The organism is Streptomyces sp. NPDC047971 (assembly GCF_040653355.1).
In the GTDB taxonomy this organism is placed as follows: Bacteria; Actinomycetota; Actinomycetes; order Streptomycetales; family Streptomycetaceae; genus Streptomyces.
This window is the reverse complement of sequence record NZ_JBEZNW010000028.1, coordinates 56,424-98,738: the sequence shown is the minus strand read 5'-3', so window position 1 is coordinate 98,738 and position 42,315 is coordinate 56,424. Positions and strand designations below refer to the sequence as shown.

At 72.4% G+C, this 42,315-nt stretch carries 40 protein-coding genes; 32 read left to right on the top strand and 8 right to left on the bottom strand.

Annotated elements, in window-relative coordinates; all coding sequences use genetic code 11:
- The first annotated feature begins 228 nt into the window (after window positions 1–228).
- From AB0D99_RS24785 to AB0D99_RS24760, 6 genes are all read left to right on the top strand, one after another.
- On the top strand, window positions 229–1,017 hold the full coding sequence (locus AB0D99_RS24785; protein ID WP_362366195.1) for a hypothetical protein: 789 nt from the start codon (window positions 229–231) through the stop codon (window positions 1,015–1,017).
- Between the two features lie 120 nt (window positions 1,018–1,137).
- The gene (locus tag AB0D99_RS24780) at window positions 1,138–1,983 is read left to right on the top strand and encodes a DegV family protein (protein ID WP_362366193.1); all 846 of its coding nucleotides are present in this window, start codon (window positions 1,138–1,140) and stop codon (window positions 1,981–1,983) included.
- A 483-nt stretch (window positions 1,984–2,466) separates the two neighbouring features.
- Window positions 2,467–3,231 (top strand): ComEA family DNA-binding protein, encoded by a 765-nt coding sequence (locus AB0D99_RS24775; protein ID WP_362366190.1) that lies wholly within the window; start codon window positions 2,467–2,469, stop codon window positions 3,229–3,231.
- Window positions 3,228–5,684: a ComEC/Rec2 family competence protein gene (locus AB0D99_RS24770; protein WP_362366187.1), complete on the top strand. Its 2,457-nt coding sequence runs from the start codon at window positions 3,228–3,230 to the stop codon at window positions 5,682–5,684. The genes AB0D99_RS24775 and AB0D99_RS24770 overlap by 4 nt, the downstream gene beginning before the upstream one ends.
- Before the next feature lie 57 nt (window positions 5,685–5,741).
- Window positions 5,742–6,377, top strand: a complete 636-nt coding sequence (locus AB0D99_RS24765; RefSeq protein WP_362366184.1) for a helix-turn-helix domain-containing protein — start codon at window positions 5,742–5,744, stop codon at window positions 6,375–6,377.
- Window positions 6,378–6,380: 3 nt separating this feature from the next.
- Window positions 6,381–7,643: an MFS transporter gene (locus tag AB0D99_RS24760; protein WP_362366181.1), complete on the top strand. Its 1,263-nt coding sequence runs from the start codon at window positions 6,381–6,383 to the stop codon at window positions 7,641–7,643.
- Window positions 7,644–7,667: 24 nt separating this feature from the next.
- On the opposite strand, the gene AB0D99_RS24755 is transcribed toward AB0D99_RS24760, so the two are convergent.
- Complete coding sequence (locus AB0D99_RS24755) at window positions 7,668–8,153, bottom strand: pyridoxamine 5'-phosphate oxidase family protein (protein ID WP_362366178.1); 486 nt, start codon at window positions 8,151–8,153, stop codon at window positions 7,668–7,670.
- A 101-nt stretch (window positions 8,154–8,254) separates the two neighbouring features.
- Between AB0D99_RS24755 and AB0D99_RS24750 the strand changes: the two genes are divergently transcribed.
- The gene (locus AB0D99_RS24750; RefSeq protein ID WP_362366174.1) at window positions 8,255–9,067 is read left to right on the top strand and encodes an arylamine N-acetyltransferase; all 813 of its coding nucleotides are present in this window, start codon (window positions 8,255–8,257) and stop codon (window positions 9,065–9,067) included.
- A gap of 61 nt (window positions 9,068–9,128) precedes the next feature.
- Here AB0D99_RS24750 and AB0D99_RS24745 read toward each other — a convergent pair whose 3' ends face one another.
- Window positions 9,129–9,371 carry a hypothetical protein gene (locus AB0D99_RS24745; protein ID WP_362366171.1) on the bottom strand — a complete coding sequence of 81 codons (243 nt, stop codon included), beginning with the start codon at window positions 9,369–9,371 and terminating at the stop codon, window positions 9,129–9,131.
- 51 nt (window positions 9,372–9,422) lie between these two features.
- Here AB0D99_RS24745 and holA point away from each other — a divergent pair, with 51 nt between their 5' ends.
- Window positions 9,423–10,409, top strand: coding sequence for a DNA polymerase III subunit delta (gene holA, locus AB0D99_RS24740; RefSeq protein WP_362366168.1), 987 nt, complete (start codon window positions 9,423–9,425; stop codon window positions 10,407–10,409).
- A gap of 209 nt (window positions 10,410–10,618) precedes the next feature.
- Here holA and rpsT read toward each other — a convergent pair whose 3' ends face one another.
- On the bottom strand, window positions 10,619–10,885 hold the full coding sequence (gene rpsT, locus AB0D99_RS24735) for a 30S ribosomal protein S20 (protein WP_137989361.1): 267 nt from the start codon (window positions 10,883–10,885) through the stop codon (window positions 10,619–10,621).
- A gap of 185 nt (window positions 10,886–11,070) precedes the next feature.
- Here rpsT and lepA point away from each other — a divergent pair, with 185 nt between their 5' ends.
- From lepA to hemW, 3 genes are all read left to right on the top strand, one after another.
- Entirely contained in the window at window positions 11,071–12,942 is a 1,872-nt protein-coding gene (gene lepA, locus AB0D99_RS24730; RefSeq protein WP_362366164.1) for a translation elongation factor 4, read from the top strand.
- Between the two features lie 219 nt (window positions 12,943–13,161).
- The gene (locus AB0D99_RS24725) at window positions 13,162–15,036 is read left to right on the top strand and encodes an AMP-dependent synthetase/ligase (protein ID WP_362366161.1); all 1,875 of its coding nucleotides are present in this window, start codon (window positions 13,162–13,164) and stop codon (window positions 15,034–15,036) included.
- A 134-nt stretch (window positions 15,037–15,170) separates the two neighbouring features.
- Window positions 15,171–16,403, top strand: coding sequence for a radical SAM family heme chaperone HemW (gene hemW / locus AB0D99_RS24720; protein WP_362366158.1), 1,233 nt, complete (start codon window positions 15,171–15,173; stop codon window positions 16,401–16,403).
- Between the two features lie 269 nt (window positions 16,404–16,672).
- Here the strand turns inward: hemW and AB0D99_RS24715 are convergent, their stop codons facing one another.
- The gene (locus AB0D99_RS24715) at window positions 16,673–17,473 is read right to left on the bottom strand and encodes a DUF3097 domain-containing protein (protein WP_362366155.1); all 801 of its coding nucleotides are present in this window, start codon (window positions 17,471–17,473) and stop codon (window positions 16,673–16,675) included.
- A 10-nt stretch (window positions 17,474–17,483) separates the two neighbouring features.
- Entirely contained in the window at window positions 17,484–18,206 is a 723-nt protein-coding gene (locus AB0D99_RS24710; RefSeq protein WP_362366152.1) for an MBL fold metallo-hydrolase, read from the bottom strand.
- A 150-nt stretch (window positions 18,207–18,356) separates the two neighbouring features.
- Between AB0D99_RS24710 and hrcA the strand changes: the two genes are divergently transcribed.
- The 4 genes from hrcA to AB0D99_RS24690 all read left to right on the top strand — a co-directional run bounded on the left by hrcA (window position 18,357) and on the right by AB0D99_RS24690 (window position 22,406).
- Window positions 18,357–19,376 (top strand): heat-inducible transcriptional repressor HrcA, encoded by a 1,020-nt coding sequence (gene hrcA, locus AB0D99_RS24705; protein WP_137989367.1) that lies wholly within the window; start codon window positions 18,357–18,359, stop codon window positions 19,374–19,376.
- The gene (gene dnaJ, locus AB0D99_RS24700; protein WP_362366147.1) at window positions 19,377–20,516 is read left to right on the top strand and encodes a molecular chaperone DnaJ; all 1,140 of its coding nucleotides are present in this window, start codon (window positions 19,377–19,379) and stop codon (window positions 20,514–20,516) included.
- Between the two features lie 73 nt (window positions 20,517–20,589).
- Window positions 20,590–21,666 carry a nitronate monooxygenase gene (locus AB0D99_RS24695; protein ID WP_362366144.1) on the top strand — a complete coding sequence of 359 codons (1,077 nt, stop codon included), beginning with the start codon at window positions 20,590–20,592 and terminating at the stop codon, window positions 21,664–21,666.
- A complete protein-coding gene (locus tag AB0D99_RS24690) occupies window positions 21,663–22,406 on the top strand; it encodes a 16S rRNA (uracil(1498)-N(3))-methyltransferase (protein WP_362366141.1) in 744 nt (247 codons plus the stop codon). Before AB0D99_RS24695 ends, AB0D99_RS24690 begins: the two co-directional genes overlap by 4 nt.
- Window positions 22,407–22,419: 13 nt before the next feature.
- On the opposite strand, the gene AB0D99_RS24685 is transcribed toward AB0D99_RS24690, so the two are convergent.
- Complete coding sequence (locus tag AB0D99_RS24685; RefSeq protein ID WP_362366138.1) at window positions 22,420–22,821, bottom strand: hypothetical protein; 402 nt, start codon at window positions 22,819–22,821, stop codon at window positions 22,420–22,422.
- A 96-nt stretch (window positions 22,822–22,917) separates the two neighbouring features.
- On the opposite strand from AB0D99_RS24685, the gene AB0D99_RS24680 reads away from it, so the two are divergent.
- Genes AB0D99_RS24680 through AB0D99_RS24655 form a run of 6 tightly spaced genes read left to right on the top strand, consistent with a single transcriptional unit; the run spans window position 22,918 to window position 28,748 of the window.
- Window positions 22,918–24,261 (top strand): AAA family ATPase, encoded by a 1,344-nt coding sequence (locus tag AB0D99_RS24680; RefSeq protein WP_362366135.1) that lies wholly within the window; start codon window positions 22,918–22,920, stop codon window positions 24,259–24,261.
- Window positions 24,258–25,337: a tetratricopeptide repeat protein gene (locus AB0D99_RS24675; RefSeq protein ID WP_362366132.1), complete on the top strand. Its 1,080-nt coding sequence runs from the start codon at window positions 24,258–24,260 to the stop codon at window positions 25,335–25,337. The genes AB0D99_RS24680 and AB0D99_RS24675 overlap by 4 nt, the downstream gene beginning before the upstream one ends.
- A complete protein-coding gene (locus AB0D99_RS24670) occupies window positions 25,337–26,425 on the top strand; it encodes a tetratricopeptide repeat protein (protein WP_362366129.1) in 1,089 nt (362 codons plus the stop codon). The genes AB0D99_RS24675 and AB0D99_RS24670 overlap by 1 nt, the downstream gene beginning before the upstream one ends.
- A 54-nt stretch (window positions 26,426–26,479) precedes the next feature.
- Entirely contained in the window at window positions 26,480–26,839 is a 360-nt protein-coding gene (locus tag AB0D99_RS24665; RefSeq protein ID WP_362366207.1) for a histidine triad nucleotide-binding protein, read from the top strand.
- 3 nt (window positions 26,840–26,842) lie between these two features.
- Window positions 26,843–27,745, top strand: a complete 903-nt coding sequence (locus AB0D99_RS24660) for a ribonuclease Z (protein ID WP_362366126.1) — start codon at window positions 26,843–26,845, stop codon at window positions 27,743–27,745.
- Window positions 27,746–27,749: 4 nt separating this feature from the next.
- A complete protein-coding gene (locus AB0D99_RS24655; protein WP_362366123.1) occupies window positions 27,750–28,748 on the top strand; it encodes an adenosine deaminase in 999 nt (332 codons plus the stop codon).
- A 128-nt stretch (window positions 28,749–28,876) separates the two neighbouring features.
- Here AB0D99_RS24655 and AB0D99_RS24650 read toward each other — a convergent pair whose 3' ends face one another.
- On the bottom strand, window positions 28,877–30,235 hold the full coding sequence (locus tag AB0D99_RS24650; protein WP_362366120.1) for an MFS transporter: 1,359 nt from the start codon (window positions 30,233–30,235) through the stop codon (window positions 28,877–28,879).
- 264 nt (window positions 30,236–30,499) lie between these two features.
- Here AB0D99_RS24650 and AB0D99_RS24645 point away from each other — a divergent pair, with 264 nt between their 5' ends.
- The 5 genes from AB0D99_RS24645 to AB0D99_RS24625 all read left to right on the top strand — a co-directional run bounded on the left by AB0D99_RS24645 (window position 30,500) and on the right by AB0D99_RS24625 (window position 34,897).
- Window positions 30,500–31,615 (top strand): PfkB family carbohydrate kinase, encoded by a 1,116-nt coding sequence (locus AB0D99_RS24645; RefSeq protein WP_362366117.1) that lies wholly within the window; start codon window positions 30,500–30,502, stop codon window positions 31,613–31,615.
- Between the two features lie 105 nt (window positions 31,616–31,720).
- Window positions 31,721–32,743 carry a PhoH family protein gene (locus AB0D99_RS24640; protein WP_362366114.1) on the top strand — a complete coding sequence of 341 codons (1,023 nt, stop codon included), beginning with the start codon at window positions 31,721–31,723 and terminating at the stop codon, window positions 32,741–32,743.
- A 12-nt stretch (window positions 32,744–32,755) separates the two neighbouring features.
- On the top strand, window positions 32,756–33,253 hold the full coding sequence (ybeY, locus tag AB0D99_RS24635) for an rRNA maturation RNase YbeY (RefSeq protein ID WP_362366111.1): 498 nt from the start codon (window positions 32,756–32,758) through the stop codon (window positions 33,251–33,253).
- Between the two features lie 7 nt (window positions 33,254–33,260).
- Entirely contained in the window at window positions 33,261–34,547 is a 1,287-nt protein-coding gene (locus AB0D99_RS24630) for a hemolysin family protein (RefSeq protein ID WP_362366108.1), read from the top strand.
- On the top strand, window positions 34,544–34,897 hold the full coding sequence (locus tag AB0D99_RS24625) for an MmcQ/YjbR family DNA-binding protein (protein ID WP_362366105.1): 354 nt from the start codon (window positions 34,544–34,546) through the stop codon (window positions 34,895–34,897). The genes AB0D99_RS24630 and AB0D99_RS24625 overlap by 4 nt, the downstream gene beginning before the upstream one ends.
- A gap of 6 nt (window positions 34,898–34,903) precedes the next feature.
- On the opposite strand, the gene AB0D99_RS24620 is transcribed toward AB0D99_RS24625, so the two are convergent.
- Window positions 34,904–36,292, bottom strand: a complete 1,389-nt coding sequence (locus AB0D99_RS24620; protein WP_362366101.1) for an MFS transporter — start codon at window positions 36,290–36,292, stop codon at window positions 34,904–34,906.
- Window positions 36,293–36,384: 92 nt separating this feature from the next.
- On the opposite strand from AB0D99_RS24620, the gene AB0D99_RS24615 reads away from it, so the two are divergent.
- The 6 genes from AB0D99_RS24615 (at window position 36,385) to era (ending at window position 42,313) form a co-directional block, all read left to right on the top strand.
- Window positions 36,385–37,272 carry a helix-turn-helix transcriptional regulator gene (locus AB0D99_RS24615; RefSeq protein ID WP_362366098.1) on the top strand — a complete coding sequence of 296 codons (888 nt, stop codon included), beginning with the start codon at window positions 36,385–36,387 and terminating at the stop codon, window positions 37,270–37,272.
- Between the two features lie 186 nt (window positions 37,273–37,458).
- Window positions 37,459–38,184, top strand: coding sequence for a hypothetical protein (locus AB0D99_RS24610; protein ID WP_362366095.1), 726 nt, complete (start codon window positions 37,459–37,461; stop codon window positions 38,182–38,184).
- A 27-nt stretch (window positions 38,185–38,211) separates the two neighbouring features.
- Window positions 38,212–38,574: a cytidine deaminase gene (locus AB0D99_RS24605; RefSeq protein ID WP_362366092.1), complete on the top strand. Its 363-nt coding sequence runs from the start codon at window positions 38,212–38,214 to the stop codon at window positions 38,572–38,574.
- A gap of 408 nt (window positions 38,575–38,982) precedes the next feature.
- Entirely contained in the window at window positions 38,983–40,314 is a 1,332-nt protein-coding gene (locus AB0D99_RS24600) for a beta-xylosidase (protein ID WP_362366089.1), read from the top strand.
- A gap of 68 nt (window positions 40,315–40,382) precedes the next feature.
- Window positions 40,383–41,333: a DUF916 domain-containing protein gene (locus AB0D99_RS24595; protein WP_362366086.1), complete on the top strand. Its 951-nt coding sequence runs from the start codon at window positions 40,383–40,385 to the stop codon at window positions 41,331–41,333.
- A gap of 38 nt (window positions 41,334–41,371) precedes the next feature.
- Window positions 41,372–42,313: a GTPase Era gene (gene era / locus AB0D99_RS24590; RefSeq protein ID WP_362366083.1), complete on the top strand. Its 942-nt coding sequence runs from the start codon at window positions 41,372–41,374 to the stop codon at window positions 42,311–42,313.
- The last annotated feature ends 2 nt before the right edge of the window (window positions 42,314–42,315 follow it).

The following is a 42,315-nucleotide window of genomic DNA, read 5'->3' as shown; positions in this document are numbered from 1 at the left end:
CTCCCTATCTGCGGAGAACCCAATGGTGATGGTGCGCCCCCCTAAGCTGGTCAACATCGTCGCCTGACCAGGCCCTGCCCGTCGCCGCCGGTCACGGCGGCGACGGCGGCATAGGGGGCATCCCCTAAGGGCAGGTTGAGGGTTCCGATGGAACCCTCGGCCTGCCCGTTCCGTTTACCGTGGAAGAACGACAACCGAGGGAACTCGACCCACGCCGGAGGGGCGGACATGGAAGCCGCGATTGTGATCATGGCGCTGCTCTTCTTCGCCTTCGTGGCGCTGGGGGTCTACGCGACCGTGAAGGTGGTCAAGGCCGCCAAGCGCGGCGTCGACCGGACCATCAACCAGGCCCGGCGGACGGTCGAGGACACGACCCTGCGCGCCAAGAGCTATGGGCAGGGCGGGGTCGCCGGTGAGCTGGCCCAGCTGCGGCTCTCCCTGCGCACCTCGATGCGCGCGACCCAGGACGCCCTCCAGGCGGGCGTCGCCGAGGACGCCTCGCTGAGGGAGTCCCTCGACCTCTTCCGCCGGCTGAGCGCCCACGGCCAGGAGCTGGACGAGGATCTCAAGCGGCTGGAGCGGGAGCCGGACCGCGCGCGGGTGGCGGGGCAGCTCACCGACCTGCGGACGCGGACCGAGCAGATCACGCAGTCCGCCGACTCGCTCCGCTGGGCGGCCAGGGACCGGGCGCGGAAGTTCGCGGAGGACGACCTGTCCTCGCTGAGCCAGCAGATCGACATGGAGGCGGGCGCGCTGCGGCACTGGTCGGAGCCCGCCGCGCAGGACCCCGCGGCGGACGACTTCTCGTGGCCCGACGCCGGAGCCGCCGCGCCGGGCGCCGAGCGGGGGCAGGTGTGGCCCGCCGAGGCGGAGGCGGCCGGGCCGCGCCCGGAGGCGCAGGCCGCCGGTGGGCAGGCCCAGGGGCAGCAGGAGCCGCCGCCGGCGATCACGGCGCGCGATCCGCGCCTTGCCGCCTACCCGTGGGAGAAGTCGGCACGGCCCGAGACCACCAACTGACGCCGTCGGCCTTCCCGGCGGGTCCGGAGGGCCCGCGCCGGTCGTTCGAAGGCGATCCGGATGATCGGCGAGCGGGGCCCGGGCTGCCATGCGGGCGCCCCTGCGGGTAACCTCCCGCTCATGTCCCGGCATGTCGCGATCGTCACCGATTCCACGGCCTACCTGCCACCCCAGGCGATGGAGCGGCACAGCATCACCGCGGTCCCGCTCACCGTCGTCATCGGTGACCAGGCCCTTGAGGAGGGGACCGAGGTCTCGGCCCGCTCACTGGCACAGGCGCTCCAGAAGCGCCGGCCGGTGACCACCTCACGACCCGGCCCCGAGGTCTTCGCGGAGACCTACCGCGCCGCCGCCGAGGCAGGCGCGCGGGGCGTCGTCTCGCTCCATCTCTCCGGCGAGTTCTCCGGTACGTACGACGCCGCCGTGCTCGCGGCCAAGGACGCCCCCGTCCCGGTCCGCGTGGTCGACACGCGGATGGTGGGGATGGCGCTCGGCTTCTGCGCGCTCGCCGCGGCCGAGGCCGTGGACGCCGGCGGCTCCCTGGACGAGGCGGTCGCCGCAGCGGAGAAGCGGGCGGCCGGAACCTCCGCCTTCTTCTACGTCGACACCCTCGACTACCTCCGCAGGGGCGGGCGGATCGGTGCCGCGCAGGCGCTGCTCGGCTCGGCGCTCGCGGTGAAGCCGCTGCTCCAGCTCGACGGGGGGAGGATCGAGCTGCGGGAGAAGGTGCGGACGGCGTCGAAGGCCATCGCCCGACTCGAGGAGATCGCCGTGGAGAGGGCGGGCTCCGGCGCTGTGGACATCGCGGTGCACCATCTCTCCGCGCCCGAGCGGGCCGCCGTCCTCGCCGACCGGCTGCGGGAACGGGTGCCGGGCATCGCCGAGTTGCAGGTCAGCGAAGTGGGCGCGGTGATCGGAGCGCACACAGGACCCGGGCTGCTCGCCGTCGTCGTCTCGCCCCGCTGAACCAGGCGTTCCCTCGTGTGAGTGACGGGTTTTTCCCCAACTGAGCGCTCATCCACGGAAATCGAGGCGTCTCGGCGGGTTCGGACAGATGTGCCTACCGTCCTGTCCATGGCTCTTCACACGGACATCGCGGCAGACGACAGCACACCCACGGACGAGGCGGCAGAGCGGGCGACGACGTCGTCGGCCACGCCCTCGGCGAGGCGGGCGGGCCCTTCCAGCGGCCCCGGCCGCGGGCCGGGTTCGGACGGCCGGACCCGTGTCGGCGGGCGGGGTTCGCCTCGCGGGAGACACGCGATCGCGGCGAAACGCGCCGCCGTACGACGACGAGGAGAGGCGCTCTTCCCCTCGGCCGCCGCGCCCGCCGAACCGGTGCCGCCTTCGGGACCGGTAGCGCCTGCCGATTCGGTACCGCGGGCCGAACCGGTACCGCGTTCGGGACCGGTACCGCGGGCCGAACCGGTGCCGGCCGTGGGGCGGGGCGTGTCGGAGGCCGTGGCGGCGCCCGGGGTGGGGGAGACGGAAGCGGCGCCCGGGAGGCGGGAGCGGCTGAGGCTCGCGCTCAGCGATCGGCTGCCGGTATGGGTGCGGTCCAGATGCGGCCTCGAACCGAGGACACTGGCCGCGCTGGCCGTGGTCCTGGTCGTGGCCGCGGGCCTCGCCGGACGCTCCTTCTGGGCGGGGCGGCCGGAGGTCGTCAAGGCGCCGGAGGTCGTGCGCGCGGCGCCGCCGGAGAGCGTGGCGTCCGCGACGGAGCCGACGGAGCCGGCGGCCGGGACGCCGCCACCACCGGATGTGGTGGTCGACGTGAGCGGCAAGGTGCGACGCCCGGGCGTGCTGACCCTGCCCGGTGGATCGAGGGTCGCGGACGCGCTGCGGGCTGCCGGAGGGGTCAGGCCGGGCACGGACGTCACCGGACTCAACCGGGCCCGGATTCTCCTCGATGGGGAACAGGTCGTGGTCGGCCTGCCGGCGGTGCCGAACAATCCGGGTTCAGGTTCGGGGGCGGGTGGGGTCTCGGGCGCGGGTGGCGGGGGTCCGGCGGGTGTCCGGGCGGGGCCGCTGAGCCTGAACTCGGCCACCGTGGAGCAGCTGGACACCCTGCCCGGGGTCGGGCCCGTGCTCGCCCGGCACATCGTCGACCACCGCTTGGAGCGCGGTGGGTTCCGGTCGGTCGCCGAGCTGCGCGAGGTCACCGGGATCGGTGAGCGCCGGTTCGCCGAACTCGCTCCGCTGGTGCGGCCATGACCGACGACCCCGCACCGCGCGGAGCGGGCGAGGAGGGCCCGGCGGATCTGCGGCTCGTGCCACCGGCGCTGGCGGCCTGGGGAGCGGCCGCTCTGGCGGTGGGCGCCACCGGATGGTGGGTGGTCCTGGGCGTGCTCCTCTGCCTGGCGGGGGCGGCGATGCTGCCGGTGCTGTCTCCGGGGCGGCCCGGTGGGCGGCTGAGGGCCGCGGCGGTCGCGGCGGTGCTGCTCTGCGCGGCCGCCGGCGGCGCCTCGGGCGGGCTTCACTCGGCGGACCTGAGACGTGGGCCGTTGCCGGGCCTCGCCGGGGAGTACGCCCGGGTGGGCGCGGAGGTGACGGTCACCTCCGATCCGCGACTGACCAGGCCCCGGATCCGGGGCGATAGGACGGCGCCGGTCTCCGTCGTCCTGAGCGGGGAGGTGAACCGGGTCGAGGCGCCCGGAGAGGCGGTCCACCGCGTCAGGACACCGATCCTGGTGATCGTGCCCGCGGGCGACGCGCAGCGGGAGTGGCTGCGGCTGCTGCCGTCGACGGGGCTGCGTCTGACGGGGCGGCTCGCGCCCCCGGCGCGGCCGGGGGACCGGTTCGCGGCGGTGCTGCGGGTCGACGGGGCCGGACCGCCGCGGATCACGGGGGCTCCGAGCGCTGCGCAGCGTACGGCCGGGAAGCTGCGGGCGGGGCTGCGGCGTGCGACGGAAGACCTCGAACCGGACGCCCGGGCGCTGTTGCCGGGACTGGTCGTCGGAGACACGTCGCGCATCGAACCGGAGCTGAGCGACGCCTTCGAGGCGACCGATCTCACGCACCTGCTGGCGGTGTCCGGTTCCAACCTCACGGTCGTGCTCCTGCTTCTCGTCGGTCGGCCGAGTGCCGCGATGCGGGCCGAGCGCGGGGGACTCGCGCCTCGGCTGGGCATCCCGCTGCGGTCCACCGCGCTGATCGGCGGAGGGCTCACCCTCGCCTTCGTCATCGTCTGCCGGCCCGACCCGAGCGTGCTGCGGGCCGCGGCCTGCGGACTGGTCGCCCTGCTCGCCATCGGTACCGGGCGCCGCAGATCGCTGATCCCGGCGCTCGCGGCGGCGGTGCTGCTGCTCGTCCTGTACGACCCATGGCTGGCGCGGAGCTACGGCTTCCTGCTCTCGGTCCTGGCCACCGGGGCTCTGCTCACCATCGCACCGCGCTGGAGCGAGGCGCTGCGGCGGCGCGGGGTGCCGGACCGGCTCGCCGAGGCACTGGCCGCGGCCCTGGCGGCGCAGGCGGTCTGCGCGCCTGTCGTGGCGGTCTTCGCGGCACGGGTGAGCCTCGTCGCGATTCCGAGCAACCTGCTGGCGGAGCCGGCCGTCGCCCCGGCCACGGTCCTCGGGTTCGCCGCGCTGGCCCTCGCGCCGGTCTGGCCGGCGGCGGCGGAGATGGTCGCCGGGATCGCGGCCTGGCCCGCTGGGTGGATCGCGGGGGTGGCCCGTACGGGAGCGGCGCTGCCGGGTGCCGAGACGGACTGGCCGGGCGGCTGGTGGGGCGGGCTGATGCTGGCCGGTCTCTTCGGCGTGGTGGTGCTGGGGGCGGCGAGGCTGCCCCATCGGCGGCGGTTGGCGGTGGGTCTGGCCGCAGTGCTGCTCCTCGCGGTGGTGAGGCCGCCGCCGTTGACCCGGGTGGTCACCGGATGGCCGCCGCCGGGCTGGGTGTTCGCGATGTGCCAGGTGGGGCAGGGTGACGCGACCGTGCTCGCGGCGGGCGGGGACGCGGCCGTGGTCGTGGACGCCGGGCCCGATCCGGCGCTGGTGGACCGCTGCCTCCACGACCTCGGCGTCCGCAGGGTCCCGCTGGTGCTGCTGACGCACTTCCACGCGGATCATGTCGCCGGACTTCCCGGGGTGTTGCGCGGGCGGTCGGTGGGGGCGATCCAGACGACGGGGCTCGAAGAGCCGCGCGGGCAGGCGGCGTTCGTGCGGCGGACCTCGGAGGCGGCCGGGGTGCCGATGGTCCGCGCCGGGGTCGGGGAGCGTCGGCGTCTGGGCTCGCTGGAGTGGCAGGTGCTGTGGCCGCGCGGGGCTCCGGGGCTGGTGGCGCCGGAGACCACCGGCCCGAACGACGCGAGCGTCACCCTGCTGGTGCGGACGGCGGGCGGGCTGAGCGTGTTGCTTCTGGGCGACCTCGAACCTCCCGCCCAGCGGGGCCTGTTGCGGGCCTACCCCGGGCTGTCGCCGGTGGACGTCCTCAAGGTCGCCCACCACGGGTCCGCGCATCAGGATCCCGGGCTGATACGCGCGGTCCGGCCGAGGCTGGCGCTGGTGTCGACCGGAAGCGGGAACCCGTACGGGCACCCCTCGCCCCGGACGGTGGAGGCGCTGCGGGACGGCGGAGCGGAGGTGCTCCGGACGGACCGCGACGGAGCGATCGCGGTGACCGGGTCGGGCCGGGACCTGGTGGCCGTACCGACCGGGAGCAGCTTGTAAAGGATCCTTGTAAAGAAGTCTTTCTAAAGATAGCTTTACATCATGCGGGAGGAACCGATGACGCAAGGCAGTGACGGTGACGAACAGCCCAGGAGCGTCAGCCTCACGGACCCCCGCGCCCTGCGGGCCTACGCCCACCCGACCCGGCTGACGCTGGTCGGCCTGCTGCGGCGAAGCGGTCCCTTCACCGCCACCCGGGCCGCCGAGCTCACCGGGGAGTCCGTCGCCAGCTGCTCGTACCACCTGCGGATACTCGCGAAGTACGGGCTGGTGGAGGAGGCGCCCGGCGGACGGGGGCGGGAGAAGCCCTGGCGGGCCACGGCCCGGTACACCGACTGGCCGGGGGACAGTGAGGACGCCACGGTCGCGGCGGCGGCGGACGCGCTGAGCAGCGCGGTGGCGGAGCGCTACTTCGAGCGGGTCCTGCGTGCGATGGAGGACCGGCACAGGCTGCCGCGGAAGTGGCGGGAGGCCGAGATGTTCGGCGACTCCCTGCTCTACCTCACGCCGGACGAGCTGGCCGCCTTCGGCCGGCGGATCGAGGAGCTGCTGCGGCCGTACGAGGGCCGGGAGTCGGACCCGTCGCTGCGGCCCGAGGAGGCGAGGCCCGTCAGCGTGCTGCGCATCGCCTACCTGGACCGTGAGATTCCCGAAGAGATCCCCGAGCTTCTCGACAGTGACAGTGAGGAATGACGGATGAGAGTGGCGGAACGCATACCCGCGCTCCTGCGTGAGCGGCCCTTCCGGCGCTACTGGACCGGACAGACCGTCTCGCTCGTCGGGGACCAGATCTCCCTCATCGCGATCCCGCTGGCAGCCGTGCTCGTGCTGGGCGCCGACGCCGCGGAGATGGGCTGGCTCAAGACCGCCGAACTGCTGCCCGCGCTGCTGCTCAACCTTCCGCTGGGGGCCTGGGCCGACCGGCAGGCCCGGCGTCGGCGCGCCATGATCGCCGCCGACCTCGGGCGGGCGGCCCTGCTGCTGACCCTCCCCGCCGCGTACCTGCTCGACATGCTCACCCTGGGCCAGCTCTACGCGGTCGCGTTCGGAGTGGGCGCCCTCTCGGTGCTCTTCGAGGCATGCAACGTGACACTGCTCGTGGCGCTGGTCCCCACCGAGCGCTACGTCCAGGCGAACTCGCTGGTCAACGGCAGCCGTTCGATGTCCTGGCTGGCGGGCCCGGGAGCGGGCGGGCTGCTCGTGCAGTTCCTCACCGCGCCGTTCGCCCTGCTCGCCGACGCCCTCACCTACCTGGTGTCGGCCGGCTACCTGGCCCGGATCAAGCCCGTGGAACCGCCGCCCTCACCGGTCACCAAGGGACACTTCACCGAGGGCCTGCGCTGGGTCCTCCGCACGGGGTCCATGCGGGCGCTGTTCGCGGCGTCCGGGACGATCCAGTTCTTCAACTACATGTTCCACACCCTGTTCGTGCTCTACGCCACGACCGAACTCGGCCTGAGCGCGGGCGTGCTCGGAGCCGTCCTCGGCGCGGGCGCCGTCGGCGGGCTGATCGGGGCCGCGGCCGCCGGCGCGGTCGTACGCCGCTTCGGCGTCGGCCCGTCCATCGTCTTCGGCTTCCTCGGCTTCACCGTGCCCCTGCTGCTGATACCGCTCGCGGAGGGCCCGACACCCCTGGTCCTCGGCCTGCTGTTCACGGCCGAGTTCGTCTCGTGCGCGGCGGTCATGATCGTCGACATCGCGGCGGGGTCCTTCCAGATGGCGCTCATACCCGACGCCGTCCGGGCCCGGGTGATGGGCGCCTTCCGCACGCTCAACCACGGGTTCCGCCCGGTCGGCGCGCTGGTCGGGGGCCTGCTCGGCGCGGCCGTCGGGCTGCGGCCGACCCTGTGGGTCGCCACCGCCGGAGCCGTACTCGCCGTGCTGTGGCTGCTGCCCTCGCCGCTGCCGCGGATGCGCGAACTGCCCGCGCCGGCGGAGGAGCCGGTACCCGCGGCCTGAACCGGGCGGGGAGGTGGGCGTCGGTCAGACCAGCCACGTGCCGTCGCGCATCAGCTCCCGCTCGGCCAGTTCGTTCACCTCGCGCCAGGACTTCACCGACCTCGGGGTGATCCGGAGATAGACCCATTCGGGCCGGTCGCGGGGATCCCAGGCCAGCTTGGCCGCGAAGGCGTCGGCGGAGGACGTCGGCAGCTCGGAGCCTTCCACCTTCTCGGCCGTTCCCTCGATCAGCACCACGTCACGGGTGTGGCCGAGGCTGAGGCGGACCTCGCCGCTCGGGGTGAGGTTGCGTGCGGTGGGGTTGTTGCGCCTCGTGCAGAGCAGCAGGGTTCCCTCGTCGGCCCGGCCGTCCGGGGCGTCACCGGTGTCCCAGACGAACGAGAGCGGCACCAGGCAGGGTTCGCCGTGGGCGGACGCGGTCGCGGCCCAGAGGTCCTCGTCCCGCCGCAGCAGGGTGAGGACGTGCTGCTTGCGCTCGGTGCGGGGTCGTGCCGGTTCAAGATCGCTCATGGGTCGCACGGTAGCGACGCGGACCGGGGCGGCGCCTCGGGCAACGGGCCTAGGACCAGAGGCTCATGGGCGGTCGGACGGAAGCCCGGCACACTCTCGGCATGAGCACTGACACCCGACCGGTCCCGGACGAGATCATCGACGCCTACCTGCGCCGCATCGGAGCCACGCGACCGGAACGCCCCGATGGGGCCGCCCTGCGCGATCTCCATCTACGGCATCTGAGAACGGTGCCCTTCGAGAACCTGTCGATCCACCTCGGCGAGGACATCGTCCTGGAGGAGAAGGCGCTGCTCGACAAGGTGGTCGGCGCCCGCAGGGGCGGGTTCTGCTACGAGATCAACGCCACCTTCGCCGTCCTCCTGCGAGAACTCGGCTACGCCGTCACTCTTCTCCAGGGCCGCGGCTTCGGCCCGGGCGGCCGACTGGGCATCCCGTACGACCACATGGCCGTACGGGTGGAGGCGGACGGAGAACGGTGGCTCGCGGACGTCGGGTTCGGCGATCACAGCCACTTCCCGCTCGCGCTGGACGAGCGGGGCGATCAGACGGATCCGGGCGGTACGTTCCGCGTCGTCGAGACCGAGGAAGGGGATCTGGACGTGCTGAGGGACGGCAGGGCGCACTGCCGACTGGAGACGCGGCCGCGCGTGCTCGGCGACTTCACGGCCGGAGCCTGGTACCACCGCACCTCTCCGGACTCGCACTTCACCCGCTCCCTCGTCTGCTCCCGGCTCACCGAGGAGGGCAGGGTCACCCTCAGCGGACTGAAGCTGGTCACGCACGCGCACGGTGAGCGGACCGAGAGGATGCTCGGCGGCGAGGACGAGGTGCGGACGGTGTACCGCGAGCTGTTCGGGATCGAGCTCAGCGAGCTGCCCGTGCCTCCTGCGCGGCCGGCCCGCGCTCAGTGAGCTGCCCGTGCCTCCTGCGCGGCCTCCCCGAGCCGCGGGCGCCCCGGGGGAGTGACCCCGCTCACGGGGCCTCCAGCCAGCCCTCGTACTCGGCGGCCAGCTCGTCCAGGGCCGCCGAGTCCAGCAGGCCCCGCGGGTCCTCGACGACCACCAGCCACTGCGCGTCCTCGGCGTCGTCCTCGCCCGCCAGCGCGTCCCGGACGAGCTGGGGCTCCTCTGCGACGCCGAAGCGCGCGGGCAGTTCTTCGGCGACCTCCTCGGCGGAGTCGCGGTCGGGCAGTACCAGTACGTGTCGTTCGCTCACCCCGCCATTCTCGGGCATCGCTGTCAGTGGCCCGTGGGATGCTGGGGAGCGATGGCCACCAGGAAGAATTCGACCGACGACGTCCTCGCCCCCGTCACGCTCGCCGTGGGCCAGGAGGACCTGCTCCTCGACCGCGCCGTCCAGGAGGTGGTGGCGGCCGCCCGGGCCGCCGACGCCGACACGGACGTACGGGACCTCACCTCCGATCAGCTCCAGCCCGGGACGCTGGCGGAGCTGACGAGCCCCTCGCTCTTCGCCGAGCGCAAGGTGCTGGTCGTGCGGAACGCGCAGGATCTGTCCGCGGACACGATCAAGGACGTCAAGGCGTACCTCGACGCGCCCTTCGAGGAGATCACGCTCGTGCTGCTCCACGCGGGCGGCGCCAAGGGCAAGGGGCTCCTGGACGCGGCGCGAAAGGCGGGCGCGCGGGAGGTGGCCTGTCCGAAGACGACGAAGCCGGCGGAGCGGCTGACGTTCGTCCGGCAGGAGTTCCGGGCGCTGGGGCGTTCGGCGACGCCCGAGGCGTGCCAGGCGCTGGTCGACTCGATCGGCAGCGATCTGCGGGAGCTGGCGTCGGCGGTGTCGCAGCTGACGGCGGACGTCGAGGGGACGATCGACGAGGCGGTCGTCGGGCGGTACTACACGGGCCGGGCGGAGGCGTCGTCGTTCAACGTCGCGGACCGCGCGGTGGAGGGGCGGGCGGCGGAGGCCCTGGAGGCGCTGCGCTGGTCGCTCTCGACCGGAGTGCCGCCGGTCCTGATCACCAGCGCGCTGGCGCAGGGCGTCCGGGCGATCGGCAAGCTGTCGTCCGCGCGGGGCGGCCGGCCCGCCGATCTCGCGCGGGAGCTGGGGATGCCGCCGTGGAAGATCGACCGCGTGCGGCAGCAGATGCGGGGCTGGACGCCGGACGGCGTCTCGCTGGCGCTGCGGGCGGTGGCGGAGGCCGACGCGGGCGTGAAGGGCGGGGGAGACGACCCCGAGTACGCGCTGGAGAAGGCGGTCGTCACGGTCGCGCGAGCGGCCAGGCTGCGGCGGTAGGCGGTAGGCAGTAGGCAGAGGCCCGCCGCCTGGGCCCGCGAGCACGACGAAGGCCCCGCGTTCTCCTGGGGAAGGAGGGCGCGGGGCCTTCGCCGTACGTCTGGTGGGCTCGTACACGCGTGGCGAACGCGTGTCGCGTACGAGTCCGGGGTGCCGGTTGGGAGCGGGAGAGAGGGCCCGCTGGGTCCCGTCCGGCGTTACATCAGAGCTCAGCCCTGCAGAGCGGCAACCTTGGTGGCCAGCGCCGACTTCTTGTTGGCGGCGGCGTTCTTGTGGATGACACCCTTCGAGACAGCCTTGTCGAGCGCGCGGGAGGCGGCGCGAGAAGCCACGACGGCCTTCTCGACGTCACCCGCGGCGACGGCCTCGCGGGCCTTGCGGATCGCGGTCTTGAGCGAGGACTTGACGGCCTTGTTGCGCAGGCGCGCCTTCTCGTTCGTCTTGTTCCGCTTGATCTGGGACTTGATGTTCGCCACGAAAAGAGCCTTTTCAGGTTCGATGTTGTTTCTGAGGTGTGCCTCTTCGCTGAGAGGGCGTACGAGACACAGCTGTCAACGGTATCAGGGCCGGCAACGTCTGCCCAAACCGAGCGGAGCCGCTCACTCGTGGGACGATGGAGCCTACATATCCAACCGACCATCGCCCCGAGACGAGACCTTGCGTGCCCGCGACTCCTACCAACGTGCCTGAGCCGAGCCGTACCGACCCGGCGTTGATCCGTAATTTCTGCATCATCGCGCACATCGACCATGGCAAGTCCACGCTCGCCGACCGGATGCTCCAGCTGACCGGGGTGGTCGACCAGCGGCAGATGCGCGCCCAGTACCTCGACCGGATGGACATCGAGCGCGAGCGCGGCATCACGATCAAGTCCCAGGCGGTCCGTCTCCCCTGGGCGCCCACGGAGGGTTCGGGTCAGGGCAAGACCCACATCCTCAACATGATCGACACCCCCGGGCACGTCGACTTCACCTACGAGGTCTCGCGGTCCCTCGCGGCCTGCGAGGGCACGGTCCTCCTCGTCGACGCGGCCCAGGGCATCGAGGCGCAGACCCTCGCGAACCTGTACCTCGCGATGGAGAACGACCTCACGATCGTTCCCGTGCTGAACAAGATCGACCTGCCCGCCGCGCAGCCGGAGAAGTTCTCCGAGGAGCTCGCCAACCTCATCGGCTGCCAGCCCGAGGACGTGCTCAAGGTCTCTGCCAAGACGGGTCTCGGCGTCGAGGCGCTGCTCGACCGGGTCGTCGAGAACGTGCCGGCGCCGGTCGGTGTCGCCGACGCCCCCGCCCGCGCGATGATCTTCGACTCCGTCTACGACTCCTACCGCGGTGTCGTGACGTACGTACGTGTCGTCGACGGCCAGCTCAACAAGCGCGAGCGCATCAAGATGATGTCGACCGGCGCCACCCACGAGCTGCTGGAGATCGGCACGAACTCGCCGGAGATGCTGGCGGCCGACGGCCTCGGCGTCGGCGAGGTCGGTTACCTGATCACCGGTGTGAAGGACGTCCGGCAGTCCAAGGTCGGTGACACGATCACCAGCCTGACCAAGGGCGCCACCGAGCCCCTCGGCGGGTACAAGGACCCCAAGCCGATGGTCTTCTCCGGCCTGTACCCGCTCGACGGCTCTGACTACCCCGAGCTGCGCGACGCGCTCGACAAGCTGCAGCTCAACGACGCGGCCCTGGTCTACGAGCCGGAGACCTCCGCGGCCCTGGGCTTCGGCTTCCGCGTCGGCTTCCTCGGCCTGCTGCACCTGGACGTGATCCGGGAGCGGCTGGAGCGGGAGTTCGGCCTCGACCTGATCGCCACCGCCCCCAACGTGGTCTACCGCGTGGTCATGGAGGACGGCAGCGAGCACACGGTCACCAACCCGAGCGAGTTCCCCGAAGGCAAGATCAACGACGTCTTCGAGCCCGTCGTGCGGGCCACGATCCTGGCCCCCAGCGAGTTCATCGGCTCGATCATGGAGCTCTGTCAGACCCGTCGCGGCACGCTGCTCGGCATGGACTACCTCTCCGAGGACCGGGTGGAGATCCGCTACACCCTCCCCCTCGCCGAGATCGTCTTCGACTTCTTCGACCAGCTGAAGTCCAAGACGCGCGGCTACGCCTCCCTCGACTACGAGCCCACCGGCGAGCAGGCGTCCAGCCTGGTGAAGGTCGACATCCTGCTGCACGGCGACAAGGTGGACGCCTTCTCGGCGATCACCCACAAGGACGCCGCGTACGCCTACGGCGTCCGGCTCGTCGCCAAGCTGCGCGAGCTCATCCCCCGGCAGGCCTTCGAGGTTCCCATCCAGGCCGCGATCGGCTCCCGGGTGATCGCCCGAGAGACCATCCGCGCCATCCGCAAGGACGTCCTCGCCAAGTGCTACGGCGGCGACATCTCCCGTAAGCGGAAGCTGCTGGAGAAGCAGAAGGAAGGCAAGAAGCGGATGAAGATGGTCGGCTCCGTGGAGGTTCCGCAGGAGGCCTTCATCGCCGTACTGTCGAGCGACGACTCCGCGGGTGGCAAGGCCAAGAAGTGACCGTCGGCAATCGGCCAATTAGCTGACAGGTACACCGAACGGGCTCACGTGCGGACAGCGCGTGAGCCCGTTCGTTATGAACCGGGTATGAAGAGGCGGCCCGCAGCCTCTTACGCGCCGGACCCCGGCGCCTTACTCTGATCGCGGCTCGTAGGTTACTCGCCAGTTAGCACGCAGGAACGCACCGCCAGAACGCACCGCCGCCGCCCGGAGGACGTCGTGAGCGACACACAGACCCTGATCGAGAACCGGCCGCCCTCCGTGGCGACCCTCTTCCTTGAGCGCGTCGCGCGGACTCCGGACGCGGAGGCCTACCGCTACCCGGTCCCGTCGACTTCCGGCCAGGGCCCGGACGAGTGGAAGTCGCTCAGCTGGGAACAGGCCTCCGAGCGCGTCTACGCCATCGCGGCCGGACTGGTCGACCTGGGCGTCCAGGCGGAGGAGCGGGTCGCGCTGGCCTCCTCCACCCGGGTGGAGTGGATCCTCGCCGACCTCGGTGTGATGTGCGCGGGTGCCGCGGTGACCACCGTCTACCCGCAGACCAACTCCGAGGAGTCGGCCTTCATCCTGTCCGACTCCGGTTCCGTGGTGCTGATCGCGGAGGACGCGGCCCAGGTCGCCAAGGCCGTCGAGCGCCGCGCCGAGCTGCCGAACCTCCACCACGTCGTGGTCATCGACCCCACCGGCGTCGAGACCGACGACTGGGTCGTGAGCCTCGCCGACCTGGAGAAGCGCGGCAAGGCGTACCTGGAGAAGCACACCGAGGCCGTCAAGGAGCGGGTGGCCGCGATCACCGCGGACCAGCTCGCCACCCTCATCTACACCTCGGGCACCACCGGCCGCCCCAAGGGCGTCCGCCTCCCGCACGACAACTGGTCGTACATGGCCAAGGCCATCGCGGCGACCGGACTGGTCACCAAGGACGACGTCCAGTACCTCTGGCTGCCGCTCGCGCACGTCTTCGGCAAGGTGCTGACCTCCGGCCAGATCGAGGTCGGACACGTCACGGCCGTCGACGGCCGCGTCGACAAGATCATCGAGAACCTGCCGGTCGTCCAGCCGACCTACATGGCCGCCGTGCCGCGCATCTTCGAGAAGGTCTACAACGGCGTCGCCGCCAAGGCCCGGGCAGGCGGCGGTGCCAAGTACAAGATCTTCCAGTGGGCGGCCGGCGTGGCCCGCGAGTACGCCAAGGTCACCCAGGACAACTTCCGTCGCACCGGCACCGCCACCGCCCCCTTCGGGCTCACGGCCAAGCACAAGGTGGCCGACGCGCTCGTCTACTCCAAGCTCCGCGACGCCTTCGGCGGCCGGCTGCGCGCCGCCGTCTCCGGCTCCGCCGCCCTCGCGCCCGAGATCGGCTACTTCTTCGCCGGTGCCGGCATCCACATCCTGGAGGGCTACGGCCTGACGGAGACCAGCGCGGCCTCCTTCGTCAACCCGGGCGAGGCCTACCGCACGGGCACCGTCGGCAAGCCGGTCCCCGGCTGCGAGGTCCGCATCGCCGACGACGGCGAGATCCTGCTGCGCGGCCCGGGCGTCATGGAGGGCTACCACGGCCTGCCCGAGAAGACGGCGGAGGTCCTGGAGTCCGACGGCTGGTTCCACACCGGGGACATCGGCGAGCTGTCGGCCGACGGCTACCTGCGGATCACCGACCGCAAGAAGGACCTGATCAAGACGTCCGGCGGCAAGTACATCGCCCCGGCCGAGGTCGAGGGCCAGTTCAAGGCCGTCTGCCCGTTCGTCTCCAACATCCTGGTGCACGGTGCCGACCGGAACTACTGCACGGCGTTGATCGCCCTCGACGAGCCCACCATCGTCGGCTGGGCCGCCGAGAACGGCCTCGGCGGCAAGACGTACGCCGAGATCGTCGCCGCCCCGCAGACCCAGCAGCTGATCCAGGGCTACGTCGACCGCCTCAACGAGGGGCTCCAGCGCTGGCAGACGATCAAGAAGTTCCGTCTGCTGCCGCGCGACCTCGACATCGAGCACGGCGAGCTGACGCCGTCGCTGAAGCTGAAGCGGCCTGTGGTCGAGCGCACGTACAAGGGCCTCATCGAGGACATGTACGCGGGGTCGCGGGAGGCCTGACCGGCCTGAACGGGACGTGAGGCCGGTCCGCGTCGGTCGGCCGGCCCCGTCCCGCGAGCGGCCCGGCCGCCGTGCGCGGCCGGGTTGTCCACAGGCCGGGAGGGCAGCCCCGGGCAGTACGGGACAATGGGCTCATGCCTTCCGTACTGCCCGATGGTGAGCCCATGCCCGAGGACGGGGCGCTGCCCGCCCACGCCCTGGAAGGGGCCGTGGACCGTCCTCTCGGGTTCTATCTGCACGTGCCGTACTGCGCCACGCGGTGCGGCTACTGCGACTTCAACACGTACACCGCCGGCGAGCTGCGCGGTGCCGGTGGTGTGCTCGCCTCCCGGGACAACTACGCCGAGCAGGTGGTGGAGGAGATACGCCTCGCCCGCAAGGTGCTCGGCGACGACCCTCGGCCGGTCCGGACGGTCTTCGTGGGCGGGGGCACGCCGACGCTGCTCGCCGCCGGGGATCTCGTGCGGATGCTGGCGGCGATCCGGGACGAGTTCGGGCTCGCGGACGACGCCGAAATCACGACCGAGGCGAACCCCGAGTCCGTGGATCCGGCCTATCTGGCCGAGCTGCGGGCCGGGGGCTTCAACCGGATCTCGTTCGGCATGCAGAGCGCCCGGCAGCACGTCCTGAAGGTCCTGGACCGCACACACACGCCCGGGCGGCCCGAGGCATGCGTCGCGGAGGCGCGGGCGGCGGGCTTCGAGCACGTCAACCTCGACCTGATCTACGGCACGCCCGGGGAGTCCGACGACGACTGGCGGGCGTCCCTGGAGGCGGCGATCGGCGCCGGGCCCGACCACGTCAGCGCGTACGCGCTGATCGTCGAGGAGGGGACGCAGCTGGCGCGGCGGATCCGGCGCGGCGAGGTGCCGATGACGGACGACGACGTGCACGCGGACCGCTATCTGATCGCGGACTCCGTCTTCGCGGAGGCCGGCTTCGCGTGGTACGAGGTGTCGAACTGGGCCACCTCGGAGGCCGGGCGATGCCTGCACAACGAGCTGTACTGGCGTGGCGCCGACTGGTGGGGTGCGGGCCCGGGAGCGCACTCGCACGTCGGGGGCGTCCGGTGGTGGAACGTGAAGCACCCCGGCGCGTACGCGGCCGCGCTGACCTCCGGGAGATCCCCCGGTGCGGGCCGCGAGGTCCTCTCCGCCGAGGACCGGCGCGTGGAGCGGGTGCTTCTTGAGCTTCGGCTCCGTGAGGGCGTGGAGCTGGAGCTCCTGCGCCCCGCCGGACTGGCCGCGGCCCGCAAGGCGCTGGCGGACGGACTGCTGGCGCCGGAGCCGTTCGAGGCGGGACGGGCGGTCCTCACGCTGCGGGGACGGCTGCTCGCCGACGCGGTGGTTCGCGACCTGGTGGACTAGGCGCCGCGCCCGTGGAGGCGCCGCGCCCGTGGAGATGCCGCGCCCGTGGAGGCGCCGCCGTGCAGGGTGTAGCCCTGGGGTAGGGCGCGCACCCCGCGGGTCGGAGGGCGCCCACCCCGGAAGGGCGAGCACCCGCGGGTCCGAGGAGCGCACGGCACCCTCGGGTCCGAGCGCACGGCACCCGCGGGTCCGAGGAAGGGGCGGGCGTCCCCACTCCGGTGGGGGGAGCGGTCTACGGCGCCGTCACGAAACTCCGGTGGGGGAGCGGTCTACGGCGCCGTCACGAAGTCGATCAGCTCTTCCACCCGCCCCAGCAGGGACGGTTCCAGGTCCTTGTAGGAGTGGACCCTCGACAGGATGTGCTGCCAGGCCGCGCCCGTGTTGTCCGGCCAGCCCAGCGCCCGGCAGACACCCGTCTTCCAGTCCTGGCCCCGGGGGATCACCGGCCATGCCGGGATGCCCACCGACGACGGCTTCACCGCCTCCCAGACGTCGATGTACGGATGGCCGACGATCAGGACGTCGGGGGACGAGACCTGGGCCGCGATCCGGGACTCCTTCGAGCCCGGCACCAGGTGGTCGACCAGGATGCCCAGCCGCGCGTCCGCCGCCGGGGCGAACTCCGCGACGATGGCCGGGAGGTCGTCGATTCCCTCCAGGTACTCCACCACCACGCCCTCGATGCGCAGGTCGTCGCCCCAGACCCGTTCCACCAGCTCGGCGTCGTGGCGGCCCTCCACGTAGATCCGGCCCGCCCGTGCCACCCGTGCCCGCGCCCCCGGGACCGCGATCGATCCCGAGGCCGTGCGGCTCTGGCGCGCCGGAGCGGCCGAAGGGCGGGTCAGCGTCACCACCTTGCCCTCCAGCAGGAAGCCCCTCGGTGCCAGCGGGAACACACGGTGCTTGCCGAAGCGGTCCTCCAGGGTCACCGTGCCCGCCTCGCAGCGGATCACCGCCCCGCAGAAGCCCGTCGAGACCTCCTCGACGACGAGGTCCACCTCCGCCGGCACCTCGGGCACGGGCGCGGATCGCTTCCAAGGGGGCGTCAGGTCCGGGTTGTAGCTGCGCATTTGGGCGACGTTATGCGACGGAGAAGCGTCGTGCCAGCTCATCGCGCTGGCGCCGTACGAACGCCGCGTCCACCACGGCCCCGTGTCCCGGCACGTACACCGCGGCCTCCCCGCCCACCCGCAGCAGCCGGTCCAGCGCGTCCGGCCAGCGCGACGGGAGCGCGTCGGGGCCCGCCTGCGGCTCGCCCGACTCCTCCACCAGGTCACCGCAGAAGACGACCTCCGGCGTGCCGGTCACGAAGAGCGCCAGATCGTGCGCCGAGTGGCCCGGCCCCACGTTCGCGAGCAGCACCTGGCGGCCGCCGAGGTCCAGCGTCCACTCCCCGGAGACCTCGTGGTGCGGCGCCACCAGCACGTCCGCCGCGGCCTCCGCCTCCCGCGCGTCCACGCCCTGCCGCTCGGCGTCCACGCGCAGCGCGTCCCCCTCCCGTCGCATCAGCTCGCGCAGCCCCACCGCTCCGTACACCTCGGCCCCGGCGAAGACGGCGGTGCCCAGCACATGATCGAAGTGCGGGTGGCTCAGTGCGATGTGCGTCACTCTCCGGCCACCCGTCAGAGCCTCCACCTGAGCCCTCAGCTCGGCCCCCTCCTTGAGCGTGGAGCCCGTGTCGTACAGCAGAACGGCGCGCTCCCCGAGTACCAGTCCGACCGTGGCGTCCCAGCCCGGGAGCCGCCGTCTGCCGACGCCGTCGCCGAGTCGTTCCCAGCCGTGCTCTTCCCAATCGACATCCATACGGCGACGCTATCCGCTACGACCCGGCGACCCAGCCTCCTTGCCAGGAACGATGCCCGCCGCCGTACACTGGCCGGGGGATTCCTGGCACTCGGACAGGGCGAGTGCCAAAAGGGGAGCAAACCGATACGACAGCTGGAGGTGTGCGCGATGCTCAGCGAACGCAGACTCGAGGTGCTGCGCGCCATCGTCCAGGACTACGTCGGGACGGAGGAGCCGGTCGGCTCCAAGGCGCTCACGGAGCGCCACAAGCTCGGCGTCTCGCCCGCCACCGTGCGCAACGACATGGCCGTGCTGGAGGACGAGGGCTACATCGCCCAGCCCCACACCAGCGCCGGACGCATCCCGACCGACAAGGGCTACCGGCTGTTCGTGGACCGGCTGGCGGGCGTGAAGCCGCTGTCGACGCCCGAGCGGCGCGCCATCCACAACTTCCTCGACGGCGCGGTCGACCTCGACGACGTCGTCGGGCGCACGGTCCGGCTGCTCGCGCAGCTGACCCGGCAGGTCGCCGTCGTGCAGTACCCGTCGCTGACCCGTTCGACGGTCCGGCACGTGGAGCTGCTCTCGCTCGCCCCCGCCCGCCTGATGCTCGTGCTGATCACGGACACGGGCCGGGTCGAGCAGCGGATGATCGACTGCCCCGCGCCGTTCGGCGAGACCTCGCTCGCGGACCTGCGGGCCCGGCTCAACAGCCGGGTCGTCGGCCGCCGTTTCGCGGACGTGCCGCAGTTGGTGCAGGATCTACCGGAGTCGTTCGAGGAGACGGAGGACCGCGGCACGGTGTCGACGGTGCTCGCGACCCTTCTCGAAACCCTGGTGGAGGAGCACGAGGAGCGGCTGATGATCGGCGGCACCGCCAATCTCACCCGCTTCGGCCATGACTTCCCCCTCACGATCCGGCCTGTGCTCGAGGCGCTGGAGGAGCAGGTCGTGCTCCTCAAGCTGCTCGGCGAGGCCAAGGACTCGGGCATGACCGTACGGATCGGGCACGAGAACGCCCACGAGGGGCTGACCTCCACGTCCGTCGTCGCGGTCGGCTACGGTTCGGGCGACGAGGCAGTCGCCAAACTCGGCGTGGTCGGACCGACCCGCATGGACTACCCCGGAACGATGGGAGCGGTACGCGCAGTGGCACGTTACGTCGGACAGATCCTGGCGGAGTCGTAAGTGGCCACGGACTACTACGCCGTACTCGGCGTACGCCGCGACGCGTCCCAGGACGAGATCAAGAAGGCATTCCGGCGGCTCGCGCGCGAGCTGCACCCGGATGTGAATCCCGATCCGAAGACGCAGGAGCGCTTCAAGGAGATCAACGCCGCCTACGAGGTGTTGTCGGACCCGCAGAAGAAGCAGGTCTACGACCTCGGTGGCGACCCGCTGTCCGCGTCCGGCGGCGGCGGTGGGGCCGGCGGCTTCGGCCAGGGCGGCTTCGGGAACTTCTCGGACATCATGGACGCGTTCTTCGGCACGGCGTCGCAGCGCGGGCCGCGCTCGCGCACGCGCCGCGGCCAGGACGCCATGATCCGGCTGGAGATCGACCTCAACGAGGCCACCTTCGGCACCACCAAGGACATCCAGGTCGACACGGCCGTCGTCTGTACGACGTGCTCGGGTGAGGGCGCCGCGCCCGGCACCTCCGCGCAGACCTGTGACATGTGTCGCGGTCGAGGCGAGGTCTCGCAGGTGACCCGGTCCTTCCTGGGCCAGGTCATGACCTCCCGCCCCTGCCCCCAGTGCCAGGGCTTCGGCACCGTCGTCCCGACCCCGTGCCCCGAGTGCGCGGGCGACGGGCGGGTCCGCTCGCGCCGCACGCTGACCGTGAAGATCCCGGCCGGTGTCGACAACGGCACGCGCATCCAGCTCGCGGGCGAGGGAGAGGTCGGCCCGGGCGGCGGTCCGGCCGGTGACCTGTACGTCGAGATCCACGAGATCCCGCACGAGGTCTTCCAGCGCCGGGGCGACGACCTGCACTGCACGGTCACCATCCCGATGACGGCGGCCGCGCTCGGCACCAAGGTGCCGCTGCAGACGCTCGACGGTCTGGAGGAGGTCGACATCCGCCCGGGCACGCAGTCCGGCCAGTCGATCCCGCTGCACGGGCGTGGCATCACGCACCTGCGCGGTGGCGGCCGCGGCGACCTGATCGTGCACGTCGAGGTGCTGACGCCGTCGAAGCTCGACCCGGAGCAGGAGCGCCTGCTGCGCGAGCTGGCGAAGCTGCGCGGCGAGGAGCGGCCGACCGGCCAGTTCCAGCCCGGGCAGCAGGGCCTGTTCTCGCGGCTGAAGGACGCGTTCAACGGCCGGTAGGGCGAGCGTTGTGCCTGGAAGGGCGGCATCCGCGGGGAGCGGGTGTCGCCCTTCCGTATGACACGATGCCCCCATGTCCACCGCACTGAACGATCTCTCCCGGTATCCGATCGTGCAGGCCCCCATGGCGGGTGGCGCCTCCAGTCCGCAGCTCGTCGGAGCCGTGTGCGAGGCCGGCGGGCTCGGGTTCCTCGCCGGGGGGTACAAGACCGCCGGCGGGCTGTACCAGGAGATCAAGCAGGTGCGCGGGCTCACCGGGCAGCCCTTCGGCGTCAACCTCTTCATGCCGCAGAGCGGGCAGCCCGCGGACGCGGCCGCCGTCGAGGTCTACCGCCACCAGCTCTCGGGCGAGGCCACCTGGTACGAGACGCCGCTCGGGGACCCGGACAGCGGGCGGGACGACGCGTACGACGCGAAGCTCGCCTTCCTCCTGGAGGACCCGGTCCCCGTCGTCTCGTTCACCTTCGGCTGCCCCCGGCGCGACACCTTCGACGCCTTCGCCCGCGCCGGCACCTACACGATCGTCACGGTGACCTCGCCCGAGGAGGCCCAGGCCGCTCAGTGGGCCGGGGCCGACGCGGTCTGCGTCCAGGGCGTCGAGGCGGGCGGGCACCAGGGCACCCACCGTGACGACCCGGACGCCTCCGTCGGGGGAACCGGGCTGCTCACCCTCGTCACACAGGTCCGCGAGACCGTCCAGCTCCCGATCGTCGCGGCCGGCGGGATCATGCGCGGCGCGCAGATCGCGGCCGTCCTCGCCGCCGGGGCGGACGCGGCCCAGCTCGGCACCGCGTTCCTCGTGTGCCCCGAGTCGGGCGCGCACGCCCTGCACAAGCAGGCCATGACGAACCCCCTCTTCGCCCGCACCGAGCTCACCCGCGCCTTCTCCGGGCGGCCGGCGCGCGGGCTCGTCAACCGCTTCATGCGGGAACACGGGCCGTACGCCCCCGCCGCCTACCCCGAGGTCCACCACCTCACCGCCCCGCTGCGCAAGGCCGCCGCCACCGCGGGCGACGCCCAGGGCATGGCCCTGTGGGCCGGCCAGGGGCACCGGCTGGCCCGCGAACTCCCGGCCGGGCAACTGGTCGAGGTGCTGGCCGCCGAACTCGACACCGCACTGACCGCGCAGGCCCACAGGAGCGCTTCATGACCGCACCCGTCTTCGTCGTCGAGGCCGTCCCCGGTCCCGGCTCCTTCCTCCTCGACGGCCCCGAGGGCCGTCACGCCGTCTCCGTGAAGCGGATGCGCGCGGGGGAGGAGCTCGTCCTGACCGACGGGCGGGGCGCGTCCGCCGCGTGTGTCGTGCTCGCCGCCGAAGGCAAGGACCAGCTGACCGTCCAGGTGTCGGCGACGGAGGCCGAACCGGAGCCCGCGCCGCGGATCACCGTCGTCCAGGCGCTGCCCAAGGGCGACCGGGGTGAACTGGCCGTCGAGATCATGACGGAGACGGGCGTCGACGCGATCGTGCCGTGGGCCGCGTCCCGCTGCATCACCCAGTGGAAGGGCGAGCGCGGGCTGAAGGCCCTCGCCAAGTGGCGGGCGACCGCGCGCGAGGCCGGCAAGCAGTCGCGCCGTACCCGCTTCCCCGAGGTCGCCGACGCCATGACCACCAAGCAGGTGGCGGCGCTCCTCGCCGACGCCGACTTCGCCGCGGTGCTGCACGAGGACCGGGACCACCCCAGCGGCGCGCTCGCGGACGCCCCGCTCCCGGCCGAGGGCGAGATCGTGCTGATCGTCGGCCCCGAAGGAGGCGTCTCGCCCGAGGAGCTGACGGTCTTCGAGGCGGCCGGCGCGAAGCCGTACCGGCTGGGCCGCAGCGTGCTCCGAACCTCCACGGCCGGTACGGCGGCCACGGCGCTCCTCCTCGGCCGCACCGGCCGCTGGAGCTAGCCCGTCGCGCCGATCAGGCCGGGCCCGCGCCCGATCGACGGGAATCCCCCTGGTCCGTCCCGTTCTCCCGCGTCACCAGCGCGTCGAAGAGCGGCCAGCCGTCGATCTCGCGCCCGCCGGGGACGGTGGGGAGCAGACCGCGTGCCGTGGCCTCCTCCACGAATCGGCGCACCACTCCGGGCTTGTTGAGGTTGAGGTAGCCGTCTCCGGTGTCCGCGATCTGGCCCCGGCCCATCGTCCCGCCCTGCGTCACCCGGCCCGGGCCCTCCTGGAACACCAGCCGCAGGTGGTCGTGCGGGGTGTCGGCGCGGCGCAGCGTCAGCAGTTCCCGGCACGGCGGATGCCGATGGCCGACCGTCCAGACCCAGACCGTGTCGTCCACCACCAGCCGGCGCGGTGCGCGGTGTCGTCGCATCGGCCCACCCTAGTCCGGGGGCACGGTCGTCTCGGAAGCCGATGGTTCGGGAACCCGGTGGACGAGGGCGCCGGGTTCCTCCATAGGCTGACCCGCATGGCCGACGAGTCCCCCCTGATCCGTAGTCTGCGCGCCGCGGTCGCCGCCGCGCCCGAAGACGTGCCCCTGCGGCTCCACTTCGCCGAACTGCTCCTCGCCGAGGGCCGCGGGGACGAGGCCGTCGCCGAGGCGGCCGTCGCGCTCCAGCACGCGCCGGGTGACGCGGCGGCACGTGCGCTGATGGTCCGCGCGATGGGGCTGCCCGCCGCCGCCCCCGGGGTCCCGCAGGCCCCCACCGCGCCGGCCTCCGAAGCCCCTTCGGCCTCCGCAGGCCCCGAGGCCCCGGCGGCCCCCGAGACCCCCGAGCGCCCCGCCACGTCCTCCGCCTTCGACTGGGACAAGGCCGAGCAGGAGGTCGGAGACCTCGTCGGGCCCCGTTTCGTCGAGAGCGGTACCGGCGGTGATCTGGAGCAGCCGCTGACCGCCGACGGCAGTGGCGACCCGGGCGACGCCTCCGCCTGGGACGTCGACGCCCCCGGCGCCGTGCGCCTCGCCGACGTCGGCGGGATGCGGGAGGTCAAGGACCGCCTGGAGTCCGCCTTCCTCGCCCCCATGCGCAACCCCGAACTCCGCAAGCTGTACGGCAAGTCGCTCCGCGGCGGCCTGCTGCTCTACGGCCCGCCCGGGTGCGGCAAGACGTTCATCGCGCGCGCCGTCGCCGGCGAACTCGGCGCGAGCTTCATCTCGGTCTCGCTCTCGGACATCCTCGACATGTACATCGGGTCGTCCGAGCGGAACGTCCACGACATCTTCGAGACCGCCCGCGCCCAGGCGCCCTGCGTCGTCTTCCTCGACGAGCTCGACGCCCTCGGCGCCAAGCGCTCCCGTACGCACCACAGCGGACTGCGCAACGTCGTCAACCAGCTCCTCACCGAGCTCGACGGCATCGACGGGGCCGAGAACGAAGGCGTCTTCGTGCTCGCCGCCACCAACGTCCCCTGGGACGTGGACCTCGCGCTGCGCCGCCCCGGCCGCCTCGACCGCACCCTGCTCGTGCTGCCGCCCGACGCGCCCGCCCGCGAGGCGATCCTCCGCTACCACCTGCGCGACCGCCCCATCGAATCGGTCGACCTGGGCAAACTCCTCAAGGTCACCGAGGACTTCTCCGGCGCCGACCTCGCCCATCTCTGCGAGACGGCCGCCGAGTCCGCGCTCCTCGACTCCGCCCGCACCGGCAACGTGCGCCTGATCAACATGAAGGACCTGATGGGCGCGGCGAAGCAGATCAAGCCGTCCAGCGAGTCCTGGTTCGCCTCCGCCCGCAACGTGGCGATGTTCGCCAACGACGGCGGGATGTACGACGACCTCGTCGCCTACCTCAAGAAGAAGCGGAAGCTGTGAGCGTGAAGCACCCGCAGTTCGAACAGGCCGAACTGCTCTACTCCATGGGCCGGTTCCGCGAGAGCCGGGAGCGGGTCGCCCGATGCATCGCCGAGGCCCCCGACGACCACCACGCCCTGGTGCTGCTCGCGCGCTGCCTCAACGCCGAGCAGCGGCAAGACGAGGGCCTCGCCGCGGCCGACGCGGCGCTCACCCACGCACCCGACTTCGCCTTCGGTCACTACATACGCGGCGTCGCGCTCCGCGGGCTGGGGAGGCCCCACGACTCCGAGGAGGCGATGCGGGAGAGCATCCGTCTCGACCCGGACTACTGGGCGCCGCATGCCGTGCGCGCCGAGCTGATGCCCTTCGTACGGGACCGTTTCCCGGGAGGCGACCCGGCGGCGGTCGCCGAGGGGCTCGCGGAGGCGCAGGAGGCCGTCCGGCTGGCGCCGGAGGAGACCCGGGCGTGGGAGGCGCTGTACAAGCTCGCCCTCTTCAACCGCCGCCCCGACCTCGCCGACGAGGCCGTCCGCCAGCTCCTGCGGATCGACCCCACCAACACCCTCGCCGTGACGATGGCCACCGAGGACAAGGCCGCCGAGCCGGGCACCACCGCCGCGCAGGCCGCCGACCTGTACGCCGACGGCCTCGCCGCCGCCCCCGACGCCAACTGGCTGCGCAGGGACCTCGACAAGGCCGTCTACCGGATGCTGCGCGGCACCCGCTGGCTCGCCCTGCTCTGTCTGGTGATGGCGGGCGTCACCCTCGACGTCTTCCCCTCCGACGAGCCGAAGGAGCTCCCGGCCCCTCTCGGCACCCGGCTCTGGGCGCTCGCGCTGATGGCGGCCGTCTGGGGCTTCGGCGCCCTGCGCCGCTATCTGCGGCTGCGCACCGGCGCGCGGCTGACCGTGCGCGACCTCGTACGGCGGCTGTTCTGGCCCCGCGTCGTCCTCGGGCAGGCCGCCCTCGCCACGCTCTGCGCCCTGGCGATCGTGCTCGTGCCGTGGGACGACCGCACCGTCCCCCAGATCCTGTTCTGGCTGGGACTCGTACCGAACCTGCTGAGCATCACCCATGACCGGGACAAGGTCTGATGAGCCCCACCCTGGACCGGGCCGACGCGCTCTTCGACGTCGGCCGGTACGAGCAGGCGGCCGCCCTCGCCGCCCAGCATCTGGCGACCGACCCGCAGGACGCCGCCGCCCTGGTCCTGCTGGCCCGCTGCCGGCACCGCCTCGGCCACGAGCAGGAGGCGTTCGACGCCGTCGAAGAGGCCCTGCGCCACGAACCCGACTCGCTGCCGGCCTGGTTGATGCGGACGCACATCCTGCTCGCGCTGAAGAGGTACGAGGAGGCGGAGCAGGCCGCCCGGCACGCCGTCGGGCTCGCCCCGCAGTACTGGGGAGGCCACTACGCCCTCGGCACCGTCCTCGACCGGTCCGTCCGCACCGCGCGCCGCCGTGAGGCGTACGAGGCGGCCCGGACCGCCGTCGCCCTGGCTCCCGAGCAGAGCGACGCGCACTTCCTCGTCGGCCTCACCGCCCAGCGTGCGGGCAACCACGACATCGCCAGGCAGGCGTACGAGACGGCCCTGCGGCTCGACCCGCAGAGCAGCGAGGCCCACAACAACCTCTCCCTGCTGCATCTGCGCCGCCGCTGGCGGAAGCCCGGCTCATGGACGAAGGCCGCCGAGGGCTTCGTCGAGTCCGCCGCCCTCGACATGAACGACCGGCAGGCCCGCTACAACCTGGAGACCATGGCCTGGGGCACCGCCGCGGGAGCCCGCTGGGTGGCCCTGCTCGGCTTCGTCGCGGCCGCCATCGGCTCGGCGTCGCTGCGGACCGGCTCGTCGGGCGCCGAGGGCTTCGTCCCGTACGCGATCGGCGCGATCGTCCTCGTCGGCGGCTGGGCCGGCTGGGCGGTGTGGATCACCCGGCGCGTACCGCCGCGGCTGCGCCGCCCGCTGCTCCTCGTGGCACGCAACTGCCGTCCTGTGCTGGCCATGGCGCTCGCCGTGGGACTCCTCGGGCTGCACTCGGTGGTCTCGATGGCGCTGTGGACGCTGGACGCCGCCGTGGTCGGCGCGCTCGGCTATCCGCTGTTCTGGATCGTGATCATCACCTACTGGGTGAGCCGCTCCGCCCTGCAGCGCCGCGCCCCCAAGGCCGAGCGCGGCCGGTGACACGGCCGATACGATGCCCGGGTGACTGATCACCAAGGCGAGGAGGCCCGGGCCATGGCCGGAGAGCCGCAGAGCGACTGCCTGTTCTGCAAGATCGCGGACGGGGAGGTTCCGGCGACGATCGTGCGCGAGACGGAGACCACCCTCGCGTTCCGGGACATCAACCCGCAGGCGCCCACGCACGTGCTCGTCATCCCGCGCGTCCACTACCCCGACGCCGCCAGCCTCGCCGCCGCCGCGCCCACCATCGCCGCCGACGTGCTGCGCGAGGCCGGCGAGATCGCCGCGCAGGAGAAGGTCGACGGCAGCGGTTTCCGGATCGTCTTCAACACCGGCGCCGGCGCCGGCCAGACCGTCTTCCACGCCCACGCGCACGTCCTCGGCGGCCGCGGTCTCAACTGGCCCCCCGGATAAGACGTGTCCGTACGTGAACTCGTCGTGCTCGGGACCGCGAGCCAGGTCCCGACCCGGCACCGCAACCACAACGGCTACCTGCTGCGCTGGGACGGCCAGGGCATCCTGTTCGATCCGGGCGAGGGCACCCAGCGCCAGATGCTGCGCGCGGGGGTCGCGGCCCACGACATCGACCGGATCTGCGTCACGCACTTCCACGGCGACCACTCCCTGGGCCTGGCCGGCGTGATCCAGCGGATCAACCTCGACCAGGTCCCGCACCCGGTCACCGCGCACTACCCGGCGAGCGGGCAGCGGTTCTTCGAACGGCTGCGGTACGCGACCGCCTACCGCGAGACGGTGAAGCTGAGGGAGGCCCCGGTGGCCGCCGACGGGCCCCTCGCGGTGACCGACGCGTACTCCCTGGACGCGTACAGGCTCTCGCACCCCGTCGAGTCGTACGGCTACCGGATCACCGAGCCCGACGGGCGCCGCATCCTGCCCGAGCGGCTCGCCGCGCACGGGATCAAGGGCCCGGACGTCGGCCGCATCCAGCGTGAGGGCGTCCTGAACGGCGTGACGCTCGAAGAGGTCAGCGAGGTCCGGCGCGGGCAGCGGTTCGCCTTCGTCATGGACACCCGGCTCTGCGACGGCGTGCACGCCCTCGCCGAGGGCGCCGACATGCTCGTCATCGAGTCGACCTTCCTCGACGAGGACGTCCGGCTCGCCGCCGACCACGGCCATCTGACGGCCGGACAGGCCGCCGCGGTCGCCCGCGACGCGGGGGTGCGGCACCTCGTCCTGACCCACTTCTCGCAGCGGTACAACGATCCCGCGGAGTTCGAACGGCAGGCGAGGGCCGCCGGGTTCGACGGCGAGCTGAGCATTGCCCAGGACCTCATGCGGGTCCCCCTACCGAAAAGATAGATCCATGCCCCTCCCCAAGGCCGAACTCCACCTCCACATCGAAGGCACCCTCGAACCCGAGCTGGCGTTCGCGCTCGCCGCGCGCAACGGCGTCACCCTGCCGTACGCGGACACCGAGGAGCTCCGCAAGGCGTACCTCTTCAGCGATCTGCAGTCCTTCCTGGACCTGTACTACGGGCTGATGGCCGTCCTGCACACCGCCGACGACTTCACCGAGCTCGCCGACGCCTACCTGACGCGGGCGGCCGCGCAGGGCGTGCGGCACGCGGAGATCTTCTTCGACCCGCAGGCGCACACCGCCCGCGGCGTGCCGATCGGGACGGTCGTCGAGGGGCTGGCCCGAGCCCTCGACCGGGCCGAGGAGCGGCACGGCGTCTCGACCCGGCTGATCATGTGCTTCCTGCGGGACGAGTCCGCCGAGTCCGCGATGGCGACGCTGGAGGCCGCGAAGCCGTACCTCCACCGGATCACCGGCGTGGGTCTGGACTCCGCGGAGGTCGGCCACCCGCCGTCGAAGTTCCGCGAGGTGTACGCGGCGGCGGAGGCGCTCGGTCTGCGCAAGGTCGCCCACGCGGGCGAGGAGGGCCCGCCGGCGTACATCCGCGAGGCGCTGGACGTCCTCGGCGTGGAGCGGGTCGACCACGGGCTGCGCTGTGTGGAGGACCCCGAGCTGGTGGAGCGGCTCGTGCGCGAGCGGGTGCCGCTCACGCTCTGCCCGCTGTCGAACGTCCGCCTGCGGGCGATCGACGTCCTGGAGGACCACCCGCTGGCGGCGATGCTGGAGGCCGGTCTCGTCGCGACGGTCAACTCCGACGACCCGGCGTACTTCGGCGGCTACGTGGGCGACACCTTCGACGCGGTCCGTGGTGCGCTGGGGCTCGACCGGGAGCAGCTCCGGACGCTGGCCCGCAACTCCTTCGAGGCGTCGTTCCTGGACGACGACGAGGAGCGCAGGGCGCGGTACCTGGCAGAGGTCGAGGCGTACGACTTCGACGCGGAGTAGGACGGGCGCGGGACGGCGCGTCCCGGGCGGGGGCGTCCCCGCCCCGGGGCGTCCCGGTCCGAAATGCCCGGCGGGGGCGTGCCCGTCGGGCGCGTCCCGGTCTGACGGAACGCAGGCCGTGCCGGCCTTCAGCCCCGGTCGCTCGGGCGGGCCAGCCGGAAGGCCCGGCGGTCGGCGCGGCGACGGGAGGGGACCGGGATCTCGGTGACCTCCTGCTCCGGCGCGCCCATCTGCGGGACGAGGCCGGTGGCGGCCGTCGTCGTGCCCGCGAGCACCGCCGCGGGGGCCCCGCCGCGCCGCCGGACGGAGCCGGGGACCAGCGGGCGCCCCGAGGTGTGCAGGGCCACCGCCGTCATCGGTCCCGCGACCAGCAGGAGCAGGGCGCAGAGCACCAGGCCCATGCCCGGGTACCCGGCCCGCTCCGACAGGACGCTGCCGACGACAGGACCGCAGGCCACGCCGAGGGAGGACGCCGAGCCGACCAGCACGGCCCAGCGGCCGCGCGGGTCCAGGGAGGCGGCGAGGCCCAGCAGGTACGACAGGACGACCGGGTAGAAGAGGTTCCACAGGATCTCGCCGGTCGCGAAGGCCGGCAGGCTCCCCGCGCGCGAACTCAGCAGCACGCAGCCCGCGATGATCGCGGTACCGGCCCCGATCGGCACCGCGCGGCCGAGCCGCGAGCCGAGCGCCCCGGCCGCCGTGACACCCGCCAGCCCGGCTCCCAGCGCCACCGCGAAGACCGCCCCGACGGTGACCTCGCCGAGTCCGGCCTGGGTGAGGCCGATCCGCCCGCTCACGCCCCACAGGGCGTTCTGCGCCATGGACCAGAGCAGGATCGCGCCGGCGAGCACGAGGCCCGAACGCCGGTGGGGGAGAGGCGAGCCGCCGCCCGGTGTCTCCGCGTGGCGGTCGGCCCTGCCCGGCGTCCGCGCGTACCGGCCGGCTCGCCCGGCCCCGTCCGCCAGGCCGCTCGTCAGCGGCCACACCAGGGCCGCCGCCAGGGCGATCGACGCGAACGGCAGGGCGTGGCCGCCGCCGAGGTGGGGCAGGGTGAGGTAGAGCGCGCCGGCCGTGGCCGAGACCGAGAGCAGGCCCAGCGTCGACGCCCGGTGCGGGTCCTGCCGGGCCGCGATGCCCGCCGCGGCCACGGCCAGCGTCGTGCCCGAGCCGAAGCCGCCGACGACCGCGCCGCCGATCACCAGCGGAACGCTCGTGGTGAGCGCGGCCGCGCCGTAGCCGGCGCACATGGCGAGCAGCCCCGCCCGCGCCGCGCGGCGCGGACCGAGGCGCTCCACGCGCGAGGCCAGGGTGAAGCCGGCCGAGGCGGAGGCGAGGAGGAGGACCGATCCCACCAGGCCGGCCTGGGCCGGGGTGAGACCGAGTCCGGCGGAGAGCCGGCCGACGACGGTCGGCAGCAGGTACGGGGCGAGATAACCGGCCGTGAACAGGGCGACGAGGGGCCCCAGGGCACGCGGGCGCGACAACATGGGCGTTCCAGGGAACAAAAAGCGGAGAGGGGGAGGAGCGCCCGGTGTTGCACGGGATCGCGGGACATGTGTATCAAGCAACAGAGGGCGCGGAGAAGCCCGGACAGGCCCAAATCCACCCCATCGTCCTGTGATCTGGGTCACTATGGGTTTGGGGCCGGATTCCCCGGGTAGACGAGCGCGATTTCCTGGCTCCGTCACCCCCGTCCCCCGACCCCCATCGGGCACACTGACCTGATCCGCACCACGTTCGGGGAGGCCGCCGTGAGCACAGCAAGGGGAGACCAGCAACACGACGCCGGGGTCGACCCGTTGGTGCGCCTGCGCGAGCCCACCGACCCCCAGTGCGACGTCTTCCTCACCGGCACGGTCTTCCTCGACATCATCTTCACCGGCCTCGACAGCGCCCCGGTGCGCGGCACCGAGTCCTGGGCCCGGGGCATGGGCTCCAGCCCCGGCGGCGTCGCCAACATGGCCACCGCCCTCGCCCGCCTCGGTCTGCGCACCTCGCTCGCCGCCGCCTTCGGGGACGACCACTACGGCGAGTACTGCTGGGACGCCCTGGAGCAGGGCGAGGGCATCGACCTGTCGCTCTCCCGCACCGTGCCCGGCTGGCACTCCCCGGTCACCGTCTCCATGGCGTACGAGGGCGAGCGCACGATGGTCTCCCACGGCCACGAGGCGCCGCCCCTGGACGGCGCCCTGCCCGCCTACCCGCCGTACGCCCGGGCCGCGGTCGCCTCGCTGGTGCCGGGGCGCGGCGAGGAGTGGGTCGCGCAGGCAGCACGCGGCGGCGCGAAGGTCTTCGCCGACGTGGGCTGGGACGACACCGGCCGCTGGGACCTGAACGGCCTCACCGACCTGGAGCACTGCGAGGCGTTCCTGCCCAACGCGCAGGAGGCCATGCGGTACACCCGCACCGACTGCCCCCGGGCCGCCGCCCGCGCGCTCGCGGACAAGGTCCGTTACGCGGTGGTCACCCTGGGTGCGGAGGGCGCCTACGCGGTCGACGGGGCCACCGGCGAGACCGCGGAGGTGCCCGCCATCGAGGTCTCCGCCCTCGACCCGACCGGTGCCGGTGACGTCTTCGTGGCCGGATTCGTCACCGGGACGCTCGCGGGCTGGCCGCTCGCCGACCGGCTGGCCTTCGCGGGGCTCATCGCCGCGCTGTCGGTGCAGGAGTTCGGCGGCTCCCTCTCCGCGCCGGGCTGGGGCGAGGTCGCCGCCTGGTGGGAGCACGTCCAGGAACACGTCTGCCAGGACCCGGAGGCCCTGCGCGGCCGCTACGCCTTCCTGGAACCCCTCCTCCCCGCGGCGACCCGCCCCTGGCCGCTGCGCCGGGCGGTCCCGACGATCGGCTTCCGGGCCGCGCACTCGTAAAAGCCTTCGGCCTTGTCAGTGACAAGTCGTAGGCTTGTAGCCCAGAGGTTGTCGAGCAGCGAGAACCCTGCAACAGGAGGTATGTGCAGGCCACAGTGCCGGCCCATGACTCAGACACCCACAGCCCCCAAGGGCGCGCCGGGCGAGGCCCGCGCCCACTTCACCGTCCCCGCCAAGCATCCGATGGTGACCGTTCTCGGCTCCGGTGACGCGCTCCTCCGCGTGATCGAGAAGGCGTTCCCGAAGGCCGACATCCATGTCCGGGGCAACCAGGTCAGCGCGGTGGGCGAGGCGGCGGAAGTCGCTCTGATCCAGCGCCTGTTCGACGAGATGATGCTGGTGCTCCGCACCGGACAGCCGATGACGGAGGACGCAGTGGAACGCTCGATCGCCATGCTCAGGGCGAGCGAGAACGGCAAGGCGGAGGCAGGCCAGGAGACCCCGGCCGAGGTGCTGACGCAGAACATCCTCTCCAGCCGCGGCCGCACCATCCGCCCCAAGACCCTCAACCAGAAGCGGTACGTCGACGCGATCGACAAGCACACGATCGTCTTCGGCATCGGCCCCGCGGGTACCGGCAAGACCTACCTGGCCATGGCCAAGGCGGTCCAGGCCCTGCAGTCCAAGCAGGTCACCAGGATCATCCTGACCCGGCCGGCCGTCGAGGCCGGCGAGCGACTCGGCTTCCTGCCGGGCACGCTCTACGAGAAGATCGACCCGTACCTGCGGCCGCTGTACGACGCGCTGCACGACATGCTCGACCCCGACTCGATCCCGAAGCTGATGGCCTCGGGCACGATCGAGGTCGCGCCGCTGGCCTACATGCGAGGACGCACGCTCAACGACGCGTTCATCATCCTCGACGAGGCGCAGAACACGAACCCCGAGCAGATGAAGATGTTCCTCACCCGCCTCGGCTTCGAATCGAAGATCGTCATCACCGGTGACGTCACCCAGGTCGACCTCCCCGGCGGGACCAAGAGCGGCCTGCGCCAGGTCCGGGACATCCTCGACGGCGTCCCGGACGTCCACTTCTCGATGCTCACGTCGCAGGATGTCGTCCGGCACAAGCTCGTCGGCCGTATCGTCGACGCGTACGAGCAGTACGACAGCCGCAACGGGAAGTAGCGCAGAAGCACCATGTCGATCGACGTCAACAACGAGTCCGGAACCGAGGTCGACGAGCAGTCGATCCTCGACATCGCCCGCTACGCCCTGGCGCGGATGCGGATCCACCCGCTCTCCGAGCTGTCGGTGATCGTGGTGGACGCGGAGGCGATGGAGCAGCTCCACATCCAGTGGATGGACCTGCCGGGCCCGACGGACGTCATGTCCTTCCCGATGGACGAGCTCCGCCCGCCGGCGAAGGACGACGAGGAGCCCCCGCAGGGGCTCCTCGGCGACATCGTGCTCTGCCCCGAGGTCGCCACCCAGCAGGGGAAGGACGCGCCGACGCAGCACTCCATGGACGAGGAGCTCCAGCTCCTCACCGTCCACGGAGTGCTGCACCTGCTCGGCTACGACCACGAGGAGCCCGACGAGAAGGCCGAGATGTTCGGCCTCCAGGCGGCCATCGTCGACGGCTGGCGCGCGGACAAGGGCCTGACCGGCCCGTCCCCGGCGCCGACCGTCTCCTGAGCCCCCGATGAACGCATCGCTGATCCTCGGCGCGGTCGCCCTCGTGATCGTCGCCTGGCTGGCCGCCTGCGCCGAGGCCGGTATCGCGCGCGTCTCCAGCTTCCGCGCCGACGAGGCCGTCCGGTCGGGGCGGCGCGGCGCCGAGAAGCTCGCCCAGGTCGCCGCGGACCCGACCCGCTACCTCAACGTGGCGCTGCTCGTGCGCGTCTCCTGCGAGATGGCGGCCGGGGTCCTCGTCACGTACGCCTGCCTGGAGGAGTTCCCGGAGACCTGGGAGGCGCTGCTCGTCGCCATCGCGGTGATGGTGCTGGTGTCGTACGTGGCCGTCGGCGTCTCGCCGCGCACCATCGGCCGGCAGCACCCGCTGAACACGGCGACCGCCTCCGCGTACGTCCTGCTGCCGCTGGCCCGGATCATGGGCCCGATCCCGCAGCTTCTGATCCTCATCGGCAACGCGCTCACTCCCGGCAAGGGCTTCCGCAAGGGCCCCTTCGCCTCGGAGGCCGAGCTGCGGGCCATGGTCGACCTCGCCGAGCAGGAGTCGCTGATCGAGGACGATGAGCGCCGGATGGTGCACTCCGTCTTCGAGCTCGGCGACACGCTCGTACGCGAGGTCATGGTGCCCCGCACCGACCTGATCAGCATCGAGCGGTTCAAGACCGTCCGTCAGGCGCTCACGCTCGCGCTGCGCTCCGGCTTCTCGCGGATCCCCGTCACGGGTGAGAACGAGGACGACATCGTCGGCATCGTGTATCTGAAGGACCTGGTCCGCAAGACGCACATCAACCGCGACGCCGAGGCCGACCTGGTCTCCACGGCGATGCGCGCGGCCGCCTTCGTGCCGGACACCAAGAACGCGGGCGACCTGCTGCGCGAGATGCAGCAGGAGCGCAACCACGTCGCCGTCGTCATCGACGAGTACGGCGGCACGGCCGGGATCGTCACGATCGAGGACATCCTGGAAGAGATCGTCGGCGAGATCACCGACGAGTACGACCGTGAGCTGCCGCCGGTCCAGGAACTGGGCGACGCCCGCTACCGCGTCACCGCCCGCCTCGACATCGGCGACCTCGGCGAGCTGTACGGCTTCGGCCCGGACGAGTACGACGACGAGGACGTGGAGACCGTGGGCGGACTCCTCGCCAAGGCGCTGGGCCGGGTGCCGATCGCGGGCGCCAAGGCGAAGGTGGAACTGCCGGACGGCCGGATGCTGCGGCTGACCGCCGAGTCCCCGGCCGGCCGACGGAACAAGATCGTCACCGTGCTCGTGGAACCGGAGGAGAAGCCGGAATGACCCCCGACCAGTTGCGCGCCTTCTGCCTGGACTTCAACGACGCGACGGAGGAGTTCCCCTTCGGCCCCGACACCTCCGTCTTCAAGGTCGCGGGAAAGATGTTCGCCCTGGCCGCGCTCGACGGCCGGCCCCTGAGCGTCAACCTCAAGTGCGAGCCGGAGGAGGCCGTGCGGCTCCGCGAGGAGTACCCGGCCGTCGCCCCCGGCTACCACATGAACAAGCGCCACTGGAACACCGTCACGGTCGGCGGGCTCCCGGACCGGATGGTCCGGGAGCTCATCGAGGACTCCTACGACCTGGTGGTCGCGAGCCTGCCCAAGGCGGTACGGCTCCGCCTCGACCGGCCGTAGCGGGGTTCAGGACCTCCGCCGCAGCCCCAGGCCGATCAGCACCGCCGTCACGAGCACGATCGCCGCGTCCAGGGCGAGGACCGTGCGGACCCCTCCGTACAGGTCCTCGCCCGTGGTGGCGAGCACCCCGAGCAGCGGGATCCCGACGGTGAGGCCGGCCTGCTGGGTGGTGGTGACCAGACCGGTCGCCAGGCCCTGCTCCTCGTCCGGGACGCCGGAGGTGACGGTCACTCCGTACGAGATGATCGCGCCCAGATGGCACATGGACGCCAGCGAGACGCCGACGGCGGCGATGACCGCCCCCGACTCCGGGCCGATGGCGAGCAGGGTCGCCACGAACAGTCCCTGCCCCACGAGCGACAGGACCAGGACGCGGCGGGCGCCGAACCGGCCGATGACCTTCGGGGCGACCGTCCCGGCCAGCACGGACACGACGCCCTGCACACCGAAGACGAGGCCCGTGGCGAAGGCGGAGAGCCCCAGGGTCCCCTGCAGGTAGAGGGTCAGCGCGAAGACGACCGCGGACATCATCGAGAAGGTGACCAGACCGCCCAGATTGCCGAACGCGATCGTCCGCCGACGCAGCATCGGCAGCGAGACCAGCGGGGCCGCGTGCCTCGACTCGACGACCACGAACGCGCCGAGCAGCAGGACCGCGGCCGCCAGCGTCACCAGGACGTCCGCGCCGCCGAAGCCGCGTTCGGCGGCCGTCGACAGGGCGTAGATCAGGGCGAGCAGACCACCGGTCACGGTCACCGCGCCCGGCACGTCGAGCCGGGGCCGGTCAGGGGTGCGCGACTCGGGCAGCAGGCCGGGCGCGAGCGGCAGCACGATCAGGGTGAACAGCGCGAGCAGGCCCATCGTCGAACGCCAGCCGAGGGTGTCGGTCATGACGCCGCCGAGGACCATCCCGATCGTGAAACCGAGCGAGAGCAGGGTGCCCGAGATGCCGAGTGCCCGCTCGCGCTGCGGGCCCTCGGGGAAGGTGGTGGTCAGCAGGGACATGCCGGTCGGCACGATGGCGGCCGCGCCCAGGCCCTGCAGCGCGCGCCCGGCGAGGAAGGAGGCGGGGTCCCAGGCGAAGGTGGCGAGCAGCGAGGCCGCGCCGAAGAGCGCGAGACCGGCGAGGAACAGCTTCTTGCGCCCGTACAGGTCGCCGATCCGGCCGAACAGGAGCAGGAACCCGCCGGACGGCAGGGCGAAGGCGGTCACCGCCCACTGCAGCGCGGACGCGTCGAGACCGAGGTCGGCGCCGAGGACGGGCAGCGCCACGTTCAGTACGGAGAAGTCCAGGGCCACCATGAACTGGGCGGCGCACAGCACGAAGAGGATGAGCCGGGAGCGGCCGGTCAGGGCCGGTGGGGCCGGCGCCGGGGGAGTGAGGGTGGTTGCCATGGCAACCACCTTCGGCGGGCGGGAACAACCGAGGGGAGCGGGAACTTATCCTGTTGGTCGCACCACCAGGCATCCCGGGGGAGGAAGCACACGTGGCCACAGCGGTCGAGAGCAGGGACGCCAGAGGGCACCGACTGGCCCAGCTGCGCGAGTTCCTGATGAGCCGTCGGGCCCGGGTCACCCCGGCCGAGGCCGGCCTTCCGGACGGCGGCGCCCGTCGCCGTACGCCCGGCCTGCGCCGTGAGGAGGTCGCCGTCCTCGCGGGCGTCGGGGTCTCCTGGTACCAGTGGCTGGAGCAGGGCCGGGACATCACCGTCTCGCCGCAGGTGCTCGACTCGGTGGCGCGGGTGCTGCGGCTCAGCGGCGCGGAGCGTCGCCATCTCTACGTCCTCGCCGGGCTCAACCCGCCCGCGCCGGAGGTCGATCCGGAGGCCCGTGACATGTGCGCGGGGCTGCGCCGGCTGATCGACGCGTGGATGCCGTTCCCGGCGCACATCATGGACGCGTACTGGAACACGATCATGTACAACGAGTCGGCGTCCGTCGTCCTCGGGATGCGTCCGGAGATCTCGCAGAACTGCCTCGTCTCGTTCTTCACCGACCCCATCTACCGCTCCCGGTCGACCGACTGGCGACGGCTCGCCCCGCAGGTCGTCGCCCAGTTCAGGGCCGCGTGCTCGGAGTGCCCCGACGACGAGGGGTTCCGCGCGGTGGTGGAGGAGGCGAAGGCGGCGAGCGCCGAGTTCACCGAACTGTGGGAGCGGCAGGACATCTCCCCGGGCGGGCAGATCCGCAAGGCGATCGAGCACCCGCTCGTCGGCGTCCTGCACGTGGAATCGACGCAACTGCGGGTGCCGGCCCGCCCGGACCTGACGATCGTCATGCACACCGCGCTGCCGCAGGGCGACACCGCCGCGAAGCTGGAGTGGCTGGTGTCGCCGGAGGGGCGGCGCGGCGCGATGTACCCGATCGCGGGCTGATCCCGGGGGCCCGCACCCCGGAACCCGCGGGCTGATCCAGGGGGGCCTGCACCCCGGAACCCGCGGGCTGACCCGGGGGGCCCGTTCACAGGAACCTCACACCTTCCGTATATTCTCCACGCCATTCGATCTTGCTGTGGTGACGGACCTTCCGTTCACCCTCGTACCTCCAAGGGGCACTTCCTCATGCGCACTCGCATACGTCACGGCCTCGCCGCGGCTCTCGCCGTCTCCGCGCTCTCCCTCACCGCCGCCTGCGGTGGCGGCGAGGCCGAGGGCGGCGCGAAGAAGGGCGCCGACAAGCCGGCCGCCACCACGTCCGCGGCGCCCACCTCCGAGGCGCCCGCCACGCCCCTGACGGCCGCTCAGATGAAGGCCGGCGTCCTTGAGGTGAAGGACCTGCCGTCGGGCTGGAAGACCACCACGCACGAGGACTCGTCGACCGTCTACAAGATCGACAAGCCCGAGTGCGACACGCTCGCCCCCATGCTGGGCGGCGACATCGCCGGCTCCACGAAGGGCGCGACCGCCGACTTCGCCGTGGGCAACAACGACTCCGAGATCACCCAGGAGGTCGTGACCTTCGACGGCGCCGGCGCCGCCGACTACCTCAAGAAGCTCAGCGGCGCCGTGGACGCCTGCCCCAGCTTCACCTCCGAGGCCGACGGCACCAAGATGAAGACCTCGCTGAAGAAGATCACCGCCCCGCAGGGGGCCGACGAGGCGCTCGCCTTCCAGCTGTCGGTGGAGGTCGCCCCCGGCATGGAGGTCAAGCCGAACCTCATCGTCGTCCGCCAGGGCACCGGTGTGATGCGGTTCCTGCTCCTCACCGACCCGGCGACCGCGGAGAAGGACTTCGACGGACTCGCCAAGCTCGCCACCGACAAGTTCGTCAAGGGCGCGCAGAGCTGAGTCGGTGCCCCGACCTATGCTCGGGGCATGACACTCAACCCCGACCACGGCGATCTCGGCGCCGAGGACCTCAAGATCATCACGCTGGCGCGCAGCGCCCGCGCCCGCAACGGTGTGCCCGAGGGCGCGGCGGTACGGGACGAGACCGGCCGCACGTACGTGGCAGGGACCGTGGCCCTGGAGTCGCTCAAGCTGAGCGCCCTGCAGACCGCGGTCGCGATGGCCGTGGCCAGCGGGGCCCAGTCCCTGGAGGCCGCGGCCGTCGTCTCGACCGCCGACGCCGCCTCCGCCGAGGACCGCGCGGCCGTACGGGACCTCGGCGGCCCCGGGACCCCGGTGCTGCTCGCCGGCCCCGACGGGCAGCTGCGCGCGGCGGTCACGGCCGGCTGAGGTCCGGCGGGAGACTCCGAGGGGGTCCGGCGGTGCGCCGGGCCCCCTTCGCGTGTTCGTGACGAGTCGCCGGACCCTCGTCTTCGCGGGTCCGTTGCGCGTCAAGGGCAGCGGTCCGTCCGACGGGCTGGCGGATCCACGCCTCCACGCGGCGTCCGCACCCCCGCGCGCGAGGGGGTCACCTCGCGGTCGCCGGGGCCGTCCGTCTTCCGGCGGCCTCTGTCGCACCTTTCACCGGCGTCGCCTCCGGCGGCGCCGGTGCCTGTGTTGCGGACGCGTCTGACCAGGCAAAACGTCGATCTTGACAGCATCTGATGGGCCATCAGTCGGTGCATTTCGATTCCATTGACTTCTCCTCACGCGCGGCCGTCAATGGCGCCCTCTCATCCCTCAGGAGGGGGCACACACATGGCACTGAGAAACCCGACCCGAAGACGGCGCTGGACCGCCGCCCTCGGCGTCGCCGCGCTCGCGGTCGCCGGCGGCGCGCTCGCCGCTCCGGCCGGCGCGCTGGCCGCCGCGTCCCAGGCGGTGGACTTCCCGACGCACTGCGTACCGCCGCCGATCGCCGGCATCCCGCCCATCGACGGCACCACGACCGCCGAGATCACCGTGGACAAGCCCACCCCCAAGGTCGGCGACACGGTCACGGTCACCTACAAGGTCACCAAGCCCGCCGCGTCCAACCCGGTCGACCTGGCTCTGCCGGCCGACATCATGACGCCCACCGGCAAGGTCGTCCTCGGTGGCGCCCAGTCCGGCGCGATCACCGTCACCGGACCCAAGAAGAACGACCCGGTCCCCGGCAAGGGCGCGTTCCCGCCGTTCTCGATGACCGGCACGTTCACGGTCACCGCGCCCGGCGCGATCACCCTCTCGCCCGGCGACTACAACATCCACACCAGCTACATCATGGAGCTGGACACCCCCTGTACGGTCACCAACCCGCCCGCCCCCGTCTCCGAGACGATCACGGCGAGCGCGCAGCCGGGTGCCAACGAGCGCAACATCTCGCTCGGCACGCCCTCCGGCGCACCCGGCGTCCGGGTCACCGTGACCGGTGCCAAGTTCACCCCGCTCGCCGAGGTCACCGTCGTCGGCCGCTCGGGCGCGGCGGAGACCGCGGACCGGATGACCGTCACGACCGACAGCCAGGGCGGCTTCACCGCCCGTCTGATGGTCAATGACAAGGCGACCACCGGGATCGTGGCGTACGAGGGGACGGCGTGGGACCCGGAGAAGGGCGCCGGACCTGCCGCGTACACCGTCATCGACGACACACCCCCGCCGCCGAACAGCCAGAAGCTCACCGCGGCCGTCACGGCGGGCGAACTGTCGATGACCCAGGCCGGTGACACGGTCCAGCTGTCGTCCGTCGACTTCGGACAGGGCGGCGCGGCGACCGGCGATCTGAAGACGGTGACGGTCAAGGACTTCCGCGGCGGCCCCGCGGGCTGGTCCCTGACCGGCAAGGTCACCGACTTCACCGGACCCGGCGGCTCCATCGGCGCCGGGAAGCTCAGCTGGACCCCCGCCTGCACCACCAAGGCGGGCAGCCCCAGCACCTGCGTCCCCGGATCGGCGGGCCCGGTCGGCAGTGGCGGGGCGACCCTCGCCTCGACCCCGAACGGCACGGTCACCGGCGGTGAGTTCACCGTCGACGCCAAGGTCTCCCTCGACGTCCCGGCGTTCACCGCGCCCGGTTCGTACGCGGGCGTCCTGACGCTCACGCTCAGCTGATCCGCAGCCAGACAGCGGGCCGGGCGCGCACCCGGTCGGCCCGCTCCGACCCCGGGGGGTTCCGCACCGTGCGCACCAGGCTCTACGTCCTCCTCGTCGCCGCGGCGCTCGTGCTGCTCGGCGCGCCGCCCGCCGCCCAGGCCGCCGAGAACGGCGAGTGGGCGGTCTACCCGGCCGCCTCCCGAATCGGCAGCCGGCCGTACTTCTATCTCGCCGCCGATCCCGGCACCACCCTGACCGACCGGGTCACCGTCACCAACAAGACGGGCGCGCCGCTCACCTTCCGCATCTACGGGGCCGACGCCTACAACACCGAGCGCGACGGCGGCTTCGCCGTCCGCACGAGCCGGGAGAAGCAGACCGGTGCCGGCGCCTGGATCACCCCCGAACGGACCCGCGTGACCGTCCCGCCCCGCTCCTCCGTCACCGTGCCCTACACCCTCGCCGTCCCCGAGGACGCCGAGCCCGGGGACCACCCCGGCGCCGTCGTCGCCCTCGACGAGCGGGTGGAGGCGTCCGGCGAGGGTTCCGTCGCGGTCGGCGTGCAGCGCGCCGTCGGCGCCAGGGTCTACCTCCGGGTCAACGGCCCCACCGTCCCGGCCCTCGCCGTCGAGGACGTCGCCCTCGACCAGTCCCGGCCGCTCGTCCCCGGCGCGGGCGAGAGCACGGCCGTCATCTCGTACACCCTGCACAACCGCGGAAACGTGACCCTCGACCCCAGGGTCGCCCTGCGCGCCGAGGGGGTCTTCGGCCGCACCCTGCTCGCCCGGGATCTGGCGAAGCTCCCCTCCGAGCTGCTGCCCCGGCAGAAGATCCGGCTGACCGAGCGCTGGACGGGATCGCCGCAGTTCGACTGGGGTGAGGTGACGCTCACGGCCACCGCGAAGGACGTCCGGGAGTCCGGGCGGGCCTCCTTCCTCGCCGTGCCCTGGCTCGCCGCAGTCGTGGTGATCGCTGGGGGAGCGGTGGCGCTGATCGGACTGCGCGTCCGGCGCCGCAGGCTTCCCGGCGGGCACTGAGTACGTGACGACGTCCCGCATCGGGGAGAATGGCCCCCATGAGCGCTCGTAACCAAGAATCCGAAGCCGTCCACCGGGCCGGCTTCGCCTGCTTCGTCGGCCGCCCCAACGCGGGCAAGTCCACCCTCACGAACGCTCTGGTCGGCCAGAAGGTGGCGATCACCTCCAACCGGCCGCAGACCACCCGGCACACGGTCCGCGGCATCGTGCACCGCCCGGACGCCCAGCTGATCCTGGTGGACACCCCCGGTCTCCACAAGCCGCGCACCCTCCTGGGCGAGCGCCTCAACGACGTCGTGCGGACGACGTGGGCCGAGGTCGACGTGATCGGCTTCTGCCTGCCCGCCGACCAGAAGCTCGGCCCCGGTGACCGCTTCATCGCCAAGGAGCTCGCGGGGATCAAGAAGACGCCGAAGGTCGCGATCATCACCAAGACCGACCTCGTCGACTCCAAGACGCTCGCCGAGCAGCTCATCGCCGTCGACCAGCTCGGCAAGGAACTGGGCTTCGAGTGGCGGGAGATCGTCCCGGTGTCGGCGGTCGGCGACAAGCAGGTCCAGCTGGTCGCCGACCTGCTGATCCCGCTTCTGCCGGAGTCCCCGCCGCTCTACCCGGAGGGCGACCTCACGGACGAGCCGGAGCAGGTGATGGTCGCGGAGCTGATCCGCGAGGCCGCGCTCGAAGGCGTGCGGGACGAGCTGCCGCACTCGATCGCGGTCGTCGTCGAGGAGATGATCCCGCGTGAGGACCGCCCGGCGGACAAGCCGCTGCTCGACATCCACGCGAACGTCTACATCGAGCGCCCCAGCCAGAAGGGGATCATCATCGGCCCGAAGGGCAGCCGCCTGAAGGAGGTCGGGATGAAGTCTCGCAAGCACATCGAGGCGCTGCTGGGGACCCCGGTCTTCCTCGACCTGCACGTGAAGGTCGCCAAGGACTGGCAGCGCGACCCGAAGCAGCTGCGGAAGCTGGGTTTCTAGGG

What these genes read in the sequence shown, in the direction of transcription:
- AB0D99_RS24785 (WP_362366195.1), top strand. Translation starts at nt 229, where the DNA reads ATGGAAGCCGCGATTGTGATCATGGCGCTGCTCTTCTTCGCCTTCGTG.
- AB0D99_RS24780 (WP_362366193.1), top strand. Translation starts at nt 1,138, where the DNA reads ATGTCCCGGCATGTCGCGATCGTCACCGATTCCACGGCCTACCTGCCA.
- AB0D99_RS24770 (WP_362366187.1), top strand. Translation starts at nt 3,228, where the DNA reads ATGACCGACGACCCCGCACCGCGCGGAGCGGGCGAGGAGGGCCCGGCG.
- AB0D99_RS24765 (WP_362366184.1), top strand. Translation starts at nt 5,742, where the DNA reads ATGACGCAAGGCAGTGACGGTGACGAACAGCCCAGGAGCGTCAGCCTC.
- AB0D99_RS24760 (WP_362366181.1), top strand. Translation starts at nt 6,381, where the DNA reads ATGAGAGTGGCGGAACGCATACCCGCGCTCCTGCGTGAGCGGCCCTTC.
- AB0D99_RS24755 (WP_362366178.1), bottom strand. Translation starts at nt 8,153, where the DNA reads ATGAGCGATCTTGAACCGGCACGACCCCGCACCGAGCGCAAGCAGCAC.
- AB0D99_RS24750 (WP_362366174.1), top strand. Translation starts at nt 8,255, where the DNA reads ATGAGCACTGACACCCGACCGGTCCCGGACGAGATCATCGACGCCTAC.
- holA (WP_362366168.1), top strand. Translation starts at nt 9,423, where the DNA reads ATGGCCACCAGGAAGAATTCGACCGACGACGTCCTCGCCCCCGTCACG.
- hemW (WP_362366158.1), top strand. Translation starts at nt 15,171, where the DNA reads ATGCCTTCCGTACTGCCCGATGGTGAGCCCATGCCCGAGGACGGGGCG.
- AB0D99_RS24715 (WP_362366155.1), bottom strand. Translation starts at nt 17,473, where the DNA reads ATGCGCAGCTACAACCCGGACCTGACGCCCCCTTGGAAGCGATCCGCG.
- AB0D99_RS24710 (WP_362366152.1), bottom strand. Translation starts at nt 18,206, where the DNA reads ATGGATGTCGATTGGGAAGAGCACGGCTGGGAACGACTCGGCGACGGC.
- hrcA (WP_137989367.1), top strand. Translation starts at nt 18,357, where the DNA reads ATGCTCAGCGAACGCAGACTCGAGGTGCTGCGCGCCATCGTCCAGGAC.
- AB0D99_RS24695 (WP_362366144.1), top strand. Translation starts at nt 20,590, where the DNA reads ATGTCCACCGCACTGAACGATCTCTCCCGGTATCCGATCGTGCAGGCC.
- AB0D99_RS24690 (WP_362366141.1), top strand. Translation starts at nt 21,663, where the DNA reads ATGACCGCACCCGTCTTCGTCGTCGAGGCCGTCCCCGGTCCCGGCTCC.
- AB0D99_RS24685 (WP_362366138.1), bottom strand. Translation starts at nt 22,821, where the DNA reads ATGCGACGACACCGCGCACCGCGCCGGCTGGTGGTGGACGACACGGTC.
- AB0D99_RS24680 (WP_362366135.1), top strand. Translation starts at nt 22,918, where the DNA reads ATGGCCGACGAGTCCCCCCTGATCCGTAGTCTGCGCGCCGCGGTCGCC.
- AB0D99_RS24670 (WP_362366129.1), top strand. Translation starts at nt 25,337, where the DNA reads ATGAGCCCCACCCTGGACCGGGCCGACGCGCTCTTCGACGTCGGCCGG.
- AB0D99_RS24665 (WP_362366207.1), top strand. Translation starts at nt 26,480, where the DNA reads ATGGCCGGAGAGCCGCAGAGCGACTGCCTGTTCTGCAAGATCGCGGAC.
- AB0D99_RS24655 (WP_362366123.1), top strand. Translation starts at nt 27,750, where the DNA reads ATGCCCCTCCCCAAGGCCGAACTCCACCTCCACATCGAAGGCACCCTC.
- AB0D99_RS24650 (WP_362366120.1), bottom strand. Translation starts at nt 30,235, where the DNA reads ATGTTGTCGCGCCCGCGTGCCCTGGGGCCCCTCGTCGCCCTGTTCACG.
- AB0D99_RS24640 (WP_362366114.1), top strand. Translation starts at nt 31,721, where the DNA reads ATGACTCAGACACCCACAGCCCCCAAGGGCGCGCCGGGCGAGGCCCGC.
- ybeY (WP_362366111.1), top strand. Translation starts at nt 32,756, where the DNA reads ATGTCGATCGACGTCAACAACGAGTCCGGAACCGAGGTCGACGAGCAG.
- AB0D99_RS24630 (WP_362366108.1), top strand. Translation starts at nt 33,261, where the DNA reads ATGAACGCATCGCTGATCCTCGGCGCGGTCGCCCTCGTGATCGTCGCC.
- AB0D99_RS24625 (WP_362366105.1), top strand. Translation starts at nt 34,544, where the DNA reads ATGACCCCCGACCAGTTGCGCGCCTTCTGCCTGGACTTCAACGACGCG.
- AB0D99_RS24620 (WP_362366101.1), bottom strand. Translation starts at nt 36,292, where the DNA reads ATGGCAACCACCCTCACTCCCCCGGCGCCGGCCCCACCGGCCCTGACC.
- AB0D99_RS24610 (WP_362366095.1), top strand. Translation starts at nt 37,459, where the DNA reads ATGCGCACTCGCATACGTCACGGCCTCGCCGCGGCTCTCGCCGTCTCC.
- AB0D99_RS24605 (WP_362366092.1), top strand. Translation starts at nt 38,212, where the DNA reads ATGACACTCAACCCCGACCACGGCGATCTCGGCGCCGAGGACCTCAAG.
- AB0D99_RS24600 (WP_362366089.1), top strand. Translation starts at nt 38,983, where the DNA reads ATGGCACTGAGAAACCCGACCCGAAGACGGCGCTGGACCGCCGCCCTC.
- era (WP_362366083.1), top strand. Translation starts at nt 41,372, where the DNA reads ATGAGCGCTCGTAACCAAGAATCCGAAGCCGTCCACCGGGCCGGCTTC.